Genomic DNA, 57,266 nt, shown 5'->3' with positions numbered 1-57,266 from the left:
GCAGGCTCAGGATGCGCTCCTTGGCGCGTGCCTTGTCCTCGTCACGGCGGCCGCCGCCGAAGACGGCGTCGAACTTGTTGGACTGGATGGCGTCAAGCAGCGGGACGGTCTGCAGCGGGTTGCGGGTGCCGTCGGCACGCTCGGCCAGCTCGCCGCGGTCAATGAACTCCTGGACGGAGCCGACGACGAGCTTCAGTCCCAGCCGCTCAACGGTCCGGTCGCGGAAATCGATGACCTCGGGGAAGTTGTGCCCGGTGTCGACGTGCAGCACGGGGAAAGGGACCTTACCGGGCCAGAACGCCTTGGTGGCCAGGTGCAGCATGACCACGGAGTCCTTGCCGCCGGAGAACAGGAGCGCGGGCTTCTCGAACTCGGCGACAACCTCGCGGATGATGTGGATCGCTTCGGATTCGAGGGTGTCCAGGCTGGACAGGCGCGTCGATTCAGCGGCGTCGGTCACCAGGGTGGACTCCTCAGTTAGGAAAGTGCTCATACGTGTAGTCCGCATTCTGTCTTGTTGGTTCCTGCCCAGCGGCCGGCGCGGGGGTCCTCGCCGGGAGCCACCTTGCGGGTGCAGGGCTGGCATCCGATGGACGGGTAGCCCTGGGACAGGAGCGGGTTGACGGGCAGGAGGTTGTCGTCGGAGTACTGGACCAGCTGGTCGAACGTCCAGGCGGCCATCGGGTTGACCTTGACCAGGCCGTTGGCCTCGTCCCACGTCACCAGCGGAGTGTTGGTGCGGGTGGGGGCCTCGTCGCGGCGGACACCGGTGAACCACAGTTCGTAGCCGGCGAGCGTGCGGCGCAGCGGGGCAACCTTGCGGAGGGCGCAGCACTGGGCGGCGTCACGGGCGAAGAGGTCCTTGCCCAGGAGCCGGTCCTGCTGCTCCACGGTGTTCTCGGGGAGCACGTCCACCACGTTGATGCGGAGGTTCGCGGCCACCTCGTCACGCGTGGCGTAGGATTCCGGGAAGTGGTAGCCGGTCTCCAGGAACAGGACGTCGACGCCGGGAAGCTGGTCGGCGACCAGAGCCGGCAGGACGGCGTCGGCCATGGAGCAGGCGACGGCGACGGCGGGCATGTCGAAGTTGCGCTCGACCCAGGCGATGACGTCGCGGGCCGGGGCGTCCCAGCCGAGCTCGGCGGCGCCGGCCTCGGCGAGGGCCTTCAGCTCCTCGTGCGAGCGCTTGGCAGCCGGGGTTGTCGCGACCGTGGCTCCGTTGCTCACTGCAGTGCCTCCTCGTCAGCTGCGTGGGCCCACTCGGCGAAGGTCTGGCCCTCGGCGCGGTCGGCGACGAACTTGCGGACAACGCGCTCGACGTAGTCCGGCAGGTCCGCGACGTAGACCTTCAGGCCGCGGACGGTACGCCCCAGGCCGGCCTCTTCGCGGTCGGTGGAAGCCAGCCCGCCGCCCAGGTGGACCTGGAAACCCGGGCTGGGGTCGCCGTCGGGCGTGGGAAGCATCATGCCCTTGAGCCCGATGTCCGCGGTCTGGATGCGGGCGCAGGAGTTGGGGCAGCCGTTGATGTGCAGCGACAGGGCCTGCGGGAGCTGGCCGCTGTCCGCGAGGTCGGCGAGGCGGCGTTCCAGCTCGGCGACGGCCGTGGCCGCGGTGACCTTGGTCTCCACGATGGCCAGCTTGCAGTACTCGATGCCGGTGCAGGCGATGGTGCCGCGGCGGAACACGGACGGCCGGGCAGAGAGGCCCAGGACATCCAGGCCGGACACGAGCGGCTCCACCTCATCCTTGGGAACGTCCAGCACCACGATCTTCTGGTGCGGGGTGGTCCGCAGGCGGCGGGAACCGCTGGCCTCGATGGTGTCCGCGAGCTTCACCAGCTGCGAGCCGGACAGGCGGCCGGCAATGGGGGTGGCGCCGATGAAGAACTTGCCGTCCTTCTGCTCGTGCACGCCCACGTGGTCGCCCGGGGTGGACGGCTTGGGTGCGGCGGGGCCGTCGGCCAGCTTGTAGCCGAGGTATTCGTCCTCGAGGATCTGGCGGAACTTCTCCGGGCCCCAGTCGGCCAGCAGGAACTTCAGGCGGGCCTTCGTGCGCATGCGGCGGTAGCCGTAGTCGCGGAAGATGCTGGTCACGCCGAGCCACACGTCAGCGGCCTGCTCCGGCGTCACGAACGCGCCGAGGCGCTTGCCGAGCATCGGGTTGGTGGACAGCGCGCCGCCCACCCAGAGGTCGTAGCCCACGCCGAGTTCGGGGTGGCGGACCCCGACCAGGGCGCAGTCGTTGATCTCGTGCACCACGTCCTGGCTGGGGTGCCCGGTGATGGCGGTCTTGTATTTGCGCGGCAGGTTGGACAGCAGCGGGTTGCCGATGAACCGCTCGCCCAGCTCGGCGATGAGCGGGGTGGGGTCGATGATCTCGTCCTTGGCGATGCCTGCCACGGGCGAGCCGAGGATGACACGGGGAACGTCGCCGCAGGCCTCGGTGGTGGACAGGCCGTTGCTCTCGAGGCGGCGCCAGATCTCGGGGATGTCCTCCACGCGGATCCAGTGCAGCTGGATGTTCTGGCGGTCCGTGAGGTCGGCTGAGTCCCGGGCGAAGTCCACGGAGATCTGGCCGATGACGCGCAGCTGCTCGGTGGTGAGGGCACCGCCGTCGATCCGGACGCGGAGCATGAAGTACTTGTCCTCGAGCTCGTGCGGCTCAAGCGTTGCGGTCTTGCCGCCGTCGATCCCCTGTTTCCGCTGGGTATACAGGCCCCACCAGCGGAAACGGCCGTGCAGGTCCTGGCCGGGGATGGCGTCGAAGCCTTCCTTGGCATAAATGGTCTCGATACGCTCGCGGACGTTGAGGCCGTCGTCTTCCTGTTTCCAGGTTTCGTTGGCGTTCAGCGGGGTGGTTCCGTCCACCTTCCACTGGCCGTGGGGCTTGGCGGCGGGGCGGGAGGCACGGGCAGGGCGCTTGGCGGCGGTGTCCGTGGACGCTCCGGCTAGAGCTGTATCAGTCATGCATCGACTGTAGAGCCGCGCCGAAATACGTCACAAAGGCCCGGAAATGCTAAGTCACCTAAGGAAACATTTCGTCATGACTCGCCGGGAGGCCTTGAATGGCGCCGCTGGCTGTGCTTTTGGCGGCTCACCGTTCGACGGCGGTTCGGGGGCTGTTCCGGGGCGGTTCAGGACGTGAGTGCGTGGGCAGCGAGAGCGGCGTCGTAACGTTCCAGCGCGATCTCCGCGAGCACCGGCGAGGGCAGCAGCGGCTCGGTGACCAGGTCCGCTCCGGCCTTGGCGAGCTGGTCGTGGAAGAAGCCCGGCGCCAGCAGGTACGAGGCCACCACCACGCGGCCGCCAACGCTGGCTCCCCCGGCCGACTCCCCCGCCCCGGCACCGCCCGCGGCCTCCTCGCGGAGCATGGCCACGGCGTCGGGCACGGACGGCTTGGCCGAGGCGCCGTACGCAGGGACGATCCGGTTGGAGCGCAGGGCCCGCAGCTGGTCCGCGAGCTCCTCGACACTCACCGCGGCGTTCGGGTTGGACGAACCGGCGGCGGCGAGCACGATCGCGTCGTTGTCCGTGACGCCGGCTTCCCGCAACCGCTGGTCCAGCAGGGCTGCGAGGCGCGGATCCGGCCCCAGCGGCGCGGCCGCCACCGTGCCCGGCCGGCTCTTCACGGCCTTGGCGATGTCCACCTTCACGTGATAGCCCACGCTGAGCAGCAGAGGAACGACGACGGCGGAGGCTGCGGGGTCCCCTGGAAGCCCGGCGACCACGTCCACCAGATCCGGCTGCTGGACGTCCACATATGCTTCGCGGACGTCGAGCCCGGGGCGCAGCGCGGCAATGGCGTCACGGAGCGCGTTGACCTCGGCGGCTCCCTGCGCATTGGAGGTCCCATGGGCACAGGCGATCAGGATCGGGCTATTCATAGGGGCTAGCGTAACGTTGGAGCTGCACCATCCGCCCCCTGAAATTTGCCGGGACGCTCCATGACATTCTCTTTTGACATCGCCCTGGCATGGCTGGACCTCGCCGGCATCTTCTTTTTCGCGGTGTCCGGATCGCTGCTCGCCGCGCGGAAGCAATTCGACGTCATCGGGTCCCTGCTGCTCGCCTCGATAGTCTCGCTGGGCGGCGGTGTGATCCGCGACATCATCCTCAGCGCCGGCCCGCCCGCGGCGTTCAGCAACCCTGCCTATCTGCTCCCGCCCGTGCTGGCCACGGGGCTGGTCTATTTCCTGTTCTCCAGCGTCCAGCGCTACACCTCGCTCCTCACCCTGTTCGACGCCGCCGGGCTGGGCTTGTTCTGCATTACCGGGACACTGAAGGCGCTGGCTTATGGGATGAATCCCATTTCCGCGGCGCTGCTGGGCGTCACGACGGCGGTGGGCGGCGGCCTGCTGCGCGACATCACGGCCAACGAGGTGCCCCGCCTGTTCGACGCCAGGGACCTCTATGCACTCCCAGCTTTCCTGGGCGCCGCCCTCACCGCGATTCTGTATGAACTGCGCGCCTTCAATCCCCTCACCGCCTGTGTTGTGGCGGCCCTGGTCTTCACTTTCCGGGTGGTGGCGTGGCGCCTTTCCTGGCGCATTCCGCTGGCTGTCCGCGGGTGGCACCGGCTGCGCCTGGAGCCCGGAAATTCACGGCCCCGGGATTAGCTAGGATAAGTGCCATGACTGACATGTTCCTCGAGAAGTTCCGCGCGCTTGTCCCGAAGTATCTCGAAGACGAATGGCAGGAAGAGGACGGGCTGTCCGCCGAGGAACTGGACGCGGAGCTCGCCGACCACCAGTTCACCATCCCCCTGGTGCTGCGCGAGTTCTACCTTGCGATCGGCGGCTGCGAGGACCTCATGGAGGCGTACCACTACTTCTGGGACCCCGAGGAACTCGAAGTGGACGACGAAGGCTTCCTCATGTTCCTCGAGGACGAGGAAGAGAATTTCACCTGGGGCTTCCGCATCGGCGACCTCAGCGTCCCGGACCCCATCGTGTACCGCCGGAACAACGCCCGCGGCCAGTGGAAGAGCGAGGAAGGCACCTTCTCGGAGTTCGTCTTCGACATGTTCGACTGGGCCTTCAACGACGAGGACTAGTTTTTTGGCTGCCTGTTTCCCTCCGTCCTGACCTTGTTTGACCGGCTCGTGGCCGAGACACGCCGCAGGGTCTGCGTGTTTCGGCCCTACGCCCAGCGAAGAGGGTCACGACGGCGGAGCCCAGCCCTACCAGTAGCCGGGTGCGAACCTGCCCGTTGCCCATAGGTGCAGCACAGCGCGAATCTCCTCCACCATCGCCTCTGGCCGGTGCACCACGTCGTCGTAGAAATAGCGCAGCGTCAGGTGGCCACCGAGCATGCCCGCCTTACTTCTCCGCTGATCCTTCTTGATCTGCCTGGGTTCGAAGTGGCTGGATCCATCCAACTCGACAACAAGGCATTCCTCCACCAGGCAATCCACTTCGCCCACCCCCGGAAGGTTGACGTGCATTCTCACATTGAGGCCCGCACGAACGAAGTGGGTATGCGCCAGAACCTCCAGAACGGAGTCTGCACGCGGGATCAAGAGGTCCAGCACCGCGCGGGCACGGCCGTTCCTGTTCCCGATGAGATTCTTCCTCAGGAAACTGACCGAGATTTGTCCTGTGCCAGTGGCGGACTGCACCATGACCAACGCTTCGAGCTCCGGCAGGCACCTCAGCGCGTGCAAGAGTACGTCGGCCAATGCAGCTACGGGGTAGGCCAGGGTGGCTTCGTGAGTGCACGCCGCATGGTCAATCACTCCCCGCTTGGGCACACCGTTACCGCAACTCAGGTGCACGGCCTGCGGCGAATGAAGGACCCACAGACGGTAAAACCTTGCGGCCGAGACGCACGTCAGCTGCCCGTTGGCCCTGAACGCGGCAAGAACATCGTGGTCCGCTTTGAGCACTGCGTAGACACCTCGCTGCGGGCGGTACAGGCGCCCAGCCGCCACTAGGGCCTCCAATTGGATTCGCTGGAAGCCGGCGCGCAGGATGTCGCTTCTCCTTGCCGCACCGCCGCGGTGAGCAAGGAAGAGTTCAATGTCCATGGCTTAAAGGTGGCGGCGCACTGGAGCCGCGGGGAGTCTTGAGCTCCTCCATGTGGACAACTGGGGCCGCACTACCGTCCTGACCCGTTTTCAGCCGCGGGGCATGCAGAGCTCCCTATGCAGCGGCGTGTCCTCGACCTTCCCAGACCAAATAGGGTCACGACGGCAGCGGCACAGGGCCACGATCCTGTGTGACACGCCAATTAACAAGGGATTTTGTCGATATGACAAACCTGTCATAGAGTGTTTCTCGGATCCACTGAATGCCTCCGGTGGGTTTGATGCGAACGGAGAGACGGCCCCGGTTCCGCGCAGCGTATGACTCGTGACGCTGCACAGAACCGGGGCCGTTCCGTTTATGCGGGACCGGGCTCATGCAGGGCCCGGGTTAAACAAGGAAGGCCCGGCACCATTGGGGGGCGGGCCTTCCTTGGCCGGCCTGATGCCGGCCGGTAACAGCTGCTAGCTGGCGCGGTCCACCACGGCGTGCGCGAAGCTGGACAGCGATGCCTTCACAACACCCTCGGGCAGCGGGGCCAGCGCGGCAATGGCGTCGGCAGCCCAGGCACGGGCCACCACCCAGGATTCCGCGGTCACCGGGTGCTCGCGCAGCCCTGCGACGGCTTCGGCGAGGGCCTCATCCGAGGAGAGGTCGCCGTCGATCAGCTTGAGGAGTTCGACGGCGGACTGGTCACCATCCGCTGCGGCCCTGCGGAGCAGGAGCACGGGAAGCGTGGGGACGCCTTCGCGCAGGTCCGTGCCCGGGGATTTGCCGGACTTGACCTTGACGCCCGTGACGTCGATGACGTCGTCGGCGAGCTGGAAGGCCACGCCCACCTTCTCGCCGTACTCCACCAGGACGTTCTCGTAGGCCTCATCGGCACCGGAGAAGATGGCACCGAACTGGCCGGAGGCCGCCACCAGGGAACCGGTCTTGTCCGCGATCACTGACAGGTAGTGCTCCACCGGGTCCTCGTCCGGGCGCGGGCCCACGGTTTCGTGCAGCTGGCCGAGGCACAGCCGCTCGAACGTCCTGGCCTGGATGCCGAGCGCTCGGGACCCCAGCTCGGACACCAGGATGGAGGCGCGCGCGAAGATGAGGTCGCCGGTGAGGACAGCCACGGAGTTGCCCCAGACCTCGTGGGCCGTGGGGGCGCCGCGGCGGAAGGGCGCGGAGTCCATGACGTCGTCGTGGTACAGGGTGGCCAGGTGCGTCAGCTCAACCACCACGGCGGCCTGCACCACGGCGGGCAGCGAGGCGTTACCGAGGTGGGCGCAGAGCAGGGTCAGCAGGGGGCGGATGCGCTTGCCGCCGGCTTCCACGAGGTGACGCGACGTTGCGTCAGCCAGGGGGTCGGAGTTGGCGATCGCTTCGCGGAGCTTCTTCTCAACCCGGGCGAGGTTGGTGGTGATGGCAGGACCCAGGTCGGGGTCTTCCGCGATGGCCGCGAATCCTGCCGGCAGCTGCAGTCCGGTGGCGATCGCGGTGGTGTTGAGGCTGGGTTCGGAGTCCGGCAGGCCGTGCCCGGCATGCGTCCAGCTGTGGTTCGCGGAGTTGGTCACGGGTTAACCCTAACTTTTTGTTGCGGAAACCGCTGATTTGGAGCCGGAGGGGGCGGGGACGGAGGTGTTGGAGGTGGCAGGGACCAGCAGTTCGAGCACGCGGATCACGCGGTCCTCGAAGCCCTTGGCCGACGGGTCGGTGAGGTTGGCCAGCATCCGGACCACGAAGCGCATCAGCATGGGAATCGGCATCCCGGTCCGCAGCGCAAGCTTCATGACTGCGGGCTTGCCGATCAGCGCGGCGAAGGCACGCCCCAGCGTGAAGTGGGATCCCCACTGTTCACGCACATAGTCCGCGTACCCCGCAAGCCGTGTATCGGCGTCGGACGCGTTCCAACCGCCCGAAGCGGCGCGGGAGCTGGCGTCGATGATGAACTCGGCCGCGAAGCGGGCGGACTCCATGGCATAGGAGATGCCCTCGCCGTTGAACGGGGACACCATGCCGCCGGCGTCGCCGAGGAGCAGCAGGCCTGGCGAGTAGTGCGGGGTGCGGTTGAAGCCCATGGGCAGGGCCGCGCCACGGATCTCGCCCACCTGGTTCTCGGGTGTGAAGCCCCACTCGGCGGGCATGCCGGCGGTCCATTCGCGGAGCACCTGCTTGTAGTCGAGCTTGCCGAATTCCTTGGAGGAGTTGAGGATGCCCAGGCCCACGTTGGACGTGCCGTCGCCCACGCCGAACACCCAGCCGTAGCCGGGCAGGAGCTTGCCGTCGCGGCCGGGAAGCTCCAGCCAGCCTTCCATCCAGTCGTCGTCGTGACGCGGACTCTGGAAATACGTGCGGACGGCGACGCCAAGGGGCCGGTCGTCGCGCTTCTGGATGCCGAGGGAAACGGCGGTGCGGGTGGAGTTGCCGTCGGCGGCAAGCACGACGTCGGCGCTGAAGTCGAGCGTCTCCCCCGTCTTCCGTCCGGACTCGTCCAGGAGCGCTGCGCGCACGCCGGTCACGCGGCCGTCCTCATTGCGAAGCGCCTCGGTCACGCTGTGGCGCTCCAGCACGGTGGCGCCGGCCGCCTGCGCGTGGCGGGCGAGTTCCTCGTCGAAGCCCAGGCGGGTGCGGATCAGCCCGTACTGCGGGAAGTCGGACACCTCAGGCCAGGGCAGTTCGAGGCTGCGGCCGCCGGCAAGGAGGCGCAGCCCCTTGTTGCGGCGCCAGCCGTCCTGTTCGGGGTGCGGCAGCCCGAGCTTCTGGATCTCGCGGACGGCCCGCGGAGTGAGCCCGTCGCCGCACACTTTTTCGCGCGGGAACCTGGTCTTTTCCAGGACGGTGACGTCGACGCCGGCTTTGGCGAGGTAATACGCGGCGGTGGATCCGGCGGGACCCGCGCCAACAATCAGTACTTTCACAGTGTCAGCGGGCGGTCCGCGGAAGGTTGCGGCGCAGCTTGGCCACCGGGCCGGTGTGGGCGGCGATGGCTTCCGCCGAGCCGTTGCCGGTCAGTGGCTTGTGGGCGCGGTGGACGGCCACGATGCCGCCGCTGAGGTTGCGGTAGGTGACGTCCTGCCACCCGGAGTCCTGCAGCCACGCCGCGAGGTGGTCCTGGTCCGGCCAGGCGCGGATGGACTCGGCGAGGTAGACGTACGCGTCCGGGTTGGAGGACACCTTGGTGGCGATGGCCGGCAGCGCACGCATGAGGTATTCGGTGTACATGGTGCGCCACAGCGGAACGACGGGCTGGGAGAACTCGGCGATGACCAGCTTGCCGCCCGGCTTGGTGACGCGGAGCATCTCGGCCAGGGCCTTCTTGGGCTCGTTGACGTTGCGCAGGCCGAAGGAGATGGTGCTGGCGTCGAACGTGTTGTCGGCGAAGGGCAGGTTGGTGGCGTCCCCGGCGATGAAGTCGATGTCGGGGCGGCGGCGCTTGCCCACCTTGAGCATGCCGAGGGAGAAGTCGCAGGCCACCACATTTATGCCGGCATCGGCATACGGCTCGCTGGAGGTCCCCGTTCCGGCGGCCAGGTCCAGCACCCGCTGGCCGGACCGGACGTCCATGGCCTCGACCACAACCTTGCGCCACCGGCGCGTCTGCCCCATCGAGAGGACATCGTTGACGACGTCGTATTTGGGTGCGACGTCGTCAAACATCGTGGCTACTTCGTCCGGACGCTTATCCAAGGATGCTCGGTTCACCCTGACATTGTCTCAAAAGTTCAGCAGGCTTCGTGACACGGCCCCCGCCTGGCGTGGTGGCCGTGCTGATCGGCGGAGAAACGCCTCCAACTTGCTGCGCGGAGTAGTGTTGACCCATCATGACCAGCACCCTCCGCACCCTGACAGTCCCTTTGGATGGAGATTCGGCTCCCGAGGGGCTGCCGTCGTATCTGGTCCGCGATGACGTGCTGTGCTGGACCCGCCGCGAGGCCGGCCTGGTGGGCTTCGGCGAGGTAACCCGCTTCACCGCCACCGGCCCCGACCGGTTCCTTGAGGCGGACATCTGGTGGCGCCACCTGGTCATCGAGGCAGACATCACAGACCATATGGAGTGCCCCGGCACCGGCCCGGTGGCGTTCGGGTCCTTCGCGTTTTCCAAGGCTTCGGACCACGAATCCCGCCTGATCGTGCCGGAGATCGTGGTGGGCGTCCGGGACGGCCGCGCCTGGCTCACCCAGATAACGGCCGACGACGGCGAACTCACCGAGTCGGGCGCCGTCGCCGCCCTGAAGAGGTGGCTGGAGTCGGACCCGCCGCCCGCCGTCGGCTCCCCCGCCATCGGTGAGCCGACGGCGGACCCGGGTGCCGCCGTCGTCAACCCGGACGCCGCCACGCTCAAAACCGGTTCCCTCAGCGAAGACGACTGGATGGCCGCGGTCACCGCCGGCGTCGCCGAGATCCGTACCGGGAAACTGGAGAAGCTGGTCCTGGCGCGGGACATCGTGGCCACTGTTCCGTCGGGCGTCAATGCCGCCGAGGTGCTGCGCCAACTGGCCGGCCGGTACCGGGAATGCTGGACCTACGGCGTGGACGGCCTCGTGGGGGCGACGCCGGAAATGCTGATCCAGGTGGAGGGCCGCACCGCCCAGGCCAGGGTTCTCGCCGGGACGCTGGACCGCCGCGATGCCGTCGGCCAGGCCGGGCTGCCGCTGGACTACGCCGAGCGGGTCCTGGCAGGCTCCGAGAAACAGCGGCATGAGCACGAGATCGCGATCCAGTCGCTGACCACGCAGCTCGCACCGTTCTCCGAGGCCATGAACGCGCACGACGAGCCGTTCATCCTGGAGCTGCCCAACGTGTGGCACCTCGCGTCGGACGTCAAGGCCGAGCTGGCCGAGGTAGAGGGGCATGTGCCCACCTGCCTGGCCCTGATCAACGCCCTGCACCCCACCGCGGCCGTGTGCGGAACGCCCACGCAGGTGGCGGGTGCGCTGATCCGGCAGCTCGAGCACCTGGACCGGGGGCCGTATGCCGGTCCCGTGGGCTGGCTGGACGCCGCCGGCAACGGCGAGTGGGGCATCGCTCTCCGCGGTGCCGTCATCGAATCCCCCACCACCGTGCGGTTATATGCCGGCTGCGGCATCGTCGAGGGCTCGCAGCCCGAGGCGGAACTGGCGGAGACATGGGCGAAGTTCCGGCCGATGCTGGAGTCGCTGGGAATCAGCAACTGATCTGAGGCGGGTAGGCTTGTCTCATATCCCGGACACCCTCACAGCAAAAGCCCTTGCGTTCGAACGGCAATCAGTTATCCAATAGTGAAACTAAGTTACCTGTGACGTACATCTCTCGATCGGCGTTACACTATATCCGCTAGTTCCGCATCCCTCCCCGCAACAAAAGGTAAGAATATGCAGATCTCCCGTTCGCTTCTGGGCAATTCAAAGCTCGTGGCAGCTACGGTTCTCGCCATCGGCGCACTGGCGCTTTCAGCTTGCACCAACGCCTCGGAGTCCGCCGCTCCCGGCGGTGCGGCATCGCCGTCGGGCAGCGCCAACGCCAGCTTCGACCCCACGACGGTCCAGAAGGATGACGCGCTGGCGGCGGCGGTCCCCGCCGCGATCAAGTCCAAGGGCACTCTTACTGTCGGATCGGACACCAGCTACGCCCCGGCCGAATTTATCGGGACAGACGGCCAGACCCCCGTCGGGTACGACATCGACATCGCCAAGGCGATCGGGGCCACGCTCGGCCTTAAGGTCCAGGTCCAGACGTCCGAATTCACCGGCATCCTGCCAGCGCTCGGCCCGAAGTACGACCTCGGCATCTCCTCCTTCACCATCAACAAGGAGCGCCTCGGCGCCGTCAACATGGTGAGCTACTTCAACGCCGGCACCGCCTGGGCCGTGAAGAAGGGCAACCCGAAGGGCTTCTCCCTGGACGATGTCTGCGGCAAGTCCATTGGCGTCCAGACCGGCACCGTCCAGGAAGATCCCGACCTTGCCGGGCGCAACAAGAAGTGCACGGCCGAGGGTAAGAAGCCCATCGACATCATCACGCTGAAGAACCAGACCGATGTCACCACCCGTCTGGTCAACGGCAGCATCGATGCCATGGCAGCTGACTCCCCGATCATCGGTTACGCCCTGTCGCAGACCAACGGCCAGCTGGAGAAGATCGGTGATGTCTATGACTCTGCCCCGCAGGGAATCGCGGTGGCGAAGTCGGACAAGGCCCTGGCCGAACTGGTTCAGAAGACCGTCACCAAGCTGATGGAGGACGGTTCCTACAAGAAGATCCTTGACGGCTGGGGCAATGGCGAAGGCGCCATCACCAAATCCGAAGTCAACCCGGCGGCCAGCTCTTGAGCGCTCCCGTCACCGACCATAAGTCAGGTGCACAGATGGAAGACCATCACACAGCCGCACCGGTCCTGAACAATGCAGTACCGGTCCGGCACCCGGGCCGCTGGATCAGCGCCGTCGTCATCCTCGGCGTACTGGCTGTATTCGCCCAGAGCCTGGTGACCAACCCGAACTTCCGGTGGGACATCGTGGGCACCTACATCCTGGACGTCAAGGTGGTCCAGGGCGTGGGCTGGACGCTGTTGCTGACCGTGGCCTCGATGGTCCTCGCCATCGTCCTGGCCATCATCCTGGCCTTCATGCGCCAATCCGATAACCCGGTGTTCCGCTGGTCCAGCTGGGCCTGGGTCTGGTTCTTCCGCGGCACCCCTGTGTACACGCAGTTGATCTTCTGGGGCCTGGTTTCGGTCCTCTACCCCAAGATCGCAGCCGGGGTTCCGTTCGGGCCGGAGCTGTTCAGCGTGGACACCAGCACAGTCGTTACCGCTTTGGTTGCTGCAATCCTGGGCCTCGGCCTGAACGAGTCGGCGTACCTTGCCGAAATCTTCCGTGCCGGCCTGAAGTCAGTGGACCGCGGCCAGATGGAAGCCGCTGAGGCGCTCGGCATGGCCAAGACCAAGATCATGTGGCGGATCATCCTGCCCCAGGCAATGCGCGTCATTGTTCCGCCCACGGGCAATGAAACCATCGGCATGCTGAAGACCACTTCGCTGGTCCTTGCAGTGCCGTTCACGCTGGACCTGACCTTCGCGACCAACAACCTGGCCAACCGGACCTACCTGCCGGTGCCTCTGCTGATCGTCGCGGCCATCTGGTACCTCGTCATCACCAGCATCCTGATGGTGGGCCAGCACTACATCGAGGCCTACTACGGCAAGGGAGTCGACAATCGGGTACCCGCCGTCGTGAATCCCGCGGCAGCGAAGGCAGCTGCAGCCGGCGCCCCGAGCGCCGACGCGGAACCGGCCCTGAAGATGGATTTCCCCGAGGAGAGCGCAAAATGACGATCACCGCGCAAAAGCCGCTGGTCCGGATCGAGGGCCTGCACAAGTACTACGGGCACCACCATGTGCTGCGCGGCATCGACCTGACCGTCAACCAGGGCGAGGTGTCCGTGGTCATCGGGCCGTCCGGTTCGGGCAAGTCCACCATGCTGCGCTGCGTGAACCTGCTGGAAACCATCAGTGCCGGACGGATTTCCGTGGGCGGCGAGCTGATCGGCTACCGCGAGGTGAACGGCCGGCTGCACGACCTCAAAACCAAGGAGATCGCTGCCCAGCGCCGCGATATCGGCATGGTTTTCCAGCGGTTCAACCTGTTCCCGCACAAGACCGCCCTCATGAACGTCATGGAGGCCCCGGTCCAGGTGAAGCGCCAGCCCCGTGAGGCAGCGCGGAAGAAAGCGCTGGAACTGCTGGACCGGGTGGGGCTTGGAGACCGGGCGGACCACTATCCGTCGCAGCTTTCGGGCGGACAGCAACAGCGCGTCGCCATCGCCCGGGCCCTGGCCATGGAGCCGGAGCTGATGCTCTTCGACGAGCCCACCTCAGCACTGGACCCCGAGCTCGTGGGCGATGTCCTGAACGTGATGAAGGACCTCGCCAAGTCCGGCATGACCATGATCGTGGTGACGCACGAGATCGGCTTTGCCCGTGAAGTGGGCGACACGCTGACGTTCATGGACGGCGGCGTGGTGGTGGAAACCGGCGATCCCCGCGAGATCATCGCCAACCCGCAGCATGCCAGGACCAAGGAGTTCCTGAGCAGGGTTCTCTAGCCCGCTGCGCATTCTGTCCTGCGACGCGCAAATGCCCCGGCGCTACCGGAATTCCGGTAGCGCCGGGGCATTTCTGCGTCACGGGGGAATTTGCGCGTCGCCGGACGCAGCCACGTCACCGTGCGGACCGAGCACGACGACGGGGCACGCCTGCCGCCGCCAGCTTCCGTTCCAGCCGTCCCGGCGTCATCAGGTCGGCCCACACCCACCGGACCACAGCGCGGCCAGTGGCCCGGATCCTGTCCTCCCGGCATTTCTCGTCCACCACCGCCTGCGACCGCGTCCGGCCCTTCAGGTATTCGGGCTTCATGTACTTTTCCACGCCGTCGAACTCCCCGGCGACGCGGACTCCTTCCCAGTAGTAATCCGTATACCCAATCAGTCCGGCCCCGTCCCGGATCTCGTGCTGCAGGCCAGGCGCCTCGAAGCCGGCCACATGCATGAGTGCCCGGCTGTAGGACTCCCCCGGTGAGGCAGAGCGCGGATCGGCGAACTCGATGGCCATGGTGATCCGCCGTGCTGCTGCGGCGGTGTAGTTTCCCTCGATCCCGGCCAGGAGCTGTTCCTTGGACAAGGCGGGCAGCTTCCTGGTCCGGTCAGGTTTCAGCACATGGTCCAGCGGAACGATGGCTTCGGCGAAGGATGTGAATGCCGCAAGGTCCAGGACGGTGCGCACGCGGCCGGTTACCAAAAGGCCGTCCTGCCGGAAAACTTGCACGAGGGCCGTATCCGCGTAGTGGCGGCGGACACCTGCCCGGGACCGGCCGCCGTCGTTCTGGAACGTCAGTGCATGCACCGGGTGGTGATAACCAACAGTCGGAACGCCCCAAATGCTGGCCGCCGAATGCCATGCGAACACGGTCGGCGCCGCGAGGGTTTCGGCCGCCGCTTGCACCTTCAGCCGGTACTGGTCCCATGGCTGGAGCGAGCCCCACTGTTCTCCGTCCACGTACACGCCGTGCCGCAGCCGGACGAGCGCACCTGAACTGCGGCGCCGGGCCAGCATGTTCGGCGTCAATCCCAGCTGAATGTGCTCGCGGGCCAGGACCAGCCTCGGTAGTTCCGCCATGGCTCGTACTCTCGCAGGTCATGGTCACCGCCCGACAGTAGTGCGTGGCGCCATGTGGATATCCCGGCCGCGCGCCCCTTACCCGGCGAGGCGGGATTAGCGATGCGGAAATCAGCCGGCGACGCGGAGATTGCCCGGCGCGCACGGAATTCCCGTCGCGACAGGTAATTTGCGCGTCGCCGGACAGACAACGCGTCGCTGCGTCCTAGCCAGCGAGCACCCCGGCCACCGCCGAGCCCACTGCCGCTTTGATCCGGCCGTGCAGGGCGCGGAGTTCGTGCCGGTCGGTGCGGGCCTCAATAATGGCGCGTCCCGTGAACGGCGCGGCAAGCGCCTCGGCGAGTCCCGCCGTCGTACTCACCGAACAGTGCCCGACGCCGTACGCCGCGGCGAGCGCCGCAATATCCACTGAGTGCGGGGTGCCGAAGAGACGCTCGACGGCGTCCCCGTAGCCGCCTGCCTCGGCGACAGCGCCGTGTTCAAGGAGGCTGAAGATGGCACCGCCGGCGTCGTTGAGGACAACGATGCGCAGCCGCGGCTGTTCCTCGCCGGCGCCGAGGAAGAGTCCGCCGGCGTCGTGCAGGAAGGTGACGTCGCCGAGCAGCAGGGTGGTGTCCTGGTGGCCGCCGAGGGCGATGCCGGTGGCGGTGGAGATGGTGCCGTCGATGCCGGCGAGGCCCCGGCTGGCGAAGACCGTTGCGGCCGGTTCGGGTGCGGGCTGGCCGGCCAGGTCGACGTCGCGGATGCCGTTGGACGAGCCGAGGACCAGCTGGCCGCGGGTGTGCTGCCAGACGAGCGCGGCGACTGCGGGCCCGGTTGCTGCCTCTTCGGTGGCGAGTATGCCGTCGACGGCATGCTGGGCGGCAGCGCCTGCGAGCAGCCAGGCATCGAGCCATGCCGACGGACCCCGGCCCGCGAACTCGGCGAGTTCAGCCAGGCTGGCGATGGGTGTCTCCCGCCGCCGCCCCGGTTCGTACCAGGCCACCGGCACCGGCTCATAGAGTGCTGCCGGGATGTCCGTCCTGGCGAGCAGCGCCGAGACCGGCCGGGAGAGGGTGGGGCGCCCGAACACCACGGCGCGCTCGATCGGGAGTGCCGAGTCCGGGCCGAAGTGCTCCAGCAGCAGGCGGTACGGGCCCACGGCGTTGGGGCCGAAGCGGGAGTTCGACGACGGCTCGGCCAGCAGCGGCAGTCCATGGGCGCGGGCGAAGGCCTCGGCGACCGGACCGGCGTCGTGCCCGGCGAGGACCACGGTGCGCCGTTCGGGAAGGCCGGCCGGGGCGGGATCGAGGGTCATCGTGAGCGGTTGTGTGCCGATCCGAAAGGTCCCGTGGCCGCGCTGTTCGGGCAGCCGCTCCCCCGATTCGGGAACCAGGGGGTCGCGGAAGGCGAGGTTGAGCTGCACGGGGCCGGGCGGCGTGTCCTCGAAGGCACCGGTGGCAGCGGCCAGCGCCGTTTCCACCGCACGCTGCGGGCTGTCCCCGGCGGGAACGTCGACGGCGAAGCGGACGTGCTCACCGAAGAGGTCCAGCTGGATGGTGGTCTGGTTCGCGCCGGTTCCACGCAGTTCCTCCGGCCTGTCGGCCGACAGCACCACCAGCGGGACGGCGGCGTGGTTGGCCTCCATCACCGCGGGCAGAAGATTCCCGACGGCGGTCCCCGAGGTCGTCAGCACAGCTACCGGTGCGCCCGTGGCCAGGGCCAGGCCGAGCGCGGTGAAGCCGGCCGAGCGTTCGTCGATCCGGACCAGCAGCTCGACTTTCCCGGCAGCGGAGGCCTCGGCCAGCGCGTAGGCCATCGGTGCGGACCGCGAGCCGGGAGCCACCACGACGTACCGGACGCCGCCGTCGAGCAGCGTCTTGACGGCAATCCGAGCGGAAGCCACCGACGTCAGCGCTGGCGCAGGACCGGCGTCGGCAGGGGCGCCTCCCGGGGTGCCGGACAGAGGAGCGGCAAGCCCGGTCGGCTGGCCTGACGTGGAGGCGGAAACCTCGTCGGAGATTGCTGCGCTGTGCTCGTCGGAAGTGCCGGCGGAGGGCTGGCCTGAAACTGATGCGGAAGGCTCGGTGGGCTCGGAAGTCACCGAACCAGTCTGCCACCAACAGACCCTTCCTCAGATCCCGTCGCCTTTCCCCCAACCCTTCCTCACCTCCTGCCGCCCGAACGCCAACCCTTCCTCACCTCCCGCCGCCCGAACGCCAACCCTTCCTCACCTCCCGCCGCCCGAACGCCAACCCTTCCTCACCTCCCGCCGCCTTTCCCCCAACCCTTCCTCACCTCCCGCCGCCCGAACGCCAACCCTTCCTCACCTCCCGGCGCTTAAGCCCCAACGCTCTCTCACTTTCCTGAGGATAGTGAGAGAGCGTTGGCCGAGAACCTGCAGGACCTGATGGAGCGTCGGGAAAAACCCGGCAGGATCTGATGGAGCGTGTCGCTGATAAGCGCTAGGCGTCGATGCGGAACACCTGGACCACGGCCGGCCGGGGGGCCCGGACCTGGCCGGGGCGGGGCGTCGCGCCGGCGGCAACGTAGTCCGGGAAGTATGAGTGCGGCGCCTGGAAGGTGCCCTCCTCGCCCGGGTGCTGCACGGAGACGAAAACGCTGCGCTCGGTGTCGTGGACAATCGGACCGCAGGTTTCGGCATCGCGGGGTACGGCGAGGAACTGCTCCACACGACCGCGCTCGGGGCCAGCCAGGGTGACCTTGAACAGGCCGTCAGCCTTGCCGATGCCGGACGGCGCGCCGTCGGTGGAGATCCAGAGGTTGCCCACGGAGTCGAAGGCCAGGTTGTCGGGGCAGGAGATCGGCGAGACCTGGTCGGCCGGGAAACCGGAGAAGTAGGTGACGTCGCCGGTGGAGGGATCGCCGCAGACCATCAGCAGGTTCCAGGTGAACCTGGTGGAGGTCTGGTCGCCGGTCTCGGTGATTTCGACGATGTGGCCGTCGCGGTTCTCGTTGCGCGGGTTGACCTCGGTGGCGCCTTCCTTGCCGGGCTTGCCGCGGTCCGAGTTGTTGGTGCAGGCGACGTAAACCTTCCCGCTGTGCAGGCTGGGCTGGACATCCTCGCAGCGGTCCATCTTGGTGGGGCCCACCTTGTCCGCAGCGAGTCGCGTGTACACAAGCACTTCCTCGAGGGACATGCCGGGAACCATGGACTTGCCGCCGACCGCCAGGGGCAGCCATTCGCCGGTGCCGTCGAAGGAGCCGTCCGACGGAACGGTGCCCTTGCCGTCGATCTCCGCGGCCGGGGCGTTGCCTGTGAACTTGGCAACGTACAGGTCGCCCTCGGAGAGGAGCGTCATGTTGTGCTTGCGGTCGCCTTCGCGGTACTTGGCCTTGGAGACGAATTTGTAGAGGTAGTCGAAGCGCTCGTCGTCGCCGGAGTAGGCCACCACGTGGCCGGACTTGGCCACGATCACGTTGGCGCCCTCATGCTTGAAGCGGCCCAGCGATGAGTGCTTCTTCGGCGTGGACGTGGGGTCGAACGGGTCCACCTCGACGATCCAGCCGAAGCGGTTGGTTTCGTTTTCGTAGCCTGCGTTATTGGCGTTGAAGCGGGGATCGTCGAGCTCCCACTTCCGTGCCGTGGCCTTGTTCGTGAGGCCGTAGCGCTTGTCCGAGGCGGACGTTCCGGGAGCAACGAAGTACCCGTTGAAGTTTTCCTCGCCCGAGAGGATGGTGCCCCACGGCGTGGTGCCGCCGGAGCAGTTGCCCAGTGTGCCGTTGATCCAGCGGCCCTCGGGGTCGGCCGCGGTCTTGACCAAGTCCGAGCCAGCAACGGGGCCGGTCAGCTCGTAACGGGTGCTGTTCAGGTACCGGCGGTTCAGCGGGGCGCCCTTGACGTAGCTCCACGGCTGGTTCTTGTTTTTGCGCTCCAGCTCGACGACGGTCAGGCCGTGGGCGGCCGCACCCACCGCACGCATCTGCTCGGCGGGCATGGTGGCCGGGAACATGATGTTCTCGTTCGTGTATTCGTGGTTCGCGAACAGCAGCGCGCGGCGGCCCTTGCTGCCGGGGATCTCGAGGATGTCCGAGTAGTCGTTGTTGTAACCGAACTGGCGCTCCTGGGCTGCGGCGGTCTGGTTGCCCAGTTCGAATGCCGGGGCGTCCTTGAAGATCGGGTCTCCCCAGCGGATCACCGGCTGCCAGGTGAAACCCGCGGGAACCGTCAAGGCGTCGACGTCGGACGCAACGGCGGGGATCGCGGTGAACTGGAGTTTGGACGCACCCGGGGCAAAACCGTTCTTGGCGGCGGCGGACAGTCCCGTTCCGCCGTCGGCCACGGCCTTCTCGCTGGAGTTCACGGCTCCCCCAAGTACGACGGCGAGGGCGCCGGCGGCGCCGAAGCCCAGGGCGGCGCGGCGGGACAGCGTGGTGGAGGCAATATCGCGGAAGTAGCTGTTGGAGCTCGTGTTGCAGACGTCGCCCGCGCAGGCGTTGTCGCACTTGAGCGCGCAGGTGACGGGGCTGCGCTTGCCTTTGGTGTGGCCGAGCATGGGCAGCAGAGCGAACTTGCGTCCGGAGATTTCAGACATGGGAGAGAGACCTTCCAAGGGTTTAGATGCGGCACCGCCACCCTTCCAGTGAAAGCCAACCGGAAGCCGACACTCAGATGAAGATCCGGTGAACTCGCCGCCCGAGCTGAAGAAGCGTCGGGGAAAGACCTGCAGAAGGTGAGAGAGCGTCGGGGAAGGCGGGCTAAGCTGCGATGGGGAGCAGGGCGTGGGCGCGTCGGAGCCGGGCGAGCCACCATTCCCGGCGTTCGGCCGGGGCTGCGTACTCCTCAAGCAGCCCCTCGTCGGCAGCGATATCGCGCAAGCTGATGGCGCCGTCGTCGGCCACCAGCGGCTCTATGCTGACGTCCGCCGCCAGCAGCGACACCGTTCCCAGCCCGCAGGCATACGGCAGTTCCGGCAGCGCGGCGGCGAGCGCGAGCCCCGCCCGGATCCCCACGGACGTATCCAGGGCGGAACTCACGACGGCGGGCATCCCGGCCTGCGCCACCAGCTCCAGCGCGCGCCGGACTCCCCCGAGCGGCGCCACCTTCACCACGAGGAGATCCGCCGCGCCGGCCCGAGCCACCTTTAGCGGGTCCTCCTCCTTGCGGACGCTTTCGTCGGCCGCGATCAGCACCGGAACCCCTGCTGCACGGAGCCGGCGGCGGACCTCGGCCAGGCCGTCGATCTCCGGCACAGGCTGCTCGGCGTACTCCAGGCCGACGTCGGCCAGCCGGGTCAGCGCCGCCACCGCGTTCGGGATGTCCCAGCCCCCGTTGGCATCCACCCGGATGGCGGCCTCCGGAAGCGCGGCGCGGACAGCGGCCACCCGGGAGGCGTCGTCGTCGAGCGTCTGGCCGCGTTCGGCCACTTTAATCTTGACGGCGTCCACACGTCCAAACCGCGCCAGGATTTCCGGGACCTGCTCTGCCATGACAGCAGGCACGGTCGCGTTAACAGGGATGCTGGTCCGCATGGGCTCCGGGAAACCGTGCCAGCCGGCCTCGATCGCGGAGGCCAGCCAGCGGGAGGCTTCTTCGTCGCCATACTCGGGGAAGGCACCGAACTCGCCCCATCCCCTCGGGCCCCGGACGAGCAGCGTCTCCCGTTCCAGGATCCCGCGGAACTTCACCCGCATGGGCAGTGTCACGACGCGGGTTGTGGCGAGCAGTTCCTCAAGGGACGGGTACTGGAGGGGCATGGATTCACTGTACCGGCGCGGGGTTTGGCGACAGGACGTGAGGAAGGGTTGGGAATCAGGCGACGGGAGGTGAGGAAGGGTCGGGAAGCAAGCGGCAGGACGTGAGGAAGGGTCGGGGGTTGCAGGACTGCGCCGGCCCCCGCTCCGTTGGAGGGGCCGGCGGCTTGTCGGTGTGAAAGAGTGCCGAGGGGTTACGCCGAGGGCACCGGTTCCGGCTCGTGGTCGAAGGAGGCCGCGGCCTTGGCGCCGCCCACTCCGAAGCGGGCGATCACCGTGGTCCCCCGGCCGGGCTCGGACGTCACCTGGAGCGTGCCGCCGGCCTCGCCGATGGTGTCCTTCATGATGCGCAGGCCGAAGTGTCCTTCCGGCGATCCCTGGGTCTGGTCGAAGCCGCAGCCGTCGTCCTGGATGCGGATCTCCGAGCGGCCGCCGTCCTGGTGGAGGTGGAGCTCGGCCCTCGTTGCCCGGGAATGCTTGCCGGTGTTGGCCAGGGCTTCGCGGGCCACCCGGTAGAAGAGTGCCGCCCGGTCCCGGTCCAGCTCACACTTGTCCGGCAGGTCGAGTTCCAGGCTGATTCCGCGTTCTTCAAGCGGATCGCCGAGCCGGGCCAGCGCGCCGGAGAGGCCCAGGCGGTTCAGGTCCGGCGGGTACAGCTCGCTGGTCATGGCCCGCAGGCTGCGGACGTTGTCCTGCAGGATCCGCCGGGCGTCGGAGAACAGCGCCCGCTGCCCCACCGGGCTGTGCAGTTCCTCGGACTCCATCACATAGGACAGCCCGGAGAGTTCCTGGATCACTTCATCGTGCAGGTCCCGGGCGATGCGCTGCCGCTCGAGTTCCGAGGCTTCGATGGCCCGGCGGAGCAGGCGGCTCCGGCCGGCTTCGTAGGCCTGGATCCTGCGTGCCAGCTGGACTGCGGGCAACAGCTGCGCGAACTGCAGCACGGCAAGCGAGAGGAGGAACGGCGGGGCCATGCCGAGCAGAACGGAAGCCTGCTCCTGGCGGACACCGTCGTCGTCGTAATAGGTCTCAAAAACGAGCTTCTGGCCGTCGGGGGCCGTGACGGGAACGTAGACCTCCACGAGCTCGCCGTTTTCGACGTTGGGCGTGTTGACCTCGTCCGTCTGGGTCTCCAGGTTGGCGGGGACGTCCCCGCCGGCCAGGACTTCCTGGGCCTCGTGCGGCAGATCGAAGGTTTTGCCGATCAGCTTGGAATCTTCGGAGTAGACAATGCGCCCGTTCTTGTCCCAGAGCCGGATTTCAAAGACCGATGTGTCGTCCATCCATGGACGGAGCCGGTCGTCGAGCCGTTCTATGGCGGTGGGTTCGCCGGACAGGACTTGCTCATCCAGCAGCGGCCCCACCACATTGTTGGCCAGATGGTCGGTGGCTTCCTTGGAGTTCTGCAGTGCGTGGCGTTCAGCCTCGGACCAGATCCAGAAGGCCACCGGAGTGGTGACCACCACCAGGGCAACCAGCCCCATCAGCAGGAACCGCCGGACGGCCTTGAAAACCTCGGAGTTGTGGGAGGCCGGCGATTCGAACGGGCGGAACAGGGCGGGTTTGCGGAGCGATGGCCTAGCCATGGCTGGGCTGCTCGAGCATGCCGCGCCGTGACGCTTCCATGACCGATTCCAGCTGCGAGTGGGTTCCAAGCTTGGCGAAGATGGCCTTGACGTACCCACGGCAGGTGTTGAGGGAGATGTCCAGCTTGCTGGCCACTTCCTTCGATCCGTGGCCGCCGGCCATCAGCCGCAGCACATCCAGTTCCCGGGGCGTCAGGACAGGTCCGCCCGGCTCCACTTCGCGGACCGCGGGGGCCGGAGCGGGAGTGGACATGCCCAGCTGGGCCACCAGCGAGGGGTGGACCACCATGTTGCCGGCCCGTGCGTAGCGGAGCGTGTCCAGGAGGGTGGACAGCGATCCGCCCTTCGGCAGGAAGGCGCAGATGCCCATGGAGGCGGCAGTCCGCAGGGCTTCCGGCGTCGGGTCACCGGTGAGCATGACGATCCGGGTGTTCGGGGCGTCAGCCAGGATGCGGGCAGCGGCCGTGAGGCCGTCGCCGTCGGGCAGGTGGAAGTCCATGATCACGACGTCGGGCTTGAGGGCGATGCTCTGCTCCACGCCGCTCTTGGCGGTGGTGGCCGAGGCGACGCTCCGCAGGTCCGGCTCGCGGTCCAGTGCTGCCGTCAGCAGTTCGGTGAACGTGCTGTGGTCGTCGATGGTCAGGATGCTGATTTCCCGGGTGCTCTGGGACATTGCCTGAAGCGGAGCATCCGTATCTGAAAGATCCATTTCGTCCTCGCTGGCGGCCGTTGCCTGCAACAGCCGGGCGTGTGCTTCCCGGAGCGGACGTCCGGGGAGGCAGCCGATCTCCTGGTCCATGACCCGGCGGCAGCGCCCGTAGGCCCGCAGCGCTTCCATGTACTGTCCCGATTCCTCGAGGCCCAGGACCAGGGCGGTCCAGGCGCGCTCGTTGATGGGATCGTCCACCAGCAGTTCGCTGGCAAGGGCCACCGCGCGCTCGGGGTGTCCGACGGCGACCGCGGCTTCCGCTGCCCGCGCCTTGATGCTGGCGACGCGTGCGGAGTGGAGCGCACGTTCCTCCTCGGCCCAGCCGGCCAGCAGCTCATCACCGAGCAGCGGCACCGACGCGATGTCGAGGGCCTTCTCGAGCAGCCGGAAGGATTCCTCAGGTGAGGCATGCCCGGCCTGCTTGAGCAGGTCATCGAAGCGGTCGAGGTCAAGGTCAACCATGCTGCGGTCGATCATGTAGCCACCGGTGACCGTGCGGAGCGCGCCGCCCTTGCCGCTTCCCGGCTGAAGGTGCCGGCGCAGGACGCTGACGTAGCTTTCCAGCGTGGACAGGGCCTCAGCCGGCGGCTGGCCGTTCCACAGGACGTCGATCAGGTGGTTCTTGGAGACCGGGGTCCCCAGCTTGAGCAACAGGATTTCCAGGACCTGGCGCGGCTTGGGGCCGCCCAGCTCGTGGGATCCGATCACCACGCCGCCGCGGCGGACACGGAGCGGACCCAGGATGTTGATGGACAACTTCGTTGTTGCGCCACCAGCGTCTTCCAGTGAGTTTGGAAGGTACTCGTCGTCGTTCGCTCTCCGGGACCAACGAGTATCTTCTGCAACCGTCTGAACCATTTTCTGCACCTACTATCCCCATGAAACTGCATTCCCCATGAATGGCTTGGATTCATACTTGTCACTCGGGCAAGTACGGGCACGAGTAGCGAGTACTCGAATTTCGGCAGAGGCACTACTTGGTTGCTTTTGCATCGAACCGGCCACCACGCGGGTGGGGCAGCCTGTGGCTCCCCTTAAACCCGTGTCAAGGACGGCAGCGGGGTCCGGAAACACCAAGTTTTTCCCAAGAACCCGGGGCTACATTCGTATTACCGCAGTTAGAGCGGTACTACTGCGATCCTCGTCCCCGGAGGACCGCCAAGTCAGCATGAAATGGGTGATCCTATGAGGCGGACCATGGCCGGGTCGGGTACAACCAAGTACTCCGAGTACTCGGCGATGAGCGTCTTTGGCGGCCGCTCCGGATTTCAAAAAAATTTTCCGCGGCGGGCACCGGCGTGCATCGTGTTACGCGCATCACACCCTAAAAGAGGTCGGGCAGTCCCATGAATGCGGCCGGCGCACTGCGCACGGAAGTGCATTCCGTCCGCTTCCGGTTGCTGGCCACGCTGCTCGTCTTCATGGCCGTGGGCCTCTTTGTTGCCGGCGCGGCCACCCATGCCGCCCAGCTGAAGAGCCTCAATGACCGGGTCAACGCTGAACTGCAGCTGCCGCGCAAAAACCTGGACGAGCTTGCCAGGCAGGGCCGGCCCAATTTCGGCGGCACGGCATACACCACCCTTCATGACCTTTTTACAACCTATCTGCGCAACGGGGCCCCCGGCGGCTATGAGTCCGTGATGACCATGCTCCGCGGAGGCAACGTCATCCTGCCTGCCGGGGACCAGCCGACCAAGCTGAACACACCCGCCGTCACCAACCATGTCTGGGAGTGGAGCGTCCCCGGCCAGACCGTGATGCGGGACATTCAGCTTCAGGGCCGGCAGGTCCGCCTGGCCATAACGTCGGTTTCCCTGACCACCGGCCGCAAGGACCAGGGCCTGCTCATTGCTTCCAGCGAGATCGGCGAGCAGCGCGCCGAGGTATTCGCCTCGATGTGGACGTTCGCCACGGCGTCCCTGGCAACGCTCGCGATGACCGGCCTGGTGGGCTACCTGGTCACCGGGCGGCTGCTGCGGCCCGTCCGGCGGCTCCGCGAAGCCACTGAGGCCACGACCTTTGAGGACCTGACCAAACGGGTTGAAGTGCCCGACAGTACCGATGACGTCGCCCAGCTGGCCATGAACTTCAACCGCATGCTCGAACGGCTTGAGTCAGGCTCCGACAACCAGCGCCGCTTTGTCCACGACGCCAGCCACGAACTGCGCACCCCCATGACGATCATCCGCGGCTACCTGGAACTGCTCCGCGCCGGTGATCCCGACGACGTCGACCAGACCCGCATGCTGCTCCTGGACGAGCTGGACCGGATGCAGGTGCTGGTGGATGACCTGCTGATCCTTGCGCGCAGCGGCCGGCCGGACTTCGTGACCCCCGCGTGGGTGGAGGCGGACGACCTGCTGGAGGACGCCCTGAACCGGGTCCGGGTCCTCGGCGAGCGCCAGTGGCGCCTGGACGCCAAGCCCGGCGGCCTCATCCGAGCCGACCGCCGCCGGCTCACCCAGGCGCTCGAGCAGCTCGCCGCCAATGCGGTCAAGCACACCTCTGAGCCGGACCGTATTTCGATTGGCGGGGCTTGGGTAGAGGACGACGACGGCGCCCCCCAGGGCGGACGGGCGGCAGTTGTGCGGGAGCCGGCAGAGCCGGTATCCAGGGTGCTGGAGATCTGGGTGCTGGACACCGGAACCGGCATCCCCGCCGGGGACCATGAGCGCATCTTCGAGCGCTTCGGCAAGGGCACCAACTCGGTGGCCTCGGAGGGCTCGGGCCTGGGGCTGTCCATCGTGAAGGCCATCGCCGAGGCGCATGGCGGCACTGTGCTGCTGGAATCCGAAGAGGGCAAGGGCAGCCGCTTTGTGCTCCGCATCCCGTCCGGAGGCGACGAAGCGGGCAGTGAAACGGGTGATTCGGCGGCCGCGGACACCGCCGGCCAGAGGGGCAGCGGCGCAGAAGACCCCGCCCCCGACGGCCCGGGCGTCACGGGACAGGGCACCAACGGACAGGGCACCAACGGACAGGGCACCAAAGGACCGCGGCACAAGGGAACGGGCAAACCAAACCCGGCCGGACCGGCGTCGGACGTTGAACTGGCCAGCCGGGCGGGAGGTACGCCTTGACCCGGATCCTGATCGCCGACGACGAGCCCCGCATTGCCGCCTTCCTCGCCAAGGGCCTCACGGCAGCCGGCTACACCACCACCCAGGTCTCCGACGGGGTGAAGGCGCTGGACTACGCCACGTCCGGGGAATTCGACCTCCTCATCCTGGACATCGGCATGCCCAGGATGGATGGCCTCACCGTGCTCAAGAACCTCCGCGACATGCACTCCACGATTCCGGTGATCATCCTGACGGCGGCGGACAGTCTCGAGAGCACGGTGGCGGCGCTCGACGGCGGCGCGGACGATTACATGACCAAACCCTTCCGGTTCGAGGAACTGCTTTCCCGCATCAAGCTTCGGCTCCGGGGCGCACAGGCGGTTTCCTCAACCCCGACGTTCGTCTGCGGCGACCTGTCGCTCGACGTGAACCTGCGCACGGCCGAGATCGGCGGCCGCGTCATCGACCTGTCCGCGCGGGAGTTCGTCATGGCCCGGACGTTCATGGAGAACGCCGGCAAGGTGCTCAGCCGCGAGCAGCTCCTGAGCCGGGTGTGGGGCTACCACTTCGAAGGCTCCTCCAACGTGGTGGACGTCTACGTCCGCTACCTGCGGCACAAGCTCGGCCAGGACCGCATCCAGACCATCCGGGGCGTAGGCTACCGCCTCGTCTGTTTGCCGGGCCCCGCCACGACGGCCCCCGGTGGCGCAGCCGGCACCGTTGAGGATGCCGAAGGCCATTCCATCTAACCCCGCTGGTTGAGCATGAGAAGACTCTCATGCGCGTCTCATCCCTGCCTCACCTTCGCACTCCAAAGTTGAAGCACGAAGGAGGTGTGGCAGGCCGATGAAGAGGTGGTCGTTGCTGAGCATTCCGCTGGTGGGTCTCGCCAGCATCACCGTCTGGGCGCAGGCTGTCACCGGGGCTCCGACAGTCCGGGAACCCGGCGTCATTGTTCGGGAACCGGACTCCCGCGGTTCGGTCCTCAACACGCCTGAAAACCGGCTGTCGCCGCTCACCAACCCCACGGCCACGCCGAGGACGTCCTCACCGGCGCTGAAGTCCGCGCCGCTGGGCCCTGCCACCTCCTCGCCTCGGTCCACCAAGTCAGCCGATCCGGTGCCGACCGGAGCGGCTCCCGACGACCCGGCCAATTCCAGCAAAGACCCTGACGTGGATTACGGCGTCGAGATTGTGGAACCGGCCCAGGTCACGTCCCCAGCAGTGAAACCCACTGACGATTCAACGTCCTCGAGCCCGACCTCCTCGGGCCGGCTCGGCGGCAAAGATGGTCTCTCCGAAAATAGCGGTCTCTCCGGCACCAGCGGCAGGAGTGGCAGCAGCAATGAATAAGCGCACGCGGCGGCAACCCGAAGAAGCAGTTTCCCCCCGCAAAAAGGAGTCAGTGATGCACACCGAATTCCGCGATCTGTACGAGCCCATTCCGCCGGACCGATGGGGCTCCACGGTCGACTCGCCCTACGGCCAGCCAACCACTGTGATGGTGGACGATTCGGAACTCCACCAGCAGGTCCTGGACATCATCCACAATGTGCTCGCCACGTCCGATCCGCGGTCCGAGGTCCGCCGCCGTCTCCTGCGCCACCTGGCAGAGAACCCCGGGCATCCCGAACAGGCGCTGCTGGACCACCTGCGCGACAGGAACCGGCGCGGCGGACGTTCCCCGCGCGCCGACCGGGCGTCAACAGTCGATCCGCACGTCTAGCAAAGGAAATATCGCAGCTCAGCTGCCCCACAGACCGGGTACCCGCCGCGGCACGGGTACCCGACGCATGTCCGGCCCGGTTTGGGCGGTCCGCTCAGAAGGGCACGACCCTTCAGAACAGCAGCACCACAAATCCCCCGACGAAACTCAGGACGCCCACGGCGGTAAGGATCCAGCCGAGGATCAGGATGATGTTGTCGTGCTTGGGCGGTTTCAGGCCCCACCGTGAAGGGTGGCAGAGGTCGTAATGCAGCTCCACCTGGGTCCCGGCCACCAGCCCGCGCGCGACGTCGGAGTCGACGAGCGTCTGGCGCGGCACGTTTTCCTGGTCGGTCCAGCGGAAGCCGGTGAAGCCGCCGGCGGTGTAGACCTCACCCGTGGTTTTGGTCCAGGCGCAGCGGCGCCGTTCGATTATCAGTCCCCAAACGAGCAGCGGCACGCCGGGGAGGAAGCCCACCCAGGTCATTATTTCCAGGATGGGGCCAAGTGCATCCACGAGACCGCCCATGCACCAACTTTAGCCGCCAGCCGGCGCGGTTCTCAGCCACAGTTCCCAGCACCGGCGGGGCGGTCAGCTGCCCGTTTCCTCGGGGTGCTCCCGGGCGCGCTGCTCTTCGGGCGTATCGTCCTGCTGCGGGATGAAATCCGGGTCCAGCTTGGTGCTGAGGTCGGTTTCTTCGCGGGCAGGCTCTTCGCCGTCAGTGCGGGGCCTGTCTGGGTTTTCGCTCATGGCCCCAACGTAATCCGGCGCCATGGCAGTGTCGAGGGTGAGGCAGTGTCGAGGGTGCGGCTGTGTCCGGGGTGCCCGGGGACAGGGTGCATCCACCCGCCGGACAGGCACCTCCCAGCAAACTGTGACACCCTTGTTACGATGACTTTCCAGCTCAGGGACCCCCGCCGTAAGAAGCAAGGCCGCCAGCAGCAGGGCCGTCAGAAGCCGCGCCGCCGGCCGTCAGCCGGACCGGTGCGCCTCGCAGCGGGCACCGGCTTCCTGTTTGCTGTGGCCACCATGGCCTGCGCCACGGGCCTCGCGGCCACCTACTACTACTTCGTCCGCACCACAACGGGCCAGTTCATCGACGAGTCCGCCCTGGTGGAGGCAGTGGAGATCCACGGGCCGGCGGGCAAGGTGACCACCCGGTTCCTGGACTGGCTGCCCACCATCTCCCTGGTGATGGCCGCCGTCGTCGTCCTCCTGGTGACGGTGATCCACCGCCGCTGGCGGGCCGCGGGCATCGCGGTCACGGCGTGTGTGGCGGCGAATGTCGCCACGCAGGTGCTCAAGGACATGCTGCCGCTGCGGCCGGACCGGGGCGTGGAGACGCTGGAGCTGAATTCGCTGCCGTCCGGGCACACCACCCTGGCAGCATCAGCGGCGGCGGCCGTGTTCCTGATGGCGTCACCGCGGTGGCGGCCGCTGGCGGGCTTCGTCGGCGGCACGTTCGCCATCGCGTCGGGCATGTCCACGCTGGTGAACCAGTGGCACCGGCCGGCGGATGTGGTGGCGGCGTTCCTTGTGGTGGGCTGCTTCATGATTCCCGCGGGCTGGCTGATCCTGCGCAACGACGGCCACGAGTGGAACGTCTGGGACGGCTTCGGTGGCCACTGGGGATCGGCGCGGCTGTGGATCGGGCTGCCCGCGGTGCTGGGGCTGGCCTCGGCTGCGGTGTCCGTGTATTCGCTGGTCATGATCGCGCCGGGCAGTGGCCAGGAGGCCAGCACCACCAACTACTTCTGGGCGGGCATCTCACTGATCGTCATCGCAGGGTACCTGGCCACGGTGGCCACGACGTCCCTGTTCGCGTACGCCGTCCGACGGCGGGACTAACGAAGGCGCCGGCCTCCCCTCCCTGCGGCCCTGCTACCATTGGCGCAATCTGGTCTGGTTTTATGGGGGAATTTCATTGCGCGTCCGCGATATTTCACGCTCTCTTACGGCACTGATCGCGGCCGCCGCGATGCTCCTGGCCGCCGCCGTCACCTCACAGGCGGCGCCGCCGGTGCAGCTCACGTACGCCAACGCGAACTACACCATCAACACCGCCGGCGGGTCGCCGTACATCGGCACGGCCGTGGTTCCCCTGACCGCAACAACCTGGGGCACCGTGAACAGCAAGGGCGTGGTGCAGGTCAAGATCAACAACGTGATTGTCTACCACCCGGTTAACAGCGCCTGGTTCGTGAACCAGATGCTCTCCTCATACCGCGTCACCAAGAACCCGGAGTACCTGCGCCGCGCCGACGCCACCACACGCTACATCCTGTCCGGCTCGTTCTCGGACGCCACCGGCGCCACCTGGTTCCCCTACAAGTTCAGGCACACGCCCGGCAACAGGATCGACATGGGCATCCCCTGGTACTCCGGCATGGCCCAGGGCATGATGCTCTCCACCCTGGTGAACATGTACGAAACCACGGGCAACACCTACTGGAAGACCCATGCCGACCGTGTCTTCCGCTCCTTTCTGGTGCGCAAGAAGAACGGACAGCCGTGGTTCCAGGACCAGGTGCTGAAGGGCAGCAAGATCTATATGTGGTTTGAGGAATACGTCGGCACGAACATCCCGTCAAGCCACGTCGTTAACGGGCATATCTATGCCGCCTGGGGAGCCTACGACTACTACCGGCTCACCAAGAACCCCACGGCGCAGTGGATGTTCAACACCGCTGCCACCACCATCCGCGACCACTTCACCAGCTACCGCCGGCCCGGAACCATCTCCTGGTACGCCGCCAGCCCGTTTGGCCAGTACGTGTGGCGGGCCCCCGCGGGTTACCACAAGGGCGTCACCAACCAGCTCGCCATCCTGGGCCGGCAGACCGGGGACCCGGCGTTCGCCGCCCAGTCGGCATTGTTGAAGGCCGACTACTCCTGACGCGCCCTAACCTTTACAAGCCCAGCCGGGAAGCCCACAATAAATCGCACCACAGCCTCCACCGGGTCAGCCGTTACTGACCCGGCAGTGCGCTGCAACTGAACCTGCGAAGGCAGAGGTGCGCGGACATGAACGACCAGGCCGGGGCGGACAAGGCCCTGAAGGAAAAACACCGGGCCATGTGGGCGCAGGGTGACTACCCCGCCCTCGCCACCGAACTCCTTGCCGATCTGGGCGCCATTCTGGTGGAGGCCTGCAACATCAAGCCGCGCCAGCGCGTCCTGGACGTCGGCACGGGTGCCGGCAACGCGGCCGTCCCCGCGGCCATGATGGGTGCCCGGGTCATCGCCAGCGACCTCACCCCGGAGATGTTCGACGCCGGCAGGAGGCAGGCTGCCGACCGCGGCGTTGAGCTCGAGTGGGTGGAGGCCGACGTCGAGAACCTCCCCTTCGCGGACGGCGAATTCGACGTCGTCATGTCCTGCCTCGGCGCCATGTTTGCTCCCCACCACCAGGCGAGCGCCGACGAAATTGTGCGTGTCTGCAGGCCGGGCGGGACCGTGGGGCTGCTGCACTGGACGCCGGAAGGCTTCATCGGGCAGATGTTCTCCGCGATGAAGCCCTTCGCGCCCCCGCCGCCGCCCGGCGCGCAGCCGGCACCGCTGTGGGGCAGTGAAGACCATGTCCGTGAACTGTTCGGCGACCGGCTGAGCGACGTCCGGGCGCAGAAGCGGAACGTCGCCATCACGAGCTTCCGCCAGCCGGAAGACTTCCTGCGCTATTTCAAGTCGCACTACGGCCCCACCATCTCCCTGTACAAGTCCCTGTCCGGCGACGAAGGGAAAGCCAAGGCCCTGGACGAGGCCCTCACGGAACTTGCCAGCGCATACATCGAAGCCCACGGCGATACGCCCGGGCAGATGGAATGGGAGTATCTTCTGGTCACGGCGAAGGCCAATGCCAAGCCCCAGGAATCCGGACTGTGACGGACTCCCCCGCCTCCGGCTCACCCGCCTCGCGCCGCGCCCTTGAGGTGGCCTCCATTCCGTCCTTCCGGAGGATCTCGGAGCACCTGAACCATTCCACCTACGCCCGCCGCAAGCACCTTCCCGGCATCTGCGACTTCACCCTGGGCAACCCGCACCAGATGCCGCAGGACGCCTACGTTGACGCCCTCCGGGACGCGCTCCACCCGCACGATGACCAGTGGTTCGCGTACAAGACCAACGAGGTGGATGCCCGGGAGGCGGCGGCGGAGTCCCTGGGCAGGCTGCTGGACGTTCGCTTCGAACCCGAGGACCTGTACCTCACCACCGGAGGCTTTACCGCGATCGCGCTGGCGCTGAAGGCCGTCACGGATCCGGGCGACGAGGTGATCTACAGCCTGCCGCCGTGGTTCCTCTACGAGCCGCTCGCCGTCGAAGCGGGACTGGTCCCGGTCAAGGTCAGGATCGACCTTGAAACCTTCGACCTCGACCTGGAGGCCATTGAAGCGGCCATCACGGAGCGGACCCGTGTGGTGATCATCAATACGCCGAACAACCCGACCGGCAGGATCTACCCGCCCGAGCTTCTCCGCCGGCTGGCCGGGCTCCTCGATGACGCCTCGGAGCGGATCGGCCGGCGGATCTATCTGGTGTCCGATGAACCGTACAACAGGATTGTCTTCGACGGCGCCCGCTTCCACAGCCCCGCGGAGTTCTATCCCTATACGCTGCTTGCCTACTCCTACGGCAAGACGCACCTGTCGCCGGGTGAGCGGATCGGGTACCTGGCGCTGCCGCCGGGCATGCCGGACCGCAAGGAGCTCGGCACCGCCATCGAGGCCATGCAGCTGGCCATGGGCTGGATCTACCCCAACGCAGTGCTGCAGTATGCGCTGCCGCGGCTGGAGACGTTCACCATCGACGTCGGCCAGCTGCAGCAAAAGCGGGACCGGATGGTCCAGGAGCTGGGCGGCATGGGATACCGGCTCAGGCCCGCCGAAGGCACCTTCTACCTGTTTGTCCGCTCCCCCATCCATGACGACGAGGCTTTCACCGAAGCGCTCGGCCAGGAGGACGTGTTTGTCCTTCCGGGTGTCCTGTTCGAAACACCGGGGTTCTTCCGGATTTCCCTCACGGCCAGCGAGGACATGGTGGAGCGCAGCCTGCCCCATTTCCGGGCGGCGATCGAACGCGCAGGGCAGGACCGGCCCGAGGACGCCGAAATCAAGCTTCCAACCGGCCTGATCCCCATCGTTCCCGCCGGCCCAAGGAAACTGCCCTGACCCAGCCATCCCCCATTTTGATGGCCTAAGTCAACTAGTTCCAGCCTAAGCCCCACCTTTTCCCAACCTCCCCATGCAAGCGTGGCCATATGCCGCCCCTGACGAAGGCTGGCAGAGGAAATTGGGTGAGGCGAGTGGCAGACGCTGTACATCCCTGGTCCGGGCCAATGGGGTCCGGCTGGGAGTCCGGGGCTTTGAGGTCACGGCGATGAGTACGCCCTCCGGCCGGCATCGCACCCGCAGCCGCCACCGCCTCGGCAAAGCGCCGACCCGGACAGCCGCCACCCAGCCAGTCCCTTGGCCGGCACAGCCACGCGGCCGGCTCCTGATCATCTGCACGGCCATCGCGCTGACCGCAACCACCGCCTACGGGACAGCCCAGAGCCCGGCGCCGGCATCTTCACATGCAGCGCCGGCACCCTCGAATACCCTGCAGAGGGCTGCGCCTTCGCCGTCCGGGACTCCGGCACCGCCAACAGCCAGGCCTGCCCGGCAGGCGGCGGCCCCGGCGACGGACCGCGCAAAACCGACGAAACCCAGGCCGGCGCCCACCAAGCGTGCGGCACCTTCCCCGCCCGCCGCCGTCGTACGCCCCTCCCCGGCACCCCCTGCACCGGCGCCAAAACCGCCACCCCAGCCGGCGCCGCCCGCAGCGCCCGCCGGCGCAACCCTCGACGAACAGCTGAACTCCATCATCGCCGCCAACAGCCGGTACCAGGTGGGGGTTGCCCTCGTGGACATGTCCGACGGCGTTGTCCGCCAGTACGGCGTGCGGGAGAAGTTCGTGGCGGCAAGCACGGGCAAGATCCTCGCGGCGGCCGCGTACTACCACCTGGCCGAGGCGGGCGTGGTGTCCCTGGCGGCGCCTATGGGCGGCCACACCGCGGCCTTTCAGATCCTGCAGATGATCCAGCAGAGCAACAACACATCCTGGGCGCTGGTACTGAACGCCGTCGGCTACCAGGGGATCCGTGACTACGCGGCGTCGCTCGGGATTCCGTACGACAGAACCTTCAACACGCTGTCCCCGGCCGAGACGGCCACCATCCTGACACTGCTCTACACGGGCCGTCTGCTCAGCGCGGCCCACACGGCCGAGCTGCTGTCCTACATGCAGAACACCAACTACGAGACACTGATCCCCGCGGCGGTGCCACCTGAGGTCACCGTTTTCCACAAGTATGGGCTGCTGAACGGGAACCTGCACGACGCGAGCATCCTGGTCCAGGGCCGGCGCGCCTACGCCTTCGTGGTGTACTCGCTGGGTGCCACTGCCGCCGAAAATCCCGTCCAGGCCATCATCATCCGGCAGCTCACCCGGGCGGTTGTGAACCAGGTGTTCTGAGCGCCCCGGGCCCGGAGGGTGCCGGCCCGGCATGTCAGGGGGGTGCTATGCCGGGCCGGCCAACTGGCTGGGCTCCCACTCGCGGCTGTGGCGCCGGGCCAGATAGAAAGATCGTGCCAGCCGCTCCTCGGAAAATCCCGTTGAACCTTGGAGAACCCGGACCCCCAACGTCCCGGTATCCGCACTGGTCCGCGAATTGCCGGCCTCCCTCCTATCGGGGGGACCCACCCCCATCGGCGGCCCAAGGTTCACCGGCAATCCACCATGGCGCCGTCGAACAATACCGTCAGACGGCACATCCTCCTGCCAACGGGGATTGCCGGCAACGCCGCCGGTCTCAGCGCAGCCGGAAGGGCCCGCGGGGCGGCGCAGGTGGAAGGTAAATAAAATGATGAGCCCGGACCCGTATTCACCCGGTGGCAGCGACTGGCAGCCCCCCACGCCGGAGCGGCTGCCCGCCAGCCAGCAGGCCGGACACTCCGCTCCAGTCTCCGCCGGGCACACCCCGCAGCGCGTACCCCAACGCGCACCGCAGGGCGGAATAATGCAGCGCCAGCTGATGCGGCTCATCGGCGAAATCCTTGGCGACGAAAGCCTGAACTCCGAAATGCGGCTGCGGCTGCTCCGGCACATCTCCGAACATCCAGGACACCCTGAGCAGGCGATGCTGGCGCATTTGCACGAGATCCAGGACGGCGGATGACTGCCGGCCCGCCTTTCCAGTGCACACAGTCATTTCCGACATCCTGGAGTGGACCATGAAAACCAGAGCAGCCCTCGCGCTATCCGTGGCCGGAATCCTCGTGACCGGATCCGCCGCGCTCGCCGTCAATACCCAGGTGCTGAACACCACGCCGGCAGGTACCGGCAACGCGAACAGCGTCCTTCTGCCGAACGGCACCGGCAGGACTCCGGCCCCGGGCGCCGTCGCCAGCGCGGGAGCAACGCCGGACGTGACGCCGGCGATCAAAGGTGGCAGCACAACTCCCACTGCCACGAGCGCTGCCGATGGGCCCGAATCCGGCGACCGCAAGAGCGGCAGTCGAACAAGACCCTCAACCGGGCCGGGCGGTGGCCGGGACGCTGAAGCCGGCACTGTTGCAGGAAAGGACGACGCCGGCCCCGCCGGGTCCCAGTCCAACGCCGGGGATCCCGCCGTCGTCGTCCAACCGCGCGACGATAAAGGCGGCCTGCGCACGGTCCCGGAACCGCGCGATGACAAGGGCGGACAGCGCAACGCGACCGAACGAGGCGACGACAGCGGCGGCCACGGTTCGGGCGACTGAACGCGGTTTGCATCGGGGCCTATTCCCTCACAGCGGGCCTTCTGCAGCTATGCGGAAGGCCCGCTTTTTGCTTCCCCCATTACACGAGGTCAGGGCAGGATTTCGAGTCGACACGCCGACGACTTGATAACTCTTTCTTTGCTTAATCCCCAAATCAACCTGTATCGTATTCATTTAGGTAGACCGAAACTCCCCTGGAGCTGCAACCTCCAGGAGACCGCGCCCTGCATCGCAGCGCGCCAGCCACTCCCGGCACCCAAAAAATCCCCAACACAGCCCAGCAATTCCGTGCTGTCCGGAACCACCCGGCCAGCCCAGCTCCCGGCACCATTCTCAGGGGAGCACAACAGTGATGAAAGGCCGGCATTTATGATCGCCGACACCCGCACCACCTTGACCCGCCCTGAAACCCGCACCGCAATGACCCCCTCGCCGCGCCCTGGATCGAAGCGCATTTCCGCTCCCGCCCGGCGCAGGCGGGACAACCGCATCCGTACCACCTCCCTCAAACAGACCATCCGGCTGTTCCTGCTGGGCCTCCTCTGCACCGCAGGCTGGGCCGGCTCCCTGCTCGTGGGGAACTTCGTGGACTGCGGTCCTGAACTGCACCGCATCGGGCTCGCCGTGCACATTCTCGCCCTGGTGCTGTCCTTCGGCACCATCCTCGTTGTCGACTGGCTGGGCCTGCTGTGGCTCATGGGCAAGGTGCAGATGCACGAATCGCCCAAGCTTGAAGCCGCGTCCAAGCCGCTGATCTGGGGCGGGCTGGCACTGCTGCTGGCCTCCGGAGCCCTCATCCAGCCCGACCTCACCAACCCGGTGACCGTCATCAAGCTCGTCTGCGTGCTTGGCCTGATGCTGAACGGCCTGAGCATCGGTCCCGCCATGCACAGGATGTTCGCCCTTCCGGCGGAAACCCGCTTCAGCGAACTCGGCCGCCGGCTCCGCAACCGCCTGCTGATCGCGCTCAGCATCTCGCAGGCCTGCTGGTGGACGGCCGTGCTGATCGGCCTCGTCAACAGCACGCTCCGCCGCTGGTACGGCGGCTAGCCAGACTTCCCGCGCCTCGCCTGTCGCGCCCTTCCCGCGCCTCGCCTGTCGCGCCGCCCGCGCCCAAGGTCAGTAGTTGCGGCGGTGCCTGAGTCTGGGAAGCACGACGGCGAACACGCCTGCCGCTGCGAACCCCAACACCCCTGTGGCCGTCACTCCGGCGCCGAGGGAGGCTGCGGCCGTCACCGCCGAGAGGAGGACGGGGCCGCCGGTGGAGCCGGCGTCGGCCATGAACCGCCAGAGGCCCAGGAACTGTCCGCGGCCGCGGTTGGGTGAGAAGTCGGCGCCCAGGGTCATCACCAGGCCGGAGCTGATCCCGTTGCCGAATCCGATCAGCAGGGCCACCAGCAGCAGGCTGGTGAACCCGCCGGTCATCGGAATCAGCACGAGGGCCACGCCCATGATCAGCGTGGACGGGATGGCCACCCACTGCCGGCCGCGCCGGTCCATCACCTTGCCCGCCGGGTAGAAGACCAGCATGTCGATCGCCCCCGAAAGTCCGTACACCAGCGACGCGTGCGTCGGGTCGAGGCCCAGGTGGTCGGCCCACAGCGGGATCACCACTTGGCGGGAGGCACGCAGGGCGCTCAGCAGCAGAATGCCCAGTCCGGCCGTCAGGAACACACCGGCATGCGAACCCGCCACACCGCGCAGAGTGGGTTCCGGACCGGTCTCGGTCGAAGGCCCGTCCACCGCCACGAGGTCGGGGACGGTCACGGCGAGCACCGCGGCGGCGGCCATGCCGGCCACACCCACCCAGTACGCTCCACTGATGCCCACGAATGCCATGGCCGCGGCACCGATGAACGGGCCGACGAACGTTCCGATCCGGCTCACGCCGCCCAGCGTGGACAGGGCACGGGCGCGGAATTCCACCGGCACCGCTTCGGTGAGGTACTTCTGCCGGGCCAGGCTGAACACCGCGGCGGACATCCCGACGACGGCCATCGCCACCGCGAGCAGCCAGAGTCCGTTGCCAATCACCAGGGATACCCCGGCGGCCAGCAGGGCCAGCGTCCCGGCTCCGGCCGCGCCCACGATGGACCAGCGTTCGCCGAACTTCAGGGTGATCATGGACGCCGGCAGGTTGAAGAACCACGAGCCCAGCCCCATCAGCGTGACGATCAGCGCGGCCACGGCGACGGACGCGCCCAGCTGGCGGGCGGAGAGCGCCACCACCGGCAGGATTGCGCCCTGGCCGATGCTGAACAGGAGGGCCGGACCGAATGCCGGAACAGCGATGCCGCGAAGGCTGAAGGGCGGCGGGCTGTCTGGCGGAGGCGGAGTCATCCCCTTCATCCTAGGCGCGGGCGGAACCGCCGCCCCGGAAACGCTGACCCCACGAGTCCAGAATCACAAACAATTTGATAAACATCCACGCGGGGACCGGCATCGAGCTTGGCGAACCTACTAAGTGTGCTTAGCCTTGAGTCAGGGCGAGGCGCGCGGACCCCAACCGGACATCGACTATGGTTCGGAAACAACTGAACAGCCGCAGGAGTAATCATGGAAGTCTGGCCGGGCAGCGCGTATCCACTGGGTGCGACCTTTGACGGGATGGGGACAAACTTCGCGCTCTTCAGCGAGGCGGCCACCGCCGTCGAGCTGTGTTTGATAGCCGGGGACGGCGCCGAAACGCGCGTGGAGCTCCTCGAGGCGGACGGGTACGTCTGGCACTGCTACCTCCCGCAGATCCAGCCCGGGCAGAAGTACGGCTACCGGATCCACGGGCCGTACGACCCCGCCAGGGGCCAACGCTGCAATCCCAACAAGCTGCTCCTGGACCCGTACGCCAAGGCCGTCGCCGGGCAGGTGCACTGGCACCAGGCGATGTTCTCCTACAACTTCGGCGATCCGTCCTCCCGCAACAACCAGGATTCTGCGCCGCACACCATGCTGGGCGTGGTGATCAACCCGTTCTTCGACTGGGCCGGCGACCGGCCGCCCCGGATCCCCTACCACCGCTCCGTGATCTACGAGGCGCACGTCAGGGGGCTCACCGAGCTGCATCCCGAGGTGCCCAAGGAGCAGCGCGGCACCTTTGCCGGCGTCGCCCATCCTGCCGTCATTGCGCACCTGCAGCGGCTGGGCATCACGGCCATCGAGCTGATGCCCGTGCACCAGTTCGTCAACGACGGGACGCTGCAGGAGAAGGGGCTGAGCAACTACTGGGGCTACAACACCATCGGGTTTTTCGCGCCCCAGAACACCTACAGCTCGATCGGCCAGATGGGCCAGCAGGTGCAGGACTTCAAGGCGATGGTCCGCTCACTGCACCGTGCGGGGATCGAGGTGATTCTCGACGTCGTCTATAACCACACAGCCGAGGGAAACCATCTGGGACCGACGCTGAGCTTCAAGGGCATCGACAACGCCGCGTACTACCGCCTGCTGGAGGACGACAAACAGTACTACGTGGACTACACAGGCACCGGAAATACGCTCAACGTCCGGCAGCCGCACTCCCTGCAGCTGCTGATGGATTCACTCCGGTACTGGGTCACCGAGATGCACGTGGACGGGTTCCGTTTCGATCTCGCAGCCTCCCTGGCCCGGGAGTTTTACGACGTCGACCGGCTCTCCACGTTCTTCGAACTGGTGCAGCAGGACCCGATAGTGTCGCAGGTGAAGCTGATCGCGGAGCCCTGGGACGTCGGCCCGGGCGGCTACCAGGTGGGCAACTTCCCGCCGCAGTGGACCGAATGGAACGGCAAGTACCGGGACACCGTGCGCGATTTCTGGCGCGGCGAGCCGGCCACCCTGGGCGAGTTCGCGTCGCGGCTGACCGGGTCCGCCGACCTGTACGAGCGGTCCGGGCGGCGTCCGGTGGCGTCCATCAACTTCGTCACAGCGCATGACGGTTTCACGCTGCGCGACCTCGTCTCGTACAACGACAAACACAACGAAGCCAACGGCGAGGGCAACCGCGACGGCGAATCGCACAACCGCTCGTGGAACTGCGGTGCGGAGGGCCCGACGTCGGATCCCGTCGTCTTGGCACTCAGGGCGCGCCAGCAGCGGAACTTCATCGCCACCATGCTGCTCTCGCAGGGCGTGCCGATGATCCTGCACGGCGACGAGCTCGGCCGCACCCAGCAGGGCAACAACAACGTGTACTGCCAGGATTCCAAACTCAGCTGGGTCAACTGGGACGCCGTGGACATGCCGCTCATGGACTTCACCGCCGCGGTGAACCGGCTGCGCGCCCAGCACCCCACGTTCCGGCGGAGCACCTTCTTCGACGGCCGGCCGGTCCGCCGCGGCAAGGGCGAGAAGCTGCCGGACATCGTGTGGCTGAACGAGGACGGCATGGAAATGCTGCCCGAGGACTGGGGCCGCGGCTTCGGCCGGACCATCGGCGTGTTCCTCAACGGCGACGGCATCCAGGGCCGCGACGACCGCGGCCGCCGCATCACCGACGTGAACTTCCTGCTGTACTTCAACGCACACGACGACGACATCAAGTTCACGCTCCCCGCCGGTGAGTTTGCCGAGGCCTGGGACATGGTGATCAACACCGCCGGGACCGGAGTGGACCGCGGACCCATCGACGCCGGCTCGGTGCTGAAGGTGGCCGCGAAATCCATGGCCGTCCTGCGCGCCCGCGACCTGACCCAGCCCGAACCCAACCTGTCCCTGGCCCCCGGCCTGCAAGCATTCGGCCAGGCCTGACCCAACGCCCTCTCACTCCCTGCCGCCCAACCCCCCACCCCTTCCTCACCTTTGGTCGTCCGGCCGGCAGCCGAAATGCGAGGGCAACCCGGTGACGTTTGCCACGGCCGGCATTGATAGGTATTTTTGCTCTCACAGCGATCTTCCGGGTGGCATTCAGGTAAAACTGAGGTCTCGCCGTCGTCCTCCGGATGATTGAGCAAAGCGCCTCTCCTGCCTGGTCGAGCCGAAATCATCGGAGCCTCGGCGGCGAGCCGTTCTGCCGCGCTGAACCGCCGGGGCTGGCCCGGCGTTCACTTCGTTTTTGGGGGACTCACATGACCGCTGTATCCAAATGGGTCGCCGCCGGTTCGTCGGCAGCTGTATTCGCGGGCGGGCTCTTCCTCGGAGCCCCGGCCGCCGTCGCAGCACCCGGCGACCCAGCCTGCGTGCAGGCTTCCACCCAGTTTGAGGCCGCCCTCGCTGCCGCCGGCATCACGGAAGCCACGGTTGCAGATCTTGAGTCCAAGGCCGCGATCGCGGCGGACGCCGAGGCTCTTTACAATTCACTGGTCGAAGCGGCCGGAGCAGTTCCTGCCGCCGAACTCGCGACTGCACAGGCAGCGCTGGACGACGCCATCGCAGCGACCGCTGCCGCCGAGGCCGCAGAGGAAGAAGCCGAGGATTCGGGCGATCCGGCCGCCATCAGCGCTGCCCAGGACGCCACGGCAGCAGCCGAGGCGGCCGAGGACGCAGCCCGGCAAGCGGTGACGGACCTGACCGCGGCCTACGACGCAGCCACGAACACGCCGGAGATCGTCGCGGCCCTGGACGCGTTCAACGCGGCGGCCGCCGACTTCGACGCCGCGCTGGCCACTGTCTCGCTCGATGAGGCTTCCGCCGCCGACCTCGCGGGCCTCTTCGACGCCTTCCTGGCCGCCTGCAACCCGGACTCCCCGGCTGATCCGGCGGTCACGCCGCCTGTGACTGCTCCGGTCACCGGTCCGGGAAGCACGACGCCGGGCGTGACCAATGCGGTCGACCTGGCCAACGCCGGGGGCGGCACCGCGGCAGTTGCCACGAACAAGGGCCTCAACGTGCAGACCGCGGCAGAAGCCGAGCCGGGAGTCCACCCCGGGCTGGCGCTCCTCGCCGGGCTGCTCGCGGCCGGCATCGCCGTGCCCGCAGCCGTCGCCCTGAGGATGCGGCGGCTGGAGCGCGCCCGCAAGTAAGCACTTGGCTTCGCATACCACCCCAAGGCAGCGCCGCCCCTTCCCACGGCGCTGGCTTGCCGTGCCTGCCGTTGCCGCCGCTGGGCTCGCGGCGGCTCTCTTCCTGGCGCCGTCGAACGCCGTTCCGCCAAACGGCGGCGGCAGCACCGCCGTCGTGCCTTCAGTTCTGCCCTCCACCGGCGTCCCTTCAGCGGCGGGCTCCCCGAGCGCGACGGCCGGCCGCAGGACGGTCCCGCCGGTGGCTGCGGCGCCGACGGCGGTGTCGATCGACGCCGCGGACCTGAAAGTCCGGGTCCTGCCGCTGACACCGAGCGCGGACGAGCTCGCATCGGAGTCGCTCGTGCCGCCGCTGACGCTCGATGCGTACTGGCTGACGAGCTACGGCGTGCCGGGTGCGGGCTCGACCAACACCACCTACATCGTGGGGCACAGCTGGGACGGCCGGGATGCTCCGTTCAACCGGCTCAGCGACGAGTCCCTCGTAGGCAAGGCCGTCACCGTGACCACTGCGAAGGGCACGCTGAAGTACGTCGTGGATTCGGTGACGACGCACGACAAGAACACGCTCAAGGACAGCGACATCTGGAACGTCGTGCCCAACCGCGTGGTCCTGATCAGCTGCTACACCGAGGACCCGTGGGGCAAGAACGTGGTGGTCACAGCCTCCCCCGCGCCGTAGCAACGCTCTCTCAGATCCCGCCGCTTTTGCCCAAACGGTTCCTCACCTTTCGTCGCCTGTTTCCGGATGCTTCCTCACTTCAGTTTGGGTTTTGATCCAATCCTGATGGAATCCTGCGCGAATCTTAGGCGTGACAGGGCACGCAATTGAGAGCACTGTGACAGTATGAATTCGGTCAAAAAAATCCGACAATAAATTCCTGGGGGAAACTATGTCCACAACCGAATTCATACCCGCTCAAACTCCGCCGTCTTCGGACAAATCGAAGCGCAGAAAGGCCAAAGCAATTCTGGCCGGCGGCCTTGTTCTTGGCATTGGGGCGGCCGTTACGCTCGCCGCTTGGAACGACTCTGAGTTCGTCAAGGGTGCGTTCGGTAGCGGTCACCTGAATATCGAGGGTAGAGCCGACGCCGGCACGGCCTTTGCTGACCATGGCACATCGGCGGCAGCTTTGTCGTTCACTACGGACTTCGGCAACATGAGCCCGGGCGATATTGTTGTCATGCCTTACGCGGTGCGGTTGGACAGGGCCTCAACTTACGACGCATCAGTCACTGTGAACAAACCAAATACTGCCGGAGGCGACAACGCAAAGGGGAACCTCAGCTACAGGGTCGTCACGGTAGATTCGTTCGCGGATTGCCAGCCGGGGGCGACAGGATCCGTGGTTGTTGAAGGCGCATCACTCAATTCCGCTGAAACCTTGGCAGCCTTCGACCTCAATAAGGCTGCCGACGCTCAAACGGACGCTGTTGAACAGCACTTGTGCATTCAGGTGACTGCCGGCAATGGACTGCAGCAAGACCAGTCTGTGACAGCGACATGGGAGTTCGTCGCCACAACCTCCTAGCAGCCATGCGCAAACACGTGAAATCTTCGCGATCAAGAACTTTCACCCGTGTGCGCGCCGTTCTCGCTGGTGCCCTCGTCCTCGGCGTGGGCGCCAGCGTGACGCTCGCGTCGTGGACGGATTCCGAATATGCCGCCGGCACATTCACCGCCAGCACGTTCCGCCTCGAATCCAGCACACAGGCCACGGACTGGAGAGACAGCACCGCACCGACGGACGCATCACTCACCGTGAACGCGACCGGGTTGTCGCCTGGTGCATCCGCCTACTCATGGCTCAATATCCGCACCACGGAGGCATCAACTGTCGGCGGAACAGTTGTTCTGACCAGCTCGACGCCGGTCGGAAACTTGGCGCCTGCTCTTGAGTACCGTGCCGTGCTGACAAATTCGACGTCGGTCTGCGATGCCACCGCGTTTTCCGGCACGCCTACGTATATAGCAGGGTCATCGACATATTTGCCGGTGACCGCCGTGGCGGCTCCGGCAGTCGCCACGCCGGTCGCTGCCGCCGGCACTAACCCGTTGCGATACTGCTTTGACATTCGGATCAAGACGGACGCGAACAACAGTTTCCAAGGCAAGTCGGCAACGGTCACCTGGCTGTTTACAGGCACATCGAATTAGGGAGGGAGGAGGCAAAAGTGAGTCAGAGTAACAACAGAGGCGGCAGGCTCGGCAACGCGCTCCTGAACATCGCTGCCCTCGGCGGAACCGTCTGCATCATCCTGGTGATCCTCGCTTTCTTCTTCCAGATCACCCTGATCATGTTCAAGACTGGTTCCATGGGCCCGACCATCCCTGCCGGCTCGCTCGCCGTCGTCAAAGAGATTCCCGCCCTCGAGGTGCACGTGGGCGACATCGTCACCATCGACCGCCCATCCGCCCTGCCGGTGACTCATCGGGTCACGTCGGTGACGCCGGCGGCGGGCGGCGCAGCCAAGATCACAATGCGCGGCGACGCCAACCCCACTGACGATCCCCTGCCGTACGAAGTCCAGACGGTACGGATCGTCCTGTGGTCCGTTCCGGAACTCGCCTATACAGTAAATGCCGCGAACAACCCGCTGGTGCTGGGCAGCCTTACCGTGGTGATGGCCGTCGTCGTGACCTGGGCATTTTGGCCCCGGGAGAAGCCCCGCGGACGCCGGAACGAAAGCGAGCCACAGGAAGCGGCGACGTGAAGCGGCAGCGCCTTGCCGCCGTCGGGCTCCTCACCCTGGTGGGCGCCTTGGCAGTGGCTCCGCCGGAGCCGACGACGGCGGCCTGGACAGTGCCGCAGCACGCGCAAGGCACGCTTCAGGCCGGGACGGTCATGCCTCCGACTTCGCTAACCTGCACGGCAGGTGCGTTGCAACCAATCACTTTCTACTGGGTTGCACCACGTGGGGACAATTGGACGGGCTATGAGTGGACAATCACGAATGCCGCTGGCGGGGTCTCCCCGCCGCAGCCACTTCCCAAATCGGCCACTAATCTACCTTTGCCGTCTGGTGTGCTCGATGTCGGCACCTTCACGTTCACTTTGGTCGCAAAGGGGCCGGGGCAGTGGACATCACAAGAAGCTGTAACTGGACGCGCCACTGTTGTGACGAGCCTCCTCACCGGTTGCAGCGTGCCCTAACAGTTCAGCCCGGCTCCCCGCGCCCGCTCAGAAACCTGTCCAGCGCGGGTAGGTCATCAGTATTGATGTGGTCGACGCCCGCATCGAGCAGCTCGGTCCACATGGCGTCGCGTGCCGGCCCCGGCTGGTCAGGCGTCGCCCAGAACCGCACCCGGTACCCCTTTGCGCGCGCCGTTTCTACGTACGCGCGCAGCTTGGCGCGCTCGGCCTCCGGCATCGGTCCGACACCCTGCCACGTGAACAGCTTGGTCCAGTTGTCGCTGACCAGCGGCATCAGCCCGGCCGGTATGCCCGAGGCCAGATCCGCCGACCGGCCGTCGTAGAAGCCGAACCTCTTGTCCGCAGCCTGCATCGTGGCCAGCGGACGGTTGCCGCCGTCCCCAACGCCTCCTCAGATCCTGTCGCCAAAAACCAGACGCGTCCTCACCTGGCTTATGCCTAGTGAGGACGCGTCCGGAAAAACCCGACCAAAGGTGAGGAAGGGTCAGAATCGGAGCCCGGCTAGCCGACGTGGATGCCGGGGCGTCGTGCGGGGTCGGGCTCGTTTTCGCGGATGATCTCGCGGACCACGGGCGCGGTGTCGCCGCGGCCCAGGAGCAGGTAGCGCATCAGGTGGGCCAGCGGGTTGCCCTCGGCCCACTCGAAGTACGCGTGCGGGCGGACTCCGGTGGCCGCGTGCAGGGCCAGCAGGATCGCCGCGATGGCGTTGGGCGCGGCCGGGCTGTTCGCGCGAAGGACCCGGTGCCCGTCCACCTCCACGCCCCGCACCGTGAGCACGTCACTGAAGCCCGACGGGTCCGTGACGTCGATCTCCAGGAACATCACGTCGGCGGTGCCGGGCACGGGGTTGTTCTCCCGCTGGTCGGCTTCCTTGGCTGCATACTCCGCGGCGTCCCTGGCCTGCGGGCGGTTGGCGATGATGTTGATCCGGCCGTCGTAGTCAATCGTGTCCGTCACGAAGCGCCGTGCGGCCTCGTCGAACTCGATCCGGTCTACCCGCAGCTCGGTGGTGCGCGAGACGCGGGACACCAGTGACACGGCCACGATGCCCAGGATGAAGAACCCGGAGATCGCCAGGCCGTCCGGCTTCTCGATCACGTTCTCCACCAGCGCGTAGAGCAGCACGAGGGTCAGGATGGTGAAGCCGACGGCGGCCCCGCGCTTCTTTTTGCGCGCTGCGGAAATGCTCACGGCCACCGCGCCGGAGACCATCATGGCCAGGATCCCGGTGGCATAGGCGCCGGCCTGGGCGTTGACGTCGGCCTTGAAGCCGATGGTGATGAGGATGCTGATGGCCGTGTACACGAGGACCACGGGGCGCACCGCGCGGGACCAGTCGGGCGCCATGCCGTAGGAGGGCAGGTACCGGGGCACGATGTTGATGAGCCCGGCCATGGCGGACGCGCCAGCGAACCACAGGATCAGGATGCTGCTGATGTCATAGACGGAGCCGAAGCCGTTGCCCAGCCGCTCGTGCGCCAGGTACGCGAGCGCGCGGCCGTTCGCCGGGCCGCCCTCCTGGAAGGCCGACGCCGGAATCAGGACGGTGGTCACGAAGCTGCTGCCGATCAGGTAGACGCTCATGACCAGGGCCGCCGTCGTCAGGAGCTTGCGGGTGTTGCGGATCCGGTTCCGGAGCGTCTCCTCGGGCGTCGTGCCGGCGGCCTTCACCAGGGGCATCATGCTGACCCCGGTCTCGAAGCCGGAGAGGCCCAGCACCAGCAGCGGGAACGCAAGGACCGCAGGGCCGGCGACATTAAAGAAGCCGCCGCCAAAGGAGCCGAGTGCAGCGATCCAGGCGCCCACGGCACCGGGCTGGGTGACGGCGTCGTAAATCCCGGTGCCGATGATGACGGCGTTCAGCAGCAGAAAGACGCCCACCAGCGGAATGGCCACGGCCACCGCCTCGGAGAAGCCCAGCAGGAACACCCCGCCCAGGATCAGCAGCATCACCACGGTGATGGGGACGGCCTGGCCTTCCAGGAACGGCGGCAGGTACGGGTTCTCCAGCATGTGCACGGTGGCGTCGGCGGCGGACAAGGTGATGGTGATGATCCACGACGTCGCCACGAACCCAAGCAGCACCAGCACGAACACTTTCCCGCGCCAGAACGGCAGCAGGTTCTCGAGCATGGCCACGGACCCCTGCCCGTGCGGGCTCTCGTGCGCCACCCGCCGGTACATGGGCAGCATGCCCAGTAGGGTGAGGCCCACGATCAGCAGTGTGGCCAGCGGAGACAACGCGCCGGCGGCGAGCGCGGCGATGCCGGGCAGGTAGGACAGCGTGGAGAAGTAGTCCACGCCGGTGAGGCACATGACCTTCCACCAGCTCTGCTGATGCCCCGTGCCCTCCTCGGACTCCGGCCCCACCGGCTGGTGCACCTTGTGCTCCAGCAGCCACCGCGTGAGCGCGCCGCCGGGGCCGTTTTCCCGCTCTGGGTTGGGCACGCTGGCCGGAACGGAATACTGGGCTGGTGCGGTCATGAAATGTCTTTCTGGAATGGCGGGAAACGGTGCCGGTAAGTGAAGAAGGGTTTGGGAATTGGCGGCGAAGCGTGAGGAAGGGTTTGTTACCCGCCGCCGGACCGCGGGAGAGCGTCCGACGGCGGGGGCTACTTCGTTGCTCTGATCAGCCGGTAGATCATGTAGCCGGTCACGCCGATCCCGAGGATCAGCCACAGCAACGGGGCACTTTGGGTCAGCATGGCAGGACACGGCCTTGCGTGCTTGAGATGGCCACGGGGTCCTTCGATTCACAATGGGCAGTTTGCTGATGACCACGGGAGCCTAGCACCGGCCGGAATGCGTAAAGCGCCAAAACCGGGGATCTTAACGCTTTCTTAACGCCTTGCCCTTCACACCGGCCGCTGGGAATTCCGCGGTGGTAGCGTGACGCGTATGCGCGACGTTCCTGCCCCGAAGGCCCGGTCTTCAGGCACGGTGTTCCCGCGCATCCTCAACGTCTTCGCGCCCCAGCACCCGGCCCAGGTGATCGTGCTCGGGTTCGCCGCCGCCGTCGCCGTCGGAACGGGCCTGCTCATGCTGCCCGTCGCCCGGAACGGCCCGGAGGGTGCACCCTTCCTCGATGCCCTGTTCACCTCCACCTCCTCGGTGTGCGTCACGGGCCTGATCACCGTCGACACCCCCGTGTACTGGAGCGGCTTCGGCAAGGTGGTGATCATGGCCCTGATCCAGATCGGCGGGTTCGGGGTCATGTCCTTCGGCACGCTGCTGGGCGTGCTCATGGCCCGCCGGCTGGGCCTGCGCTCACGGCTCTCGGCCGCCGCGGAGATGCAGAGCACGGGCTTCGGCGACGTGCGCCGGGTGCTGCTCGGGGTGCTGGCCATCAGCCTCACCGTGGAGATTGTGCTCGCGGGGATCCTGGCGGCCAGGCTCGTGGCGGGTTACGGCTATGAGCCCGGGCGGGCGCTGTGGCACGGCGTCTTCCATTCGGTGTCCTCCTTTAACAACGCCGGGTTCGCGCTGCACACGGACAACCTCATCGGCTTCGCGGGCGACCCCTGGATCTGCCTGCCCATCGCGGCCGCGGTGATCATCGGCGGCCTCGGGTTCCCGGTGCTGTTCGAGCTGCGGCGGCAGTACCAGCGGCCCATCCACTGGAGCATGAACACCAAGCTGGTCCTGGTGGGCACCGCCGTCCTCCTGGCACTGGGCACCGTCTTCATCACCGCGGTCGAATGGTCCAATCCGGCCACCCTCGGCGCGCTCAAACCGGGCGAACGCATCCTGGCCGGTTTCTTCCAGTCCGTTATTACGCGCACGGCCGGGTTCAACAGCATCGACATCGGGCACATGCATGAGGTGTCCTGGCTGGGCATGGACATCCTGATGTTCATCGGCGGCGGCCCGGCAAGCACCGCCGGCGGCCTGAAGATCACCACGTTCAGCGTGCTGTTCTTCATCCTTGTGACGGAGCTGCAGGGCGGCACGGCGGTGAACGTCTTCGGCAAGCGCCTCTCCCGCGCCGTGCACCGGCAGGCGATCACAGTGGTGCTGCTGGCCATCGGGCTGGTGGTCGGCTCCACGATGTTCCTCATGGTCATTACCAACTTCGACCAGGAGCGGATCCTGTTCGAGGTGATCTCCGCGTTCGCCACGGTGGGGCTGTCCACCGGCATCACGGCCGCCCTGCCACCGGCTGGCCAGGTGGTGCTGATCCTGCTGATGTTCATCGGCCGCCTCGGCCCTGTGACGCTTGGCGCCGCCCTGGCACTCCGCGAGCGCCCACTCCTCTACGAATTCCCGAAGGAAAGGCCCCTCATTGGCTAAGAACCTCTTCTCCCGTTCACCTGATTCCGCGGCGCAGGCGGACACGGTTGTGGTCATCGGGCTGGGCCGTTTCGGCGGCGCCCTGGCGCTGGAGCTCGAGGCGCAGGGCACCGAGGTGCTCGGCATCGACGCCAACGAGGAAACCGTCCAGTCCTACAACGGCCGCCTCACCCACGTGGTCCGGGCCGACTCCACCAAGGAGGAGGTGCTGCGCCAGCTCTCCGTCCACGAGTTCGACCGGGCCGTGGTGGGCATCGGCAGCGACATCGAGGCGAGCATCCTCACGACGTCGCGCCTGCTCACCTTCAAGAAGCCGCAGATCTGGGCCAAGGCCATCAGCGAGCCGCACGCCGAGATCCTGAACCAACTCGGGGTGAACCACGTGATCCGCCCCGAGCACGACATGGGCAAGCGCGTGGCCCACCTGGTCCGCGGCTCGCTGCTGGACTACGTGGAATTCGAGGACGACTTCGTCATGATCCGCACCAGCCCGCCCACCGAAGCCCGCGACCGCCCGCTCGGCGTGCTGGGCCTGCGCGACAAGTACGGCATCACCATCGTGGCGGTCAAGCGCCCCGGCGGCATCTGGGGCCACACCACGGCGCAGACCGTCCTGTACGACGACGACCAGATCATCGTGCAGGGCAGCAAGACGCAGGCGGAGCGCTTCAGCAATATGGCTTAGGCGCCTTTCACGGGGCCCCCTTTACCGGGTCGCCGGCGCCTCGATAAAGACCAGCTGGGACAGGCTGGTGGCCGGCCTCCGCCGCCGGCGGGCAGGCTTGCCGACGGCGTAAGCCGGGTTCCCGGCGTCGGACCTCAGTTTGCCCGCGCCAGTGGAATGCTCACCTTGGGACTGCCCGACGGCGGCTGCCGCCCTTCCGGCCGGGACCCGCCGCACGCTGAGCTGCTCGAGATCCAGGAGCCGGCGGGCGCCGGTCCGGGCGTCGATAATCCAGAAGAGGTCGATGTCCCGCAAGGTGCTGCTCACCGTCCCCTGGTGCGCCAGCCGTCCGCGGTGCCACGCCTCGACCTCGTCGCCCACCGCCAGCTCGGCGCTGGACTTCACTTCAAGCTCCAGATGTTCGTTCACGGCCGGTTCCCCTCCATTGGAATGTTGATGGCACCAGCCTGCCCCACGCTGTTTTCTAAAACGTTTCGGCTAGATGTTTACCGTGCGTCATCCCTGTTTCCGGCTCCGCCTGCGAGCGCACCACCTGTGGTGAAAACGGCGGTGCGCTCCCGGACTTCACCCGGGAACGCGATGACAGCCGTCCCGTCGTCGGGATTCCGAGGCTTCTTTACATGTTGGTGTGCGGCGTGCCGGGGAGAATCTCGGCGCCGGTCGCGGCGGTCCAGGAAATTCGGCCGCCCTGGAAGCCCTGCATGGTCCTGCCGTCAGACGTGGTGAATTCGTCTGTGGTCGGGTAGCCGAGGCTGCCGTCCTGCGCGCCGCTGTTTAGCCAAGCGGTGCGGATCGCGCCCTTGGACACTTGGGCGCCGGTCATGGAGGACCAGACGATTGCACCTTTCTCAAACGACTGCGAGGCCCCGCCAGCCCGCAGACCGGTGGTTTCACGGAGGTCCTTGGGGTATCCCAGGCCGCTGGTATATCCGCCCACCGAGAAGTACTTCTTGCCGATGGCACCGGAAAGGATGGAAATGCTGCGGTCGGTGTAAACAATCACGCCGTTCTGGAAGCCCTGGGCGGTTCCTCCGTTTGGGGTGGCGTACTGTTCCGTGACGGGGTATCCGAGCTTGCTCCTGTCCCTTCCATCCTGAAGCCAGATCGAAGCAATAGGACCATACACCGCACGCGCTCCGGTCTTGGGAGACCAGTAGATGGTTCCGCCGTCAAAGTGCTGTCCCGCGCCGCCGTCCTTGAGCCCCACCATTTCGTCGGTTTGGGCGGCGTTGAACCCGCGGTACTTGCCTTGGCCGGCCTTCCAGCGGGCTCCGATGGCACCGGAAATGGCGTGTGCGCCGAGCGGGGAAGCCCACGTGATCCATCCGCCCTGGTATTGCTGATAAGTGGTGTTGTCGAACGCAACACCGCTTTTGAATTCTCCCGAAACCGGGTAGCCGAACCTGCCCTTCTCGTAGCCGAGCTTGGCGTAGGCGGTACGGATGGCACCGCGCGAAACCTGCGCGCCGGTAGCCGGCGAATAAACAACGAACCCACGCTGGTACTGCCGGTACGCGCCGCCTTCTTTCAGGCCGGTCCGTACCGGCCCCAAAGGTGAACCGAGGCCATACTTTACGGCCGTCGCACTGATGGCGGCGTCCCGGGCGGCCGGTGAAGTCGCCATGGGGGCGGCGCCGCCCGCGCTGTCGAAATTATTGTTGTAGCACTCCATCGCGCCGCTGGGTGCCGCCTTGATGCAGTGCTCTGCCGCGTGGGCCGGCACAACCGCCAGAAAGGAGCCGCCAAGGAGGCCGAGACCGAGCACGGCAGAAAGAAATTTCGAGCGCATGAATCCCCCATGAAAAAGGCCGGAAGGTCCCGGCTGGGGAAATCGTAACTGATAACAACGGAAAAAAATGTAACAAATCAATCAACTGGATTTTCATTTCTTGCGGTCTCGTCAAACCGATGAATCCGCCCACGTGGGAGGCCCATCCGCGCCCCTTGGTCCCCCATCCGGGGCGGTCTCCGGCGGCGAACTGCTCCCGACGTCCAAGGTTTTTCCACGCCGGTATTCCTAGGGTCGGAATCAATCCACCGGGGGTTCATACGGACCGGGGTGTACGCGAAAGGGGGCGCAGATGGATCTTCGACACGTACTGCGCCCTGAGCGGGTGGCGCGGACCGCCGTCGGCAGTTTGGCCGTTGGCGCGCTGGTGGCGTTTATGTCGCTGACCCCGCTGGCATCTGCGAATGCGCATGACGCCGTCGAAGGGCAGGCTTCCTCCGCAGCTTCAGCAGGCCGGGAATCCGCCCCGGCATCCACGGTTCCCTGGGTGTTTTTCGGCGCAGCCGCGGTACTCGCAGCCGGTGTCCTGGTGACGGGACGGTACGTCCGCCGGAACCTGCGCGACGAAAACGTGCACAATAGGAACCGAGATGTGTAATAAATGCTCAGCTGGTGTGATTCACGTCATATCATTGCGTAAAGTGCATTCCGCTGCTGACGCCAACGTCGACGCCCAGGAGAAAGGACAGCCCGTGAAGCCGCATGCTTCGTTCCGCCTGTTCCGCTCCGGGCTGATCGGGTCCATCGTCCTGGGCCTGGCCGCCGGCGGGCACCTCGCCGGCGGGGGCCAGCTGCCCGAGCCGGCAATCCTCGCGGCCCTGTGCGCGGTGACCATGGTTCCGGTCGCCGCGCTGACCCGCTTCAAGCTGTCGCTGCCGGTGCTCATCGGGCTGCTAGCTGGCGGTCAGGCCTGGCTGCACTGGGCTTTCGACGCCATGTCTGCAAGTACTGGTGCAGCGGTTTCCCCGGCGCTGCTTTCCGAGCACGCCGGACACGCCTCGGCCGCGCTGAACCATGAAGCTCTAATGATGGCTCCGGCCCACGGGTCTGCACCCGGCGGATTCATGTTCGCCGCCCACGCCGTCGCCACCCTGGTCACGGCGCTGCTGCTTGCCCGTGGCGAGCGGGCCCTCGGGGCTCTGGCCGACTGGCTCGGCCCGCTGTTTTGGGCTCCCGAACCGGCCGTCATCGTTCCCGTCCGTGTTCCGCGCCCGCATTTCGCGGCCGCGCTCCTTCCGCCCCAGCACCATTCGGTGCGCCTTCCGTCTCGGCGTGGCCCTCCGCTGCCCGCAGCCGCCGCCTAGAGACAGTTCCTTTCGCTCCTTTCACGCAAGGGCCCCTTCACCATGGCCCCTTTCACGCAGGGCAGGAACTTCCGACGGCGGTTCTTCCGCTTTCCGGACAGGCCCACCGGCCTGCCATTCCTGACCCCTTAAAACCTGTGAAAGGCACACCTGCCATGAATACCTCCCTTCGCCGCACCCTCAAGAGCACCGCTGCCGCCACCCTGACCGCCGGTCTCCTGGCCGCAGGCGCGGCCGCCGCCTCCGCCCATGTCAGCGTCGACCCCTCCGCCACCGCCGAGGGCGGTTTCACCAAACTCACGTTTAGCGTCCCAAACGAGTCCGAGACCGCCAAGACCAACCGGCTCGAAGTGAAGCTCCCCACTGACACCCCGCTGACCTCCGTCTCGGTCCTCCCCATCGAAGGATGGAAGGCCCAGGTCGTCACCACCACCCTGCCCAAGCCGGTCGAGGTGGCCGGGGCAACCGTGACCAAGGCGCCCACCAGCGTGGTCTGGACAGCCGACGCCGCGCACCAGATCGGGCAGAACCAGTTCCAGACCTTCACCCTGTCCGTTGGCCGCCTCCCCGCAGCCGGCACCACGGTGACGCTGCCCGCGGCGCAGGGCTACACGGACGGGACCACCGTCAACTGGGCCGACGCCGCCGAGCACCACGACCACGCTTCCGCAACGTCAACCGCGGCCGCATCGTCGGCACCAGCGTCGGAGGCGGAGGAGTCCCACCCGGCGCCGTCGTTCGTTACCACGGCGGCTGAAGGCGAGGGCGCCCACGCCGAAGCCACCCCTGCCACCACGCAGGCATCCGCTGTGGCACCGGCCTCCTCCTCCGGCGGCAGTGACACCCTCGGCTGGGTCGGACTGGCCGCAGGACTGCTCGGCCTCGCGGCGGGCGTGACGGCACTGGCCCGAACCCGCGCCAGCCGCGGCAACTAGGCTTCCCGGCAACCAGGCTTCCCTGCAGTTAGGCAGGCGCGGCGGCACCCGGGCAGGCAACTAGCCCCGGTGCCCGCCAGCCCGCCAACAATTACACGCTGAGCTCCTCACACCCGGCCGACCGGTCGAGAGGTTCCTTCGTGCTACCCACCAACGCTTTGCGCTGCCCAGATGCGTTCTGTCCGGCTTCGGACGCCCCTGCTTCGGGACGCCCAGGCCTGGAACGCCCAGGTTCGGGACGTCGCCCGGCGGTACCACGCGCCGTCGTGCCCTAAGCCGCCCCCGGCCGTCCCAACGCCCACCTGCGCAGCGCCTCCAGTACCCGAAAGAAAACACCATGACTGTATTAGTCGACCCCGAAAACTCCACGCGACCGGCCCCGCCGGACATCGCATCCGCCGCCAACGCACCGGAAAGCCGCGGCTGGTTCCGATCGTTCGTGCTCCGGCTGCACTTCTACGCCGGAATCCTCGCCGGCCCTTTCCTTCTAATCGCCGCGGTCAGCGGCGGCATCTACGCCATCGCGCCGCAACTGGAACAGGCCGTCTACGCCAAGGAACTGCACGTCCCGGCCGTCGCCACGCCGCTGCCGCTCTCAGCCCAGGTCAAGGCGGCCATGGACTCCGCTGGCGGCGCCACCCCGGTCACCGTCCGTCCGGCGCCCGGCCCCGAGGACACTACCCGGGTGCTGTTCGCCGACCCCTCACTGGGCGAATCCGAGTACAGGACCGTCTTCGTGAATCCGGGCACCGGCGAAATCCGCGGAGACCTGACCACCTACGGCAGCAGCGGCGCGCTCCCGATGCGCACCTGGATCTCGAACCTGCACCGTTCCCTGAACCTGGGCGAACCCGGCAGGATCTACAGCGAACTGGCTGCGTCCTGGCTCTGGGTGGTCGCCCTCGGCGGCCTCGTCCTGTGGATCGACAGGATCCGCCGACGCCGCCAGACCGCCCCCAAAAAGCCCCGCCCGGCGCCCGGCAGGGCCAGGACGGTCTGGCTTCACGGCACCACCGGCACCGTCATGCTCGCCGCGTTCCTGTTCCTGTCCGCAACCGGCCTGACCTGGTCCTCCCATGCCGGGGACAACATCACAGTCCTGCGGACCAGCCTCGGCTGGCTCGCCCCCACTGTTTCCACCAGCCTGGACGGCAAGCCCCCGGCGGCCGCCGGTGACCACGCCAGCCATACGCAGGCTCCGGCCGGCGCAGCATCAGATCCGGCAGCCTATGACACCGTCCAGCGGATCGCCCGGGCGGACATCATCACGGCCCCGATGGTCGACATCAAACCGCCCGCAAAAGCCGGCACGGCCTGGACCGTGACCGAGTCCGGCCGGGAGTGGCCGGCCACGGCAAGCGCTGTCGCCATCGACCCGGACGCCGGGAAGGTCACCAGCCGGGCCGACTTCAAGGACTTCGGCCTCGCAGCGAAGCTGACCCGCTGGACCATCGCGGCGCACATGGGCCTGCTCTTCGGCCTGCCGAACCAGCTGGTCCTGCTGGCCGTGGCCGCGGGCCTGTCCGCCATGGTGGTGTGGGGTTATGTCATGTGGTGGAAGCGCCGCCCCACCCGCGGCAGCGCCTGGGCCATGGGCCGGCCGGCGCCGCGGGGAGCCTTCGTCCGCGGCCACTGGGCAGGCGTCCTGGCCGCGATGACGGCGATGCTCCTCGTGGGCATGTTCCTGCCGCTCCTTGGCTGGAGCCTGCTCGCCTTCATCCTCCTGGACACGGCGATTGGGGAAGCCAAGCGCCGTCGTCGTTCTTCTGTGCCGGAAGCGGCATCAGATCGGTCGGAAGCACTATCCCGGTAGCACCGTGCAAGGTGGGCATGGCCGCCCCGGCCCGCCGTCGATAGACTGGGAGTGGCCGCCGCGGCAGCAGGCCGCCCCGGCTTTCCCGAACAGGAGGTCACGATGGGTTTGGGTGACAAGATCCACAACGCCGCCGAAAAACTCCACGGCAGAAGCAAGGAAGCAGCCGGCCGCGCCAGCGGAAACGAACGGCTCCGGTCCGAAGGCAGGGCCCGCCACATCAGGGCTGACCTCAAGCAGGCCGGCGAAAAGATCAAGGACGCCTTCAGGAGGCACTAAGGTCGCGCATTAGAGCTCGGGGCCCTGTCCGGTAAGAGCGGACAGGGCCCCGCCTCGTGCGTCGCTCTTCAAACGCGGGCCGTTCAAACGCGGGCGGGCGTTAAAAAAGCGTTAAGATTCCCGCCGCCGCGCGTGGAAGCAGTGTCTTGGCGACACGCGGCACAGTACCGTTGATCCATGCCGTCCTGCGATGGCCCCCCAACACCGCAGGGCGGCATTTCCATGCCCTCCGGCCGCGCGCTGTCCGCCCGAGTTGCTCTCCTGTCAGCCCGGCTCTTTGCCAATTACCAAAAGTGGCCGCCCGGAGTGGCCTCGAAGCGGCCCTTTTTGGCATTACGGCGCCGCGGTGCAAGAACCAACCCCTCCCACCCCGGCCGGCCAAACAGAAAAAAGTAAGCAACCTCACTTTTCCACCCATCCAACCTCGGCGCTGCCCCGAACTGCCTGTGTCCCAACCACGGGAGATCCACCACCACTCGCACGAGGAGAACACTTCCGATGAATAAGACTTTGCGCTTTTTGGCCGTCCCCACGCTCGCACTTGGAGCACTTGCCGTGTCCGGCGCACCCGCAATGGCTGCCGACGGTGACCAGACCTACCAGGCCACGCTCGGCCAGCTGAACGGCAGCTCCGCCTCGGGCACCGTCACCCTGCACGTCACCGGCAACCAGGCCCACGTGGTCCTCAACGTCTCCGGCCTCGCCCAGACGTTCAACAATGCGCCGTATCCGCACGTCCAGCACATCCATGTTGGCGCCAAGGGCCAGTGCCCCGGCCCGGCAGCGGACACCAACGGCGACGGGGTCATCTCCACCACCGAGGGCGCCCCGGCCTACGGCAAGATCGGCACCACGCTCTCCACCAGCGGGGACACCAGCCCGGCGGCCGGCCTGGACCTCAAGGTCGCCGGCCAGGGCAGCGCCTACACGATCGACCGCAGCTTCCCGCTCAACGCCGAGACCAAGGCAGCCCTGCAGAACGGCACCGCCGCTGTGGTTGTCCACGGGCTCGATCCTGCAACACTGAGCGCCGCCGGCCAGGCCGCCAAGAGTGATCTCGTGCCCAGCCTGCCGCTCGCGGCCACGTCGCCTGCCCTCTGCGGCACCCTCGCCGTCGGACAGATGAACATGCCGGTGGGCGGCGCCGACACCGGCGTTGCGCAGACTCCGCAGAAGAACGACGCCGGGGTGCTGGCTTTGGGCGGGGGCCTCGTCCTGGCTGCCGCTGCGGGCGGAACCTACATCGTCCGCCGCCGCAGGGCAGCCGACGCAGCGTAGGTTTTCCGCCCGGGCCCGGCCCGGTTTTGGAACGGGAGTCCGGACTGGAATCGGGTGGGTACGGGTTCCGGCGGCCGCGGGCGCCGTGGGGGCG

53 protein-coding genes (1 of these 53 running past the window's edge) are annotated in these 57,266 nt (G+C 67.0%); 32 read left to right on the top strand and 21 right to left on the bottom strand.

Annotated elements, in window-relative coordinates; genetic code table 11:
* The 4 genes from cysD to ACFRAH_RS19800 all read right to left on the bottom strand — a co-directional run.
* A protein-coding gene (gene cysD / locus ACFRAH_RS19815) for a sulfate adenylyltransferase subunit CysD (RefSeq protein ID WP_377963133.1) crosses the window boundary here: on the bottom strand, positions 1-493 show its 5' portion. It extends 455 nt beyond the left edge of the window; only the first 493 of its 948 coding nucleotides appear in the window; its start codon is at positions 491-493; its stop codon lies off the left edge, out of view.
* On the bottom strand, positions 490-1,227 hold the full coding sequence (locus ACFRAH_RS19810; RefSeq protein ID WP_377992621.1) for a phosphoadenylyl-sulfate reductase: 738 nt from the start codon (positions 1,225-1,227) through the stop codon (positions 490-492). The genes cysD and ACFRAH_RS19810 overlap by 4 nt, the downstream gene beginning before the upstream one ends.
* On the bottom strand, positions 1,224-2,966 hold the full coding sequence (locus ACFRAH_RS19805) for a nitrite/sulfite reductase (RefSeq protein WP_377992620.1): 1,743 nt from the start codon (positions 2,964-2,966) through the stop codon (positions 1,224-1,226). Before ACFRAH_RS19805 ends, ACFRAH_RS19810 begins: the two co-directional genes overlap by 4 nt.
* A 167-nt stretch (positions 2,967-3,133) precedes the next feature.
* Positions 3,134-3,883, bottom strand: coding sequence for a sirohydrochlorin chelatase (locus ACFRAH_RS19800; RefSeq protein ID WP_377992619.1), 750 nt, complete (start codon positions 3,881-3,883; stop codon positions 3,134-3,136).
* Positions 3,884-3,943: 60 nt separating this feature from the next.
* On the opposite strand from ACFRAH_RS19800, the gene ACFRAH_RS19795 reads away from it, so the two are divergent.
* A complete protein-coding gene (locus tag ACFRAH_RS19795; protein WP_377992618.1) occupies positions 3,944-4,615 on the top strand; it encodes a trimeric intracellular cation channel family protein in 672 nt (223 codons plus the stop codon).
* A 14-nt stretch (positions 4,616-4,629) separates the two neighbouring features.
* Complete coding sequence (locus ACFRAH_RS19790; protein WP_377992617.1) at positions 4,630-5,052, top strand: hypothetical protein; 423 nt, start codon at positions 4,630-4,632, stop codon at positions 5,050-5,052.
* Between the two features lie 126 nt (positions 5,053-5,178).
* Here ACFRAH_RS19790 and ACFRAH_RS19785 read toward each other — a convergent pair whose 3' ends face one another.
* The 4 genes from ACFRAH_RS19785 to ACFRAH_RS19770 all read right to left on the bottom strand — a co-directional run bounded on the left by ACFRAH_RS19785 (position 5,179) and on the right by ACFRAH_RS19770 (position 9,715).
* Positions 5,179-6,024: a type IV toxin-antitoxin system AbiEi family antitoxin domain-containing protein gene (locus ACFRAH_RS19785; protein ID WP_377992616.1), complete on the bottom strand. Its 846-nt coding sequence runs from the start codon at positions 6,022-6,024 to the stop codon at positions 5,179-5,181.
* Between the two features lie 462 nt (positions 6,025-6,486).
* Entirely contained in the window at positions 6,487-7,587 is a 1,101-nt protein-coding gene (locus ACFRAH_RS19780) for a polyprenyl synthetase family protein (RefSeq protein WP_377992615.1), read from the bottom strand.
* Between the two features lie 9 nt (positions 7,588-7,596).
* Positions 7,597-8,931 (bottom strand): geranylgeranyl reductase family protein, encoded by a 1,335-nt coding sequence (locus tag ACFRAH_RS19775; RefSeq protein WP_377992614.1) that lies wholly within the window; start codon positions 8,929-8,931, stop codon positions 7,597-7,599.
* Between the two features lie 4 nt (positions 8,932-8,935).
* Positions 8,936-9,715 (bottom strand): demethylmenaquinone methyltransferase, encoded by a 780-nt coding sequence (locus tag ACFRAH_RS19770; protein WP_377992613.1) that lies wholly within the window; start codon positions 9,713-9,715, stop codon positions 8,936-8,938.
* 119 nt (positions 9,716-9,834) lie between these two features.
* On the opposite strand from ACFRAH_RS19770, the gene ACFRAH_RS19765 reads away from it, so the two are divergent.
* From ACFRAH_RS19765 to ACFRAH_RS19750, 4 genes are all read left to right on the top strand, one after another.
* Positions 9,835-11,187: an isochorismate synthase MenF gene (locus tag ACFRAH_RS19765; protein ID WP_377992612.1), complete on the top strand. Its 1,353-nt coding sequence runs from the start codon at positions 9,835-9,837 to the stop codon at positions 11,185-11,187.
* Between the two features lie 177 nt (positions 11,188-11,364).
* The gene (locus ACFRAH_RS19760) at positions 11,365-12,321 is read left to right on the top strand and encodes an ABC transporter substrate-binding protein (RefSeq protein ID WP_377992611.1); all 957 of its coding nucleotides are present in this window, start codon (positions 11,365-11,367) and stop codon (positions 12,319-12,321) included.
* A 35-nt stretch (positions 12,322-12,356) separates the two neighbouring features.
* Positions 12,357-13,322: an amino acid ABC transporter permease gene (locus ACFRAH_RS19755; RefSeq protein ID WP_377992610.1), complete on the top strand. Its 966-nt coding sequence runs from the start codon at positions 12,357-12,359 to the stop codon at positions 13,320-13,322.
* Positions 13,319-14,095 (top strand): amino acid ABC transporter ATP-binding protein, encoded by a 777-nt coding sequence (locus tag ACFRAH_RS19750; RefSeq protein ID WP_377992609.1) that lies wholly within the window; start codon positions 13,319-13,321, stop codon positions 14,093-14,095. Before ACFRAH_RS19755 ends, ACFRAH_RS19750 begins: the two co-directional genes overlap by 4 nt.
* Before the next feature lie 115 nt (positions 14,096-14,210).
* Here the strand turns inward: ACFRAH_RS19750 and ACFRAH_RS19745 are convergent, their stop codons facing one another.
* The 6 genes from ACFRAH_RS19745 to ACFRAH_RS19720 all read right to left on the bottom strand — a co-directional run bounded on the left by ACFRAH_RS19745 (position 14,211) and on the right by ACFRAH_RS19720 (position 23,909).
* A complete protein-coding gene (locus ACFRAH_RS19745) occupies positions 14,211-15,164 on the bottom strand; it encodes a type IV toxin-antitoxin system AbiEi family antitoxin domain-containing protein (RefSeq protein ID WP_377992608.1) in 954 nt (317 codons plus the stop codon).
* A 205-nt stretch (positions 15,165-15,369) separates the two neighbouring features.
* On the bottom strand, positions 15,370-17,109 hold the full coding sequence (menD, locus tag ACFRAH_RS19740) for a 2-succinyl-5-enolpyruvyl-6-hydroxy-3-cyclohexene-1-carboxylic-acid synthase (protein WP_377992643.1): 1,740 nt from the start codon (positions 17,107-17,109) through the stop codon (positions 15,370-15,372).
* A gap of 499 nt (positions 17,110-17,608) precedes the next feature.
* Positions 17,609-19,699, bottom strand: a complete 2,091-nt coding sequence (locus tag ACFRAH_RS19735; protein ID WP_377992607.1) for a PhoX family protein — start codon at positions 19,697-19,699, stop codon at positions 17,609-17,611.
* Between the two features lie 163 nt (positions 19,700-19,862).
* Positions 19,863-20,861: an o-succinylbenzoate synthase gene (locus tag ACFRAH_RS19730; protein WP_377992606.1), complete on the bottom strand. Its 999-nt coding sequence runs from the start codon at positions 20,859-20,861 to the stop codon at positions 19,863-19,865.
* Positions 20,862-21,052: 191 nt separating this feature from the next.
* Positions 21,053-22,444: a sensor histidine kinase gene (locus ACFRAH_RS19725; RefSeq protein WP_377992605.1), complete on the bottom strand. Its 1,392-nt coding sequence runs from the start codon at positions 22,442-22,444 to the stop codon at positions 21,053-21,055.
* Positions 22,437-23,909 (bottom strand): BTAD domain-containing putative transcriptional regulator, encoded by a 1,473-nt coding sequence (locus tag ACFRAH_RS19720; protein ID WP_377992604.1) that lies wholly within the window; start codon positions 23,907-23,909, stop codon positions 22,437-22,439. The genes ACFRAH_RS19725 and ACFRAH_RS19720 overlap by 8 nt, the downstream gene beginning before the upstream one ends.
* Before the next feature lie 590 nt (positions 23,910-24,499).
* Between ACFRAH_RS19720 and ACFRAH_RS19715 the strand changes: the two genes are divergently transcribed.
* From ACFRAH_RS19715 to ACFRAH_RS19700, 4 genes are all read left to right on the top strand, one after another.
* Positions 24,500-26,230, top strand: coding sequence for an ATP-binding protein (locus ACFRAH_RS19715; protein WP_377992603.1), 1,731 nt, complete (start codon positions 24,500-24,502; stop codon positions 26,228-26,230).
* Positions 26,227-26,961: a response regulator transcription factor gene (locus ACFRAH_RS19710; RefSeq protein WP_377992602.1), complete on the top strand. Its 735-nt coding sequence runs from the start codon at positions 26,227-26,229 to the stop codon at positions 26,959-26,961. The genes ACFRAH_RS19715 and ACFRAH_RS19710 overlap by 4 nt, the downstream gene beginning before the upstream one ends.
* A 97-nt stretch (positions 26,962-27,058) precedes the next feature.
* Positions 27,059-27,565, top strand: a complete 507-nt coding sequence (locus tag ACFRAH_RS19705) for a hypothetical protein (protein ID WP_377992601.1) — start codon at positions 27,059-27,061, stop codon at positions 27,563-27,565.
* 55 nt (positions 27,566-27,620) lie between these two features.
* Positions 27,621-27,938: a hypothetical protein gene (locus tag ACFRAH_RS19700; protein ID WP_377992600.1), complete on the top strand. Its 318-nt coding sequence runs from the start codon at positions 27,621-27,623 to the stop codon at positions 27,936-27,938.
* A gap of 112 nt (positions 27,939-28,050) precedes the next feature.
* On the opposite strand, the gene ACFRAH_RS19695 is transcribed toward ACFRAH_RS19700, so the two are convergent.
* The gene (locus ACFRAH_RS19695) at positions 28,051-28,446 is read right to left on the bottom strand and encodes a hypothetical protein (protein WP_377992599.1); all 396 of its coding nucleotides are present in this window, start codon (positions 28,444-28,446) and stop codon (positions 28,051-28,053) included.
* A 63-nt stretch (positions 28,447-28,509) separates the two neighbouring features.
* Entirely contained in the window at positions 28,510-28,668 is a 159-nt protein-coding gene (locus ACFRAH_RS19690; protein ID WP_377992598.1) for a hypothetical protein, read from the bottom strand.
* Between the two features lie 141 nt (positions 28,669-28,809).
* Between ACFRAH_RS19690 and ACFRAH_RS19685 the strand changes: the two genes are divergently transcribed.
* The 8 genes from ACFRAH_RS19685 to ACFRAH_RS19650 all read left to right on the top strand — a co-directional run bounded on the left by ACFRAH_RS19685 (position 28,810) and on the right by ACFRAH_RS19650 (position 36,764).
* On the top strand, positions 28,810-29,766 hold the full coding sequence (locus tag ACFRAH_RS19685; RefSeq protein WP_377992597.1) for a phosphatase PAP2 family protein: 957 nt from the start codon (positions 28,810-28,812) through the stop codon (positions 29,764-29,766).
* Between the two features lie 76 nt (positions 29,767-29,842).
* Positions 29,843-30,814, top strand: a complete 972-nt coding sequence (locus ACFRAH_RS19680) for a D-glucuronyl C5-epimerase family protein (protein WP_377992596.1) — start codon at positions 29,843-29,845, stop codon at positions 30,812-30,814.
* Positions 30,815-30,942: 128 nt separating this feature from the next.
* Positions 30,943-31,800: a class I SAM-dependent methyltransferase gene (locus tag ACFRAH_RS19675; RefSeq protein ID WP_377992595.1), complete on the top strand. Its 858-nt coding sequence runs from the start codon at positions 30,943-30,945 to the stop codon at positions 31,798-31,800.
* The gene (locus ACFRAH_RS19670) at positions 31,797-33,083 is read left to right on the top strand and encodes an aminotransferase class I/II-fold pyridoxal phosphate-dependent enzyme (protein WP_377992594.1); all 1,287 of its coding nucleotides are present in this window, start codon (positions 31,797-31,799) and stop codon (positions 33,081-33,083) included. Before ACFRAH_RS19675 ends, ACFRAH_RS19670 begins: the two co-directional genes overlap by 4 nt.
* A gap of 208 nt (positions 33,084-33,291) precedes the next feature.
* The gene (locus ACFRAH_RS19665) at positions 33,292-34,428 is read left to right on the top strand and encodes a serine hydrolase (protein ID WP_377992593.1); all 1,137 of its coding nucleotides are present in this window, start codon (positions 33,292-33,294) and stop codon (positions 34,426-34,428) included.
* A gap of 388 nt (positions 34,429-34,816) precedes the next feature.
* Positions 34,817-35,131 carry a hypothetical protein gene (locus ACFRAH_RS19660; RefSeq protein ID WP_377992592.1) on the top strand — a complete coding sequence of 105 codons (315 nt, stop codon included), beginning with the start codon at positions 34,817-34,819 and terminating at the stop codon, positions 35,129-35,131.
* 55 nt (positions 35,132-35,186) lie between these two features.
* On the top strand, positions 35,187-35,714 hold the full coding sequence (locus ACFRAH_RS19655) for a hypothetical protein (protein WP_377992591.1): 528 nt from the start codon (positions 35,187-35,189) through the stop codon (positions 35,712-35,714).
* Positions 35,715-36,083: 369 nt separating this feature from the next.
* On the top strand, positions 36,084-36,764 hold the full coding sequence (locus ACFRAH_RS19650) for a hypothetical protein (RefSeq protein WP_377992590.1): 681 nt from the start codon (positions 36,084-36,086) through the stop codon (positions 36,762-36,764).
* A gap of 69 nt (positions 36,765-36,833) precedes the next feature.
* Here the strand turns inward: ACFRAH_RS19650 and ACFRAH_RS19645 are convergent, their stop codons facing one another.
* Positions 36,834-38,054: an MFS transporter gene (locus tag ACFRAH_RS19645; RefSeq protein WP_377992589.1), complete on the bottom strand. Its 1,221-nt coding sequence runs from the start codon at positions 38,052-38,054 to the stop codon at positions 36,834-36,836.
* A 216-nt stretch (positions 38,055-38,270) separates the two neighbouring features.
* On the opposite strand from ACFRAH_RS19645, the gene glgX reads away from it, so the two are divergent.
* The 6 genes from glgX (at position 38,271) to ACFRAH_RS19615 (ending at position 44,359) form a co-directional block, all read left to right on the top strand.
* Positions 38,271-40,436 carry a glycogen debranching protein GlgX gene (glgX, locus tag ACFRAH_RS19640; RefSeq protein ID WP_377992588.1) on the top strand — a complete coding sequence of 722 codons (2,166 nt, stop codon included), beginning with the start codon at positions 38,271-38,273 and terminating at the stop codon, positions 40,434-40,436.
* 317 nt (positions 40,437-40,753) lie between these two features.
* Positions 40,754-41,647 carry a hypothetical protein gene (locus ACFRAH_RS19635; protein WP_377992587.1) on the top strand — a complete coding sequence of 298 codons (894 nt, stop codon included), beginning with the start codon at positions 40,754-40,756 and terminating at the stop codon, positions 41,645-41,647.
* 61 nt (positions 41,648-41,708) lie between these two features.
* Complete coding sequence (locus ACFRAH_RS19630; protein ID WP_377992586.1) at positions 41,709-42,326, top strand: class F sortase; 618 nt, start codon at positions 41,709-41,711, stop codon at positions 42,324-42,326.
* Between the two features lie 211 nt (positions 42,327-42,537).
* Positions 42,538-43,176: a SipW-dependent-type signal peptide-containing protein gene (locus ACFRAH_RS19625; protein WP_377992585.1), complete on the top strand. Its 639-nt coding sequence runs from the start codon at positions 42,538-42,540 to the stop codon at positions 43,174-43,176.
* Positions 43,177-43,181: 5 nt separating this feature from the next.
* On the top strand, positions 43,182-43,802 hold the full coding sequence (locus tag ACFRAH_RS19620; RefSeq protein ID WP_377992584.1) for a SipW-dependent-type signal peptide-containing protein: 621 nt from the start codon (positions 43,182-43,184) through the stop codon (positions 43,800-43,802).
* 17 nt (positions 43,803-43,819) lie between these two features.
* Positions 43,820-44,359, top strand: coding sequence for a signal peptidase I (locus ACFRAH_RS19615; RefSeq protein WP_377992583.1), 540 nt, complete (start codon positions 43,820-43,822; stop codon positions 44,357-44,359).
* A gap of 444 nt (positions 44,360-44,803) precedes the next feature.
* Here ACFRAH_RS19615 and ACFRAH_RS19610 read toward each other — a convergent pair whose 3' ends face one another.
* Positions 44,804-45,151 (bottom strand): hypothetical protein, encoded by a 348-nt coding sequence (locus tag ACFRAH_RS19610; RefSeq protein ID WP_377992582.1) that lies wholly within the window; start codon positions 45,149-45,151, stop codon positions 44,804-44,806.
* A 149-nt stretch (positions 45,152-45,300) separates the two neighbouring features.
* Complete coding sequence (locus tag ACFRAH_RS19605) at positions 45,301-47,283, bottom strand: amino acid transporter (RefSeq protein WP_377992581.1); 1,983 nt, start codon at positions 47,281-47,283, stop codon at positions 45,301-45,303.
* 414 nt (positions 47,284-47,697) lie between these two features.
* Between ACFRAH_RS19605 and ACFRAH_RS19600 the strand changes: the two genes are divergently transcribed.
* Both ACFRAH_RS19600 and ACFRAH_RS19595 read left to right on the top strand, forming a co-directional pair.
* Complete coding sequence (locus ACFRAH_RS19600; protein WP_377992580.1) at positions 47,698-49,089, top strand: TrkH family potassium uptake protein; 1,392 nt, start codon at positions 47,698-47,700, stop codon at positions 49,087-49,089.
* A complete protein-coding gene (locus ACFRAH_RS19595) occupies positions 49,082-49,774 on the top strand; it encodes a potassium channel family protein (RefSeq protein WP_377992579.1) in 693 nt (230 codons plus the stop codon). The genes ACFRAH_RS19600 and ACFRAH_RS19595 overlap by 8 nt, the downstream gene beginning before the upstream one ends.
* Positions 49,775-49,795: 21 nt before the next feature.
* On the opposite strand, the gene ACFRAH_RS19590 is transcribed toward ACFRAH_RS19595, so the two are convergent.
* A complete protein-coding gene (locus ACFRAH_RS19590) occupies positions 49,796-50,182 on the bottom strand; it encodes a hypothetical protein (protein ID WP_377992578.1) in 387 nt (128 codons plus the stop codon).
* Between the two features lie 208 nt (positions 50,183-50,390).
* Positions 50,391-51,644, bottom strand: coding sequence for a hypothetical protein (locus ACFRAH_RS19585; RefSeq protein WP_377992577.1), 1,254 nt, complete (start codon positions 51,642-51,644; stop codon positions 50,391-50,393).
* Between the two features lie 211 nt (positions 51,645-51,855).
* Here ACFRAH_RS19585 and ACFRAH_RS19580 point away from each other — a divergent pair, with 211 nt between their 5' ends.
* From ACFRAH_RS19580 to ACFRAH_RS19555, 6 genes are all read left to right on the top strand, one after another.
* Positions 51,856-52,161 carry a hypothetical protein gene (locus tag ACFRAH_RS19580; RefSeq protein ID WP_377992576.1) on the top strand — a complete coding sequence of 102 codons (306 nt, stop codon included), beginning with the start codon at positions 51,856-51,858 and terminating at the stop codon, positions 52,159-52,161.
* A gap of 43 nt (positions 52,162-52,204) precedes the next feature.
* A complete protein-coding gene (locus ACFRAH_RS19575) occupies positions 52,205-52,867 on the top strand; it encodes a hypothetical protein (protein ID WP_377992575.1) in 663 nt (220 codons plus the stop codon).
* A 155-nt stretch (positions 52,868-53,022) separates the two neighbouring features.
* A complete protein-coding gene (locus ACFRAH_RS19570) occupies positions 53,023-53,802 on the top strand; it encodes a YcnI family protein (protein ID WP_377992574.1) in 780 nt (259 codons plus the stop codon).
* 337 nt (positions 53,803-54,139) lie between these two features.
* Positions 54,140-55,615: a PepSY-associated TM helix domain-containing protein gene (locus ACFRAH_RS19565; protein WP_377992573.1), complete on the top strand. Its 1,476-nt coding sequence runs from the start codon at positions 54,140-54,142 to the stop codon at positions 55,613-55,615.
* Positions 55,616-55,717: 102 nt separating this feature from the next.
* Positions 55,718-55,894: a CsbD family protein gene (locus ACFRAH_RS19560; protein WP_306925217.1), complete on the top strand. Its 177-nt coding sequence runs from the start codon at positions 55,718-55,720 to the stop codon at positions 55,892-55,894.
* 498 nt (positions 55,895-56,392) lie between these two features.
* Positions 56,393-57,172, top strand: coding sequence for a hypothetical protein (locus ACFRAH_RS19555; protein WP_377992572.1), 780 nt, complete (start codon positions 56,393-56,395; stop codon positions 57,170-57,172).
* Positions 57,173-57,266 lie beyond the last annotated feature (94 nt).

Source organism: Arthrobacter sp. NPDC056727, from assembly GCF_042790555.1.
Taxonomy (GTDB): Bacteria; Actinomycetota; Actinomycetes; order Actinomycetales; family Micrococcaceae; genus Arthrobacter.
Note: the sequence above shows the minus strand (reverse complement) of the source record. Positions and strands in the feature narration are given on the sequence as shown.

Coding starts and splice junctions, on each gene's coding strand:
- ACFRAH_RS19805 (WP_377992620.1), bottom strand. CDS start 2,966: ATGACTGATACAGCTCTAGCCGGAGCGTCCACGGACACCGCCGCCAAG.
- ACFRAH_RS19800 (WP_377992619.1), bottom strand. CDS start 3,883: ATGAATAGCCCGATCCTGATCGCCTGTGCCCATGGGACCTCCAATGCG.
- ACFRAH_RS19795 (WP_377992618.1), top strand. CDS start 3,944: ATGACATTCTCTTTTGACATCGCCCTGGCATGGCTGGACCTCGCCGGC.
- ACFRAH_RS19790 (WP_377992617.1), top strand. CDS start 4,630: ATGACTGACATGTTCCTCGAGAAGTTCCGCGCGCTTGTCCCGAAGTAT.
- ACFRAH_RS19785 (WP_377992616.1), bottom strand. CDS start 6,024: ATGGACATTGAACTCTTCCTTGCTCACCGCGGCGGTGCGGCAAGGAGA.
- ACFRAH_RS19765 (WP_377992612.1), top strand. CDS start 9,835: ATGACCAGCACCCTCCGCACCCTGACAGTCCCTTTGGATGGAGATTCG.
- ACFRAH_RS19760 (WP_377992611.1), top strand. CDS start 11,365: ATGCAGATCTCCCGTTCGCTTCTGGGCAATTCAAAGCTCGTGGCAGCT.
- ACFRAH_RS19755 (WP_377992610.1), top strand. CDS start 12,357: ATGGAAGACCATCACACAGCCGCACCGGTCCTGAACAATGCAGTACCG.
- ACFRAH_RS19750 (WP_377992609.1), top strand. CDS start 13,319: ATGACGATCACCGCGCAAAAGCCGCTGGTCCGGATCGAGGGCCTGCAC.
- ACFRAH_RS19745 (WP_377992608.1), bottom strand. CDS start 15,164: ATGGCGGAACTACCGAGGCTGGTCCTGGCCCGCGAGCACATTCAGCTG.
- ACFRAH_RS19735 (WP_377992607.1), bottom strand. CDS start 19,699: ATGTCTGAAATCTCCGGACGCAAGTTCGCTCTGCTGCCCATGCTCGGC.
- ACFRAH_RS19730 (WP_377992606.1), bottom strand. CDS start 20,861: ATGCCCCTCCAGTACCCGTCCCTTGAGGAACTGCTCGCCACAACCCGC.
- ACFRAH_RS19725 (WP_377992605.1), bottom strand. CDS start 22,444: ATGGCTAGGCCATCGCTCCGCAAACCCGCCCTGTTCCGCCCGTTCGAA.
- ACFRAH_RS19715 (WP_377992603.1), top strand. CDS start 24,500: ATGAATGCGGCCGGCGCACTGCGCACGGAAGTGCATTCCGTCCGCTTC.
- ACFRAH_RS19705 (WP_377992601.1), top strand. CDS start 27,059: ATGAAGAGGTGGTCGTTGCTGAGCATTCCGCTGGTGGGTCTCGCCAGC.
- ACFRAH_RS19700 (WP_377992600.1), top strand. CDS start 27,621: ATGCACACCGAATTCCGCGATCTGTACGAGCCCATTCCGCCGGACCGA.
- ACFRAH_RS19695 (WP_377992599.1), bottom strand. CDS start 28,446: ATGGGCGGTCTCGTGGATGCACTTGGCCCCATCCTGGAAATAATGACC.
- ACFRAH_RS19690 (WP_377992598.1), bottom strand. CDS start 28,668: ATGAGCGAAAACCCAGACAGGCCCCGCACTGACGGCGAAGAGCCTGCC.
- ACFRAH_RS19685 (WP_377992597.1), top strand. CDS start 28,810: ATGACTTTCCAGCTCAGGGACCCCCGCCGTAAGAAGCAAGGCCGCCAG.
- ACFRAH_RS19675 (WP_377992595.1), top strand. CDS start 30,943: ATGAACGACCAGGCCGGGGCGGACAAGGCCCTGAAGGAAAAACACCGG.
- ACFRAH_RS19665 (WP_377992593.1), top strand. CDS start 33,292: ATGAGTACGCCCTCCGGCCGGCATCGCACCCGCAGCCGCCACCGCCTC.
- ACFRAH_RS19660 (WP_377992592.1), top strand. CDS start 34,817: ATGATGAGCCCGGACCCGTATTCACCCGGTGGCAGCGACTGGCAGCCC.
- ACFRAH_RS19655 (WP_377992591.1), top strand. CDS start 35,187: ATGAAAACCAGAGCAGCCCTCGCGCTATCCGTGGCCGGAATCCTCGTG.
- ACFRAH_RS19650 (WP_377992590.1), top strand. CDS start 36,084: ATGATCGCCGACACCCGCACCACCTTGACCCGCCCTGAAACCCGCACC.
- ACFRAH_RS19645 (WP_377992589.1), bottom strand. CDS start 38,054: ATGACTCCGCCTCCGCCAGACAGCCCGCCGCCCTTCAGCCTTCGCGGC.
- glgX (WP_377992588.1), top strand. CDS start 38,271: ATGGAAGTCTGGCCGGGCAGCGCGTATCCACTGGGTGCGACCTTTGAC.
- ACFRAH_RS19635 (WP_377992587.1), top strand. CDS start 40,754: ATGACCGCTGTATCCAAATGGGTCGCCGCCGGTTCGTCGGCAGCTGTA.
- ACFRAH_RS19625 (WP_377992585.1), top strand. CDS start 42,538: ATGTCCACAACCGAATTCATACCCGCTCAAACTCCGCCGTCTTCGGAC.
- ACFRAH_RS19620 (WP_377992584.1), top strand. CDS start 43,182: ATGCGCAAACACGTGAAATCTTCGCGATCAAGAACTTTCACCCGTGTG.
- ACFRAH_RS19610 (WP_377992582.1), bottom strand. CDS start 45,151: ATGCAGGCTGCGGACAAGAGGTTCGGCTTCTACGACGGCCGGTCGGCG.
- ACFRAH_RS19605 (WP_377992581.1), bottom strand. CDS start 47,283: ATGACCGCACCAGCCCAGTATTCCGTTCCGGCCAGCGTGCCCAACCCA.
- ACFRAH_RS19600 (WP_377992580.1), top strand. CDS start 47,698: ATGCGCGACGTTCCTGCCCCGAAGGCCCGGTCTTCAGGCACGGTGTTC.
- ACFRAH_RS19580 (WP_377992576.1), top strand. CDS start 51,856: ATGGATCTTCGACACGTACTGCGCCCTGAGCGGGTGGCGCGGACCGCC.
- ACFRAH_RS19570 (WP_377992574.1), top strand. CDS start 53,023: ATGAATACCTCCCTTCGCCGCACCCTCAAGAGCACCGCTGCCGCCACC.
- ACFRAH_RS19565 (WP_377992573.1), top strand. CDS start 54,140: ATGACTGTATTAGTCGACCCCGAAAACTCCACGCGACCGGCCCCGCCG.
- ACFRAH_RS19560 (WP_306925217.1), top strand. CDS start 55,718: ATGGGTTTGGGTGACAAGATCCACAACGCCGCCGAAAAACTCCACGGC.
- ACFRAH_RS19555 (WP_377992572.1), top strand. CDS start 56,393: ATGAATAAGACTTTGCGCTTTTTGGCCGTCCCCACGCTCGCACTTGGA.